This is a genomic window from Streptomyces sp. NPDC005648 (assembly GCF_040605395.1).
In the GTDB taxonomy this organism is placed as follows: Bacteria; Actinomycetota; Actinomycetes; order Streptomycetales; family Streptomycetaceae; genus Streptomyces.
On the sequence record NZ_JBEXCS010000003.1, the window covers coordinates 155,444 to 209,199 of the forward strand.

The window sequence follows — 53,756 nt, forward strand, 5'->3', positions numbered from 1 at the left end:
CTGGGGCGGACGGGTCCTGGTGTGGGCGGGGTCTGGGGCGGACGGGTCCTGGTGTGGGCGGGGTCTGGGGCGGACGGGTCCTGGTGTGGGCGGGGCCTGGTGTGGGTGGGTCTGGGGCGGCCGGGTCCTGATGTGGGCGCGGCCTTGGGTGGATGGGCCCTGAAGCGGACCGGGGCGGGCGAGCCCTGGTGGGGCGGGGTCAGTCGCCGGGGGTGTGGTCCGTGGCGTGGACGGTCTCGCCCTGGGCGACCTCGATGCCGTTGTGCAGGTCGGTGGCCGCTTCCAGGGATGCCGTCGCCGACAGGGCCACACAGGCGAGGAGCAGTCCGGCCAGGGCGCGGGGGAGCAGACGGCCGGTGGGGACGGGCTTGTTCAGGAGCGCGGTGACGCGGCGGGGTACTGGACCGGCGGTGGCCGTGAGGGACAGCCCGGGCCGGGGCGCGGGACCGGCGGCGTGGGCGGCGAGCGCCGCGCGGCCGACGGCGCGGGCGGTCAGGGCGCGGTCACCGGTCGCCCGCGCGGCGGACTCGTCGGCCCAGCGCTCCAGCGCGTACGAGAGCGGGGCGCGCAGACCACGCAGGGCCGGGTGCAGGGCGGCGGCGAACTCGCCGGCGGCGAGGAAGAGATGGTGGCGGCACCTGAGATGGGCGCGCTCATGGGCGAGCAGCACCTCGCGCTCGCGCGCGTCGAGGGCGCGCAGCATGCCGGTGGTCACCACGATGCGGCCCGGCCGCCCCGGCAGGGCATAGGCGTCCGGACGCCCGTCGTGCCGCACGGACAGACCGCCGGCCGTCGCCTCGTCGCCGAACTGTCCGTGAGCGGTGCGCAGTTCACGCAGGTGACGACGGGTCCGGTGCAGCAGCAGGGCGCCGCCGCCGGCCAGCGCGAGAGCGGCCAGGACCGCGCCCGGCAAGGTGGCGGGCGAGCCGTCGCCGAGCAGATGGGGCGAGAGATGGCCGAGCGCGGCGACGAACGGCAGCCGCAGCGCACCGGCGAGCGCGAGCAGCGCCAACGCGGCCGTACTGGAGAGGGCGAGGACCAGCGCGAGACCGCTCAGCGCCCAGGCGGCGGCCCGCGGCGGCAGCAACTCGGCACCACGCCGGGCCGAGGGCACGGCCAGCAACGGCACGAGCAGCGGAAGCCACACGGCGTAGATCACGAATTCCTCCAGGGCCGCCGGTCCGTTGTGGATCAGCCTACGCGGGGTGACCGACGACGGCGGCCGCGCGACCGCCTTCCGTTTCCGTACGGCCCTTTTCTGTTACGGTGTCCCGCCCTGCGCCCCCGACCCGTCCAGCAGGCTCCGCAGCAGCTGTTCGTCCTCGGGGCTCAGGTCGGAGACGAAGCGGGCGAGGACGGTGCCGCGATCCTCGTCCTTGTCCAGTTCCGCGTGCATACGGCGGGCGGTCAGACCGTGCGAGTCCTGGGCGGGGGCGTAGGCGTAGCCCCGACCGGAGCGCGCCCGGGTCACCACACCCTTGGCGTGCAGACGGGTGAGGATGGTGGTGACGGTGGTGCGGGCGAGGCCGTTGCCGAGCTCCAGCTGGACGGCGCCGGGTGTGAGCGGCCCGTCGGCGGCCCACAGCGCGGCCAGCACCCCGGCCTCCAGCTCGCCCGCCGGCCGCCGGTCCGTGCGGCCGTCGGCCGGGTCGTAGGCCGGCTCGTCGATCTGCCCCTCGGGCATGGGAACGCTCCTCGGCTCTCATTCGTCTACAGTGGAGTAGACGGTCTACATAACTGTAGTCGCTCGGTGCGGAGCGTGCCCGCTCCGCCCACGTCCCAGTATGAGAGGGGTCGCCTGCATGGCAGCTGCCCAGTCCGCCATGGCCCAGGCGGTGAACGTCCTGGATCCCGGTTCCCTGCTGTCCACCTTCGGCGCGCTCGGCGTGGCCGTCGTCCTGTTCGCCGAGACCGGTCTGCTGGTCGGTTTCTTCCTGCCCGGTGACTCCCTGCTGTTCACGGCGGGATTGCTGTGCGTGGGCGGCGGCCGCGGCGGTGTCCACCTGTCGCTCCCGCAGGTGCTGCCCGCCGCCGTGGCCGGGGCGCTGCTCGGGGCGCAGACGGGGTACTGGATAGGGCGTCGCGGCGGCCGTGCGCTACTGGCCCGCAGCCGGGCGAGGAAGCTGCACGAGGGCGCCGAGCGCGCCGAGGAACTGCTCGCGCGCTACGGCCATGCCAAGGCGGTCGTACTGGCCCGCTTCGTGCCGGTGGTGCGGACGGTGCTGAACCCGCTGGCGGGCGCGCTCGACGTGCCGGTGCGGGTGTTCACGGTGTGGCAGGTGGTCGGCGGCCTGGTCTGGACGGTCGGCCTGGTCCTGGGCGGCTACGCACTCGGCTCCTCCATCCCGAACGTCGACCACTACCTCCTCCCGCTGGTCGCCCTCATCGTCATCGCCTCCCTGACCCCGCTCGTCCTGGAGGCCCGCCGCGCGCGGGCTCGCCGAGCCTCGTCCTCGGAGGCCTCCTCATGACCGGCCTCGCCTTCGGCGGCGCCTCGGTCGACGGCGGCCTGTACACCTGGATCACCGGCCTGGCCGGCGACACACCGCACTCCGTGGACACCGTGATCGCGGCCTTCTCCGACTACGGCCTGGCCCTGTTCGGCGTACTGATGCTCGCCGCGTGGTGGCGGGCCCGGGGCGCCGGGGAGCAGCACATGGTGCGCGCGCTCGCGGCCCCCGTGATCGTGGTGCTGGTCTACGCGGCCGACGTGCTGCTGAAGTCCGCGGTGGCCGAGCAACGACCCTGCCGGACCCTGCACACCGTGACCGTCGAGGCGTGCCCGGGGGCGGGCGACTGGTCGTTCCCCAGCAACCACGCGGTGATCGCCGGCGCCGCCGCGACGGCCCTGGCCCTCGTCGACCACCAACTGGGCCGGGTCGCCGCGGTGGCCGCCGTCCTGATGGCCGTCTCGCGCGTCTGGATCGGCGTCCACTATCCGCATGACGTGGCGGTGGGGCTGGCGCTGGGGGCGGTGCTGGCGTGGGCGCTGATGCGGGCCGCGGACCGGGCGGCGCCGCTGGTGGGGCGTGTGGCGGACAGCCGGTTCCGGGGGTTGGTGACGAGGGCGTGAGGCCGGCGGGGCGTGGAGACCGGGGGCGGCTGTCGCTCGCCCTCGTGCTGCCCCTCATGCTTCCCCTCGTCTGCGCGGTGCTCTTCGTCGCCCTCGCGACCGCGGTGGCCGTCCGTCATGGAGCCCCCCTTCCGGGTGATACGGCGATCCACACCTGGGGGCTCGGACACCGGCCGCCGGTCGCGCTGGCGCTCGCGCGGGGGTTCACCGCGACCGGGACCGGCGTATGGCCGTATGTGATCGTCGTGGCGGCCGGGGTCATCGCCGGGCGGGGCACCGGTGGGCGGCTCAGAGCCGTGGGCGCCGCCCTGGCGGTGCTCTTCGCGGGGCAACTCGTGCGTACGGGACTGATGGAGCTGTTCGCCCGGCCTCGCCCGAACCGCGCGGACTGGGCGTCCCACGCCTCCGGCTACGCCTTCCCCTCCGGTCACACCACCACCTCCGCCGTGACCGCGGGACTGCTGTGCTGGGCCCTCACCCGCCGCACCCGCCCCGACCTCGCGCGTACGACGTGCGTGGTCGCCGTCTGCTGGGCGGTGGCGGTCGGAGCGACCCGGGCCTACCTCGGTGTGCACTGGGCCAGCGATGTCCTCGGCGGCTGGTTGCTGGCGTCGGCCTGGCTGGGGCTGTGCTGGTGGGCTCTCGCCAGGTGGCTGCCGCCGGAGGCGATCGGCGGCGGTGTGTCCGGGAGGACCGGCATGCCCACGGCGCGCGGCAGGCGTACGGCACCGGAGCGCGAGAACACGAACGGCACATCCACGCCGGACCTCCCACACCACGGCGCCGACCCGCACCGGACACGCCCGGCCGACTGAAACAGCCCTGGATGCCATCGCCCGCCACCCGCCCCACCCCGGCCCGCCCCAGTCCCTCCCATCCAGCCCCTCTCTCCCCACAGCCACAGCCACAGCCACAGCCACACCCACCCTCGACGGAGACCCATGACCCACAAGATCCTGGTCGTCGAGGACGATCACGCCCTGCGTGACGTCCTGCTGCGCGGCCTCCGGGACGAGGGGTTCGCCACCGTGCCCGCGGCCGACGGGGCGACCGCGCTGCGGCTGGCCGGGGACGGCGTCTCCGCGGCCGTGCTCGACGTGGGGCTGCCGGACGCGGACGGGCGGGACGTGTGTCAGGCGCTGCGGGCCAACGGCTTCTCGTCCCCCGTCATCTTCCTCACCGCGCGCCAGGGCCTCACCGACCGGCTGTCCGCCTTCTCCGCGGGCGGCGACGACTATCTCCCCAAGCCCTTTCACCTGGCCGAACTCGCCGCCCGACTGCGTGCCGCCCTCAAGCGCGCGGCACCCGCGCCCCGTGCCGCGGCCGGAGACCTGGTCCTGGACGCCGTACGGCACCGCCTCACGGCCGGCGGCACCGAGATCGACCTGACGCCGACGGAGTTCCGGCTTCTGGCCACCCTCATGGCGGCGCCGGGGGAGATCGTGAGCCGCCGTGACCTGGTCCGGTCCGCCTGGCCGGAGGGCGCCCAGGTCAGCGACAACACCCTCGACCAGTACCTGACCCGGCTGCGCCGCAAGCTCCGCGGAGCAGGCAGCGATCTGACGATCGGCACGACCCGCGGAATCGGACACCGCCTGTCATGACCACACCCTCCCACCCCGCCCCCTCGAACCCGCCCTCGGATGCGCCGCAGCGTCCTTCGGACTCGCCCGCGGTCTCCCGTCCCGGTCCCTTGGGCCCGCCCACGGACGCCCCGCTCCGTCCTTCGCGCCGCGCCAGGGACGTTCGCCTCCATACCCCGCTTTCGCCCACGGACGCCCGTCCCCATGACCAGAATTCGGTCACGGACGCCCGCCCCCACGCCCCCCTCTCGCCCCCGGCCCCTCGCCCTCGCCCTCGCCCCTCGCGCTTCCACATCCCGCGCCCTCATCGCCCGTACCCCCGTCTCCCCCCTCTCCTCCGGCGCCCTTCCCTCCCGCCCCGTACTCTCCGCGGCCGTCTTTCTCTCGTCGCGCTCACCACCGCCGCGCTGTTGATGGTGATCCTCACCGTCGTCTTCAACACCGTGGTCCGCCATCATCTGCGCCGTCAGGAGGACGACGAACTGCGCACCCGGGCCGCGGCGGTCGCCACCACCGTCGACACCAGCGGTCCCCGTGTACGGGTCCTGGAGACCGCCAACGACCGTCTCCTGGACGCCAATGCGTGGATCTACGCCGGCTCCCGCCCGCTGGAGCGCCCGCCCTCCGCGGGCCCCCTGACCCGGGTCGCCGACGACCTGGCCCGTCACGCCGGCCGCAGCTGCGTCACCGTCGACGACCACGGTTCCGGACCGGTCCGGCTCTGTGCCGAGCCCGTCCCCGGCGCCCGGCAGTCGGCGACCGTCGTCACGGCCCTGGACCTGTCCCCGTACCGGAGTTCGGCCGACACGCTGCTGCTGGGCTCCCTGATCCTGGACGCCGTGATGCTGGCCTGCACCTACGCCCTGACCCGGCTGGCGGTGGGCCGTGCGCTGCGTCCGGTGGGCACGATGACCGACCAGGCCACACAGTGGAGCGCGGTCGCCTCCGAGGAGCGGTTCGGCAGCGCGGACCGCCCGGCCGAACTGGCCCGGCTGGGAGCCTCGTTGGACGCCCTACTGGACCGTATCCGGGCGGTGCTGCGACACGAGCGGCAGCTGACCGGCGAGCTCTCGCACGAGCTGCGCACCCCCCTGAGCCGTATCGTCGCCGAGCTGGACTGGTACGGCTCGCGCCCCCGCACCGCCGCCGAGACCCGCGCCGCGCACCGCACGATCGCCGAGGCCGCCGAGTCGATGCGCACGATCTGCGACACCCTCCTGACCAGTGCCCGCGAGGACACGGCCACCGCCCCCGGTACCGCCCCGGTCCTGCCATCGCTCCGCCGCCTCGCCGACCAGCACGTCACCCCCGCCCATGTGACCGTCACCGTCGACGCCGCCGACCCCCGGCTGGAGGCCGGCGTCCAACCGGCGCTTCTGGAACGGATCGTGAGCCCCCTGCTCGCCAACGCCCTGCGCTACGCCGCCTCGACCGTCACCCTGCACGCGGACCGCGACGACACCGGCCTGCGCATCTCCGTCACCGACGACGGCCCCGGCGTCCCACCCGCCTTCGCCCCGCACCTCTTCCAGCCCGGACGCCGCGCCGACCCGTCCGACGGACACACCGGAGCGGGCCTGGGACTGCCGCTCGCACGACGCCTGGCCCGCTCCGCCGGAGGCGAGGTCTCCTACGACCCCTACGACCACGTCCGTGGCCACGACCGACACCACCGACCCGCCCCCGGTGCGCACTTCGTGGTCAGACTGCCGTCCGGCTGACCGCGCCCGCCCGACGCCGCTCCCGGACACCGGCGTAACCGAGCCCGGAGCTGTCGGAGAGGAAGTCGCCCATGGAGGTGCGCTGACGAGGGTGCCGACCACGCTGGACCAGCACCGCCGCCGGCAGCACGCTCATCAGCGGCGACACACCGGTCAGGCCGAGCCCGGCCTTCTCGTTCAGCAAAGGACCTTGTTCCAGCGCGGCCGTGTTCGGCGGCGGGGAGGCGCGGACGCGCCCGTTGTCGTGTCCGATGTCATACGGCGACGCCGTCACCGCACACCTGAACTCATCCTGACCGTCCGGTGCCCGGGTGTCACAGCACCCTCGTCCGTACCAGCCCGCCCAGGACCAGCAGGCCCGGCACCAGCGGCACCCAGACCGTCAGCAGCCGGTACCCGATCACCACCGACACACTCTCCTGCGCCGAGGCCCCGGCCGCGGTCAGTGCCCAGGCGAGCGCCGCGTCCAGCGACCCGAGCCCGCCGGGAGTGGGCAGCAGTACGGCGGCGCTGCTCGCGGCGAGATACGCGAGCCCGACCTGGCCGACCGGCAGCGACAGATCGAGGGCCCGTACGACGGCGACCACGACTCCCGTGTGCAGCAGGGCGAACACCAGCGAACCGCCCCACAGAGCCGCCGCGCGGGCGGGGTTGGCGTGCACGGCGCGTACGTCGGCGACCGCACGGGCGGCCGCCCGCCGCAGCCGGGCCGGCTGTCCCGCGCGCCTCCCGATCAGGACGGCCACGGCCGCCGCGGCCAGCGCCGCCCCGGCGACCCCCGCCCCCACCAGCAGCCTCGTCCCGCCCACCGAGGGCACGCGCAGCACCCCCGGACAGGCCACGGCGAGCCCCGCGACCAGCCCCACCCGTACCACCGCTCCCGCCGCGCCCCTCACCGCCAGCGCCGTCGCCGCCCGTCCGGGGGCGAGGCCGCACCGCGTCAGGAACCGCAGATTGACGGCGCCCGCGCCCAACCCGGCGGGCAGCACATGGTTCGCCGCGGACGCCGCGAACTGGGCCGCCACCAGACGCCCGGCCGGCAGCGCCTCCCGCACCGCGCCCTGCAGGGCGAGCGCGGCGCCCGCCCATGTGAGTACGGCGAGCAGGGCGGCGAGGGACAGCCACCCCCGGTCCGCGACGACCAACTGATCGGCCCCGGCGTCGAGTACGGGCCAGTGCCGTACGGCGAGCCCGGCACCGGCCAGCACCACCACGGCCGCCACCAGGGTCTGCCACGGAGCACGTGCGCCCACGCCCACGGGCACGTCGACCGGTGCGCTCATCGGGACACCCTTTCCCTCACAACCGTCGGACAACAAGGGTGAGTTGCTGGACGCACTCCTGCCGGGTGCGCTTCTCGCGCCATGCGCTTCGCGTGCGGTGCCCGAGGGGGTGCTCACGCCCGTTTCCCCACGGCGACCGGCCCGAGATAGGCATACCCGTCCGGCAGCCGGTGCAGCCGCCACCCCCGCGCGTACGCCGGCGGATGGCCGGGGTCGGTCGTCAGCAGGGCCACGGGCACGCGCTGCGCCGTGCGGGTCAGCGCCGCGGCGGTGGTGTCGGCGTCGTGGCCGCCGGTGTGGGCCGAGCCGCAGCCGGCGTAGAAGGCGATCGGGACCGAGTCGCCGCCGGTGAGCAGGCACGGCGGGCGCATGCCGAGCCGGCGCAGGTCGTCGGCGGAGCGGGCCCAGACACGGTGTTCGGCCGTCGTGCGGGACACCGCGGTCTCCAGCACCGCCAGCTGCACCGCCAGATGCCCCGCCACCCCCACGGCCACCAGCGTCACCACGACCGGCCGCCAACGCCCCGCCGCCACGGCGACCAGCCGGAACAGGGCGTCCGCGACGGGGATCGCGAGGAGCGCGTAGGCGGGCAGCAGGAAGCGGGGCGCCGCGTAGCCGATGAGGAAGAGGTACGGCACCGCCGCCGACGCTGCGCAGGACAGCGGGAGCAGTGTCCGCAGGGTGCGCCGGGCCCGCACCGCGAGCACCAGCGCGGTGAGCGCGAGCAGCGGCAGCACGAACCACCAGGCGATGACCGGCGCGCTCGGTACCGCCCCCGTGCAGGGACGGCACAGCGCGCGCCCGCCGAGGCTGCGCAGCTGGTCGATCACCGCGTTGTGCAGGCCGAGACCGCCCTGGATGCGGGAGCCGGCCGAGAGCCGGGCGCTGAGGCCGCCGTAGCGGACGTACGCCTCGACGACCCACTCGGCCGCTCCCGCCGCGAGCCCGCCGAGGAGGGCGAGCAGCGGGCGCGGCCGCCGGTCCCGCAGGAGAAGCGCCAGCAGCGGGAGTACCACCCAGACGGCGTCCGTCGGCCGCATCCAGGCCATCAGCGCGGCGCCCGCGGCCATGCCCCACACGGGGCCGCGGCGGGCGCGGTCGGCGCGGGCGGTGAGCGCGAAGCCCACGGTGGCCAGCGCGCCCACGGCCACCCAGTAGTTGGGCATCACCTGAGGACCGTAGAAGAGGGTGATCCACAGGGACGCGAAGAGCGCGCCGCCGGCCGCGATCACCCGCACCGGGAACCGGCCGCGCCAGGCGCGCAGGGCCCAGAGCAGGCCGAGTCCGGCGAGGACCGCCAGACAGACCCGCAGCAGCGGGGTCGACGACGACCATGAGGTGATCGGGGCGACCAGCAGAGTGATGCCACGCGCGCGGGGTGCGCTGAAGAAGGCCGCCGGGGCGTGTCCGCTGACCTGGCTGACGTACACCGTCTCGTCCCAGCCGAGGCCCATCCCGGGCCGGACCAGGGCGAGTTGGAGGAGGGTGAACGCGCCCGCCACGGCCGCGAGCCACAGTGCGTCCGGGCGGCGGCGCCAGGGGGGACGGACGCGGGGCGGGTGCCCGTCGGGCAGCACGCGGGCGCGCCCGGTGGCGGGTGCTTGGTCTGGAGCCCTGGCCATCGTCCGGTCCGTCCGTCGTTCGGCCCTACAGGTTGTAGGGTTGGGGCCTGGGGTCACCCTACAACCTGTAGGTCGGGGCCGAGTGCGAGGCGGGTAAGGGCGGGGTGCGAGCCGGTGACCGGGGGCCCCTACGCGCCGTAAGGTGGTGGCCATGGCAGGCACGACCCCTCGCGGCAGGGCCGAGCGACGCAGCCCGGGCGAGCTGGAGAGCGAGGTCCTCGCCACTCTGTGGGCGACGGACCGTGCCCTCACCCCGGCCGAGATCCAGGCCGAACTCGGCGACGGACTCGCCTACAACACCGTCCACACCATCCTGCGGCGGCTCCACGACAAGAGCCTCGTCCTGCGCGACGCCGACGGCCGCCGCGGCGCCTACCGCCCCGCGAAGAACGCGGCCCAGATGACCGCCGAGGCCATGCACCAGGCCCTGGACCGGGGCCCGGACCCGATAGCGGCCCTGCAGCAGTTCGTCACCGGCCTGAGTCCGGAGGAGGAGAGCGCGCTGCGGGAGCTGCTGGGGGAGGCGGAGCCGGAGGCGTGAGGGGGCCGGGCGGTCCGGGCGTACGACGGTCGCCCACCCGGTCGAACGCTGGGCCGACGAACAGGCGGCAGCCCAGGTGGGCCCTGGCAGGCGAGCCTCAGACGGGTGTCTCCGGCCGGTCCGGCTTCTCGCGCACTCCTCGCCGCGCCACCACTCCCGCCCCGCCCACCAGGAGCACCGCCAGCGCCGCGTACCCGTACGTCAGGGTCGCCACCGTGGCGACCGCGGCCACCAGCAACGGGCCGCCCGCGTCGCCGAGTTCGCGTCCGAGTTCGGCCGCGCCCATGGTCTGGCCGAGCCGCTCCTTCGGAGTGGAGGAGGCGAGGGCCGCGAAGCCCAGCGGGGTGATCAGTCCCGTGCCGACGCCGATGAGAGCCGCGGCGAGCAGGACGCCCGCCGGCCCGGGCAGCGTCGCGCAGGCCGTCCCCGCCGCGGAGAGCAGCAGCCCGGCGGTGAGCCCGGTGCGCGTGCCGAGCCGCCCCGCGTCCAGCGCACGCCCGGCATGCGGCTGTACGACCGCCGCGCACGCGGCCAGCACCGACACCGCGGCCCCCGTCGCCACCGTCCCGAACCCCGCCGCCCGGCCGGACACCGGCAGGAACCCCACCCCCACCGACAGCGCCGCCGTCGCGCCGGCGAGCGCGGCCGTCGGCACGAGAAACGCCGGGTCCGCCAGCCGCCGCGCCAGGTCCAGCACGGTCTGCCGGGCACGGGGGAGCGGCGGTACGACGGGTACGGCGGCCCACGCCCACACTGCGACCCCCGCACCCAGCACCGCCAGCACCGTGAACAGCAGCCGCAGCCCGCCCGCCCACACCAGCACCCCGCCCAGCAGCGGGCCCAGCGTGTACCCGATCGACTTGTAGAAGCCGTAACTACCGAACGCCCGCCCCTGCTTCGCCGCCGGATTGAGCCGGGACACCAGCGCGGAGGCGGCCGGTGAGAACGCTGAGGCCGCCGCCCCCTGCCCCAGCCGGGCCGCCCACAGCCACCCCGGGCTGCCCGCGAGGACGTACACCGAGGACGCGAGCGCGAACGCCACCAGCCCGCCGAGCAGCACCGGCCGCGCGCCGACGCGGTCGGCCAGCGTGCCGAAGACGGGTTTGAGCAGTACTTCCGCACCGTCGTAGAGCGCGAGCAGTCCACCCAGGACGAGCAGCGAGGTCACGGTGTCGTGCCCGGCGGCACCGAGGTTCGCGGCGATGCCGTGGGCTCCGAACGCGGTGGTGAACCCGGCGGCGTACAGAGGCCACATCCGAGCTCGCGCGGGGTCACTCCCCGGCGTCACTGATCCCCAGCCGCAGATGCTCGACGTGGTAGACGGCCTGGTCGAGGAGTTCGGCGACATGGTGGTCGTGCAGCGCGTACACCACCGACCGCCCGCGCCGCTCGCCGACGACCAGCCCCAGGTTCCGCAGCAGCCGCAACTGGTGCGAGCACGCGGACTGCTCCATGCCCACCTCGGCCGCCAACTCGGTCGCGGGCAGCGGGCCTTCGCGCAGCCGCGCGAGGATCAGCAGCCGGGAGGGAGTCGACAGGGCCTGGAGCGTGGTGGCCACCTTGGCGACGTTGGCCGCGTCCAGACGCACGCGCTCGGCGGTGTCCTGCGCGGTGGTGGCGGCTCCATGACCCATACGGGCATCCTACCCACCGGCCATGAACAGGTGAACGACCGTTCATACGCCCTGGTGGTTCCCCGAGGTGATCCGTGCCGTGATCCGCGCCGTCGCAGGACAGCCCACCGTGATGTCGGATTCTCGCCAGCCGCGACTTCCTCCCGTCGCCGATGCTGGACTCATGCAGAACGGGATGCACACCGACCGAGAGCGCTGCGTACGGGCCGTGAAGTCCAAGGACGCCCGCTTCGACGGATGGTTCTTCACGGCCGTCCTGACCACCCGGATCTACTGCCGGCCCAGCTGCCCGGTCGTACCGCCCAAGCCCGGGAACATGACCTTCTACCCGAGCGCGGCCGCCTGCCAGCAGGCCGGCTTCCGGGCCTGCAAGCGCTGCCGGCCCGACACCAGCCCCGGCTCCCCGGAGTGGAACCAGCGCGCCGATCTGGTGGCCCGCGCGATGCGGCTGATCGCCGACGGCATCGTGGACCGCGAGGGCGTCCCCGGCCTCGCCGCCCGCCTCGGCTACAGCACCCGGCAGATCGAACGCCAGCTCCTGGCCGAACTCGGCGCGGGCCCGCTGGCCCTGGCCCGCGCCCAACGCGCCCAGACCGCACGCCTGTTGATCGAGACGACCCCGCTGCCGATGGCGGAGATCGCCTTCGCCGCCGGCTTCTCCTCCATCCGCACCTTCAACGACACCGTCCGCGAGGTCTTCGCCCTCGCCCCGAGCGAACTACGGGCCCGACTGCCGAAGGGGAGCCGTCCGGCGTCCGGCCCACGGATGCCGACCGACCACACCATGCCGACCGCACCCGGTGGGGGAACCGGCGGCGCCTCCGGGGACTTGGGTGCGGGGAACCCCGGTACCCCGGGGACCCTCTCGCTCCGGCTCCCCTTCCGTGCGCCGCTCAACCCCGACAACCTCTTCGGCCACCTCGCCGCGACCGCCGTACCCGGCGTCGAGGAGTGGCGCGACGGTGCCTACCGCCGGACCCTCCGCCTCCCCTACGGCCATGGCATCGCGGCCCTCACCCCCGCGGCCGATCACATCGCCTGCCGCCTCACCCTCAGCGACCTGCGCGATCTGCCGGTCGCCATCAGCCGCTGCCGCCGCATGCTCGACCTGGACGCCGACCCCGTCGCGATCGACGACCAGCTGCACGCCGACCCGGTGCTGGCCCCGCTGGTCGACAAGGCACCCGGCCGACGTGTCCCGCGCACGGTCGACGAGGCGGAGTTCGCCGTACGGGCCGTCCTCGGCCAGCAGGTCTCCACGGCGGCGGCCCGCACCCACGCGGCCCGACTGGTCACGGCGTACGGCGACCCGGTGGACGATCAGGAGGGCGGCCTCACCCACCTCTTCCCCACCCCCGAGGCCCTGGCCGCCGTAAACCCCGAGTCCCTGGCGATGCCCCGCACCCGCCGCGCCACCTTCACCACGCTGGTCACTCAACTGGCCTCCGGCTCGCTCCACTTGGGCCCGGAGAGTGACTGGCAGGAGACCCGCGCCCGCCTCCTCGCCCTCCCCGGCTTCGGCCCCTGGACGGTCGACGTCATCGCCATGCGGGCCCTCGGCGACCCGGACGCCTTCCTCCCCACCGATCTCGGAATCCGTTACTCGGCCGAGGAGTTGGGACTCCCCGCCACCCCGGCGGCCCTCACCGCCCGCGCCGCGGCCTGGCGCCCCTGGCGGGCGTACGCCGTCCAGTACCTGTGGGCGACCGGCAGCCACCCGATCAACTTCCTTCCCGTATAAGGACGTTCATGAAGCAGCACACCGTGACCGACAGCCCGTACGGACTCCTCACCCTCGTGGCCGAGGACGGAGTCCTGTGCGGCCTCTACATGACCGACCAGCGCCACCGTCCGGCGGAGGAGACATTCGGAGCCAGGGACGACACCCTCTTCGCCGAGGCCGAGGAACAGCTGCGGGCCTACTTCTCGGGCGAGTTGAAGGAGTTCACCCTCGAACTGCGCCTGAACGGCACCGCGTTCCAGCGCACGGTCTGGGACCAACTCCGCAGGATCCCCTACGGCGAGACCCGTACCTACGGCGAACTCGCCGGGGCCCTCGGCAACCCGTCCGCCTCCCGCGCGGTCGGCCTCGCCAACGGCAGGAACCCGATCGGCATCATCGTGCCCTGCCACCGGGTGGTCGGCGCCGACGGCGGCCTCACGGGCTACGGCGGCGGCCTGGCCCGCAAACAGCGCCTGCTCGACTTCGAGAGCGGAACCGCGCTGTTCTGACCGGGATGCTAGAGCGGGAGGCGGACGGGCCCGCCGGAGTCTAGGAGCGGCTCTCCTCAGCCAGCCGATGCGTGAGCCGGGGCAGTGCCGTGCCGATCGGTTCGCGGATGAGTTCATCGGCGCGGTCGTCGTACGGGGTCGGCTCGGCGTTGACGATCACGAGCCGCGCGCCATGATCGGCGGCGACCCCGGCGAGCCCCGCCGCCGGCTGGACCTGCAGACTGCTCCCCACGGCGATGAACACCTGACAGGCCTTGCTGATGGCGACCGCCTCGCCGAGCACGACGGGGTCGAGTCGCTCGCCGAACATCACGGTCGCCGACTTCAGGATCCCGCCGCACTCCAGACACGGCGGATCGTCCTCGCCGGCCTCCACCCGGGCGAGGGCGTCCTCCATCGGCACGCGCGCATGGCACTCGGTGCAGACGACACTCCGTGCGCTGCCGTGCAGTTCGAGCACCTTGCGCGTCGGCATCCCGGCGAGCTGGTGCAGTCCGTCGACGTTCTGCGTGATCACCCGGACCGGCACCCCGGACCGTTCGAGGTCGGCCACGGCGAGGTGCGCCGCGTTCGGTTCGGCGTGCAGCGTCCGGTTCTTGCGCCGCATCTGCCAGGACCGCCGACGGATCTCCGGATCCCCCATGTAGTACTCGTACGTGACGAGCTTCTCGGCCTCGGGATCCTTCCGCCACAGCCCGTTGGGCCCGCGATAGTCGGGGATCCCCGAATCGGTGGAGATACCGGCACCGCTCAGGATGGCGACGAGGGGCTTGGTCATGGTGCCGAGGGTAGGGCGGGGGATACGGGGCGGCCAGCGGATATCCGCGCGGGCGACCGCCAGGGCGTCGTGCCCGTGTCAGCCGACCCGCTTGCCGTTCTCCAGCTCCGCCGTCCCCGAGCCCTCCGCGAGAACGTCCAGGGCCGCCAGGACCCGGGGGCCGAGGGTGCCCAGGAGGTAGTCGGCGAGGTCCTCGCGGGGGACCAGACGCCAGGAGAGGAGCTCCTCCTCCTGGAGGCGGATCGCCTTGAGGTCGTCCTCGGTGAGGACGCCGCCGTCGTAGAGGTACGCCACCAGCGGCGGCCAGCCCGGCCGGTACACCCAGTCCACCGCGAGGAGGCGGCCGAGTTCGCGGTCGAGGCCGATCTCCTCGAGCGTCTCGCGGTGGGCGCCCCGGCGTGGGGTCTCACCGTCGTCCGACTCGATCGTGCCGCCCGGAAGGGCCCAGCCCTCACGGTAGTTGGGCTCGACGAGCAGCACCCGCCCCTCGGCGTCCCGGAAGAGGGCGGCGGCACCGGAGAGGACACGGGGCAGCCCCGCGATGTACGTGGCGAAGTCCTGGCTGGAGGTCATCCAGGAAGAGTAACCAGATTCCCCGGACCTTCAGCTCCGGCCTTTCAGCTCGGAGCCTCATGCACGACCCCCACCCGGCCGTCCCGCTCCCACCCTCTCACCCGTCCACCCCCACCAACCGCACAGTCCGTTCCGCCAGTTCGGTTATCCGGGAGTTGTCGAAGCCGAAGACCGCGCTGCGGACGGTGTTCTCCAGGGGGGCCGTCCACTGGGGTGGGATCGCGGTGGCGCCGGTGAGGACGCCGGCCACCGAGCCGGCCGTGGCGCCGTTGGAGTCGGTGTCCAGGCCGCCGCGGACGGTGAGGGTGATGGTGCGGGTGAAGTCGCCGTCGCCGTAGAGCAGCCCGGCCGTCAGCACCGCCGCGTTCGGGATCGTGTGGATCCAGCCGAGGCCCGTGGTCTCCTCGGTCACCGTCGTCAAGGTGTCCTCCCAGGTCATCCGGGTGTCGTGGAGGGACACGACCCGGCGGACCGTGCGCGCGAGGCGGCTGCTCGCCGGGATGACGGCCAGGGCCTCGTCCACCGCGTGCCGCACCGTCGGCGCCGTGAACGCCGCGGCGATCAGCGCCGCCGCCCACATCGCGCCGTACACGCCGTTGCCGGTGTGCGACAGCACCGCGTCCCGGCGGGCCAGGGAGGCGGCGCGGCGCGGGACGCCGGGGCAGGTCCAGCCGTAGATGTCGGCGCGGATCAGGGCGCCGATCCACTCCTGGTACGGGTTGTCGTAGGTGGCGGTGAGCGGTGGCTTCAGGCCGTTGGCGAGATTGCGGTACGCCGCCCGTTCCGCCGTGAACGTCTGCAGATACGGCAGTCTCACCAGCCACAGGTCGCCGACCTGCTCGGTGCTGAAGCCGAAGCCGTGGGTCTCCAGGAGATCGAGGCCGAGGATGGCGTAGTCGACGTCGTCGTCGCGGCAGCTGCCGTGGATGCGGCCGCGCACGCACCGGCGCCACTCGGGGCGCAGCTCGAAGCCGTCGCTCTCCTCGGCGGGCTCGGGCAGATAGTCGGTCAGGGGCAGGGCGGCGGCCTGCCGCAGATAGCGGTCGATCCGGTCCCGCGTCCACAGGTCGCCCTGCTCGACCGGCTTGCCGAGCATGTTGCCCGCGATCCGGCCCAGCCAGCCTCCGAGGACGCGGTCGGCGAGCTCTGGCTCAGTACCCACAGGGGTCATAGGAACGGTTTAGCCGATTACGGCGGTGGCTGCGAGGGGGCCGGCTGTCCGCACAGGCGCTTCCCAGGGCGCTCGTACCTTGCTCCCACGCCGTTCTCAGCCTCCGGGCAGCGCATGGCGGCGGGGACGTCCGCCGGTTAAGGTCGCAACGGCGCGACTGGCCTTGACGTGCGAGAGGCCCGGAGAGCAAGGGGAACATCAGGTGACACAGCGCGTGCTCATCGCCGCGGACAAGTTCAAGGGGTCGCTGACGGCCGTGCAGGTCGCCGAGCGGGTGACGGCGGGACTGCGCCGGGTCGTACCGGAGGTGGAGGTCGAGGCGCTGCCGGTGGCCGACGGCGGCGACGGCACCGTCGACGCGGCGGTCGCGGCCGGTTTCGAGCGGCGGGAGGTGCGCGTCGCCGGGCCCCTCGGGCACGAGGTGACGGCCGCCTTCGCGCTGCGCGGCGAGACGGCCGTGGTGGAGATGGCCGAGGCGAGCGGGCTGCAGCGCCTGCCGGCGGGTGTCTTCGCGCCGCTCACCGCCTCTACGTACGGTTCCGGAGAGCTGCTGCGGGCGGCCTTGGACGCGGGTGCCCGCACCATCGTCTTCGGCGTCGGCGGCAGCGCCACGACCGACGGCGGTGCCGGGATGCTGTCCGCGCTGGGCGCGCGGTTCCTGGACGCGGACGGCGAGCCGGTTGCCCCGGGCGGCGGTGGCCTCGCCGAGCTGGCGCGTGCCGACCTCACCGGACTCGACCCGCGGCTCGCCTCCGTCGAACTGATCCTGGCCAGCGACGTCGACAACCCACTGACCGGCCCGAAGGGCGCCCCGGTCGTGTACGGCCCGCAGAAGGGCGCCTCCCCGGACGACGTGGAGATCCTGGACGCGGCCCTCGCCCACTTCGCGAAGGCGCTGGAGGAGCCGCTCGGCCCCGAGGCGGCCAAGTACGCGGCCTCCCCGGGCGCGGGCGCCGCGGGCGGCATCGGCTACGGCGCCCTGCTGCTCGGCGCCCGGTTCCGCCCCGGTATCGAGGTCATGCTGGAGGTGCTGGGCTTCGCGCCGGCGCTGCGGTGGGCCTCGCTGGTGATCACGGGCGAGGGCTCCCTGGACGAGCAGACCCTGCACGGCAAGGCCCCCGCGGGTGTCGCCGCGGCGGCCCGGGCGGCCGACAAGGAGGTCATCGCGGTGTGCGGACGCCTCGCACTGCCGCCGGAGGCGCTGGGCCGGGCGGGCATCCGGCGGGCGTATCCGCTCACCCAGGTGGAGCCGGACGTGGTGAAGTGCATCGCGGACGCGGGGCCGATCCTGGAGCGGGTGGCGGAGCAGATCGCGCGGGACTTCCTCACCTGAGGGTGCGCCCCCCGGCAACGCGAAGGGCCCCGAACCGATCCGGTTCGGGGCCCTTCACCGTCGTAGGACATCCGCTACGGCAGCTGTGCCGCCCTTGCCTCGCGGCGGTTGTCGCGGAAGTTGTTCACCCGGCGGGCCGTGGCGAACAGCGGGATCACCGCGCCGGTGACCAGCTGGAGCGCGCAGCCCGTCTGGAGGAGGAGCTGGCCGCTGGGGGCGTCGAAGGCCCAGGCGGCCAGGAGGCCCATGGACACGACGATCCAGGACAGCATGGCCACCGCGAGGCGGCCCCGCGGCTTCGGGTACTCCACGCGGCTGACCATCAGCCAGGCGGTGCCCACGATGGCGAGGAGCGTCGCCACGAAGGGAAGCTCCAGCAGGACGATCGAGACGACCGTCAGGGCGCCGAAGGGCGAGGGCATCCCCTGGAACATGCCGTTCGGGACCGTCACGCAGGAGAAGCGCGCGAGACGGAGCACGACCGCCAGGAGCACCACGATCGCCCCCACCGCGGCCACTCTCTGGTGCGCGTCGTCCGCGACCATGCCGTAGACGAGGACGAAGTACGCCGGCGCCAGACCGAAGCTGATCAGGTCCGAGAGGTTGTCCAGCTCCGCGCCCATGGGGGAGGAGCGCAGCTTGCGCGCGACCAGGCCGTCGAAGAGGTCGAAGACCGCCGCGCACAGCATCAGGATGACCGCGGTCGCCGCGCTGTGGCGGGCCATGCCGGTCTCCTGGTCACCCGTGAGGTGCGGGATCAGGATGCCCGTGGTGGTGAAGTACACCGCCATGAAGCCGCACGTCGCGTTGCCCAGGGTGAGGGTGTCCGCTATCGAGAGGCGGAGAGAAAGAGGCATCTCCTCCTCTTCGTCGACCTCGTCGGCCTCGGGCACCCAGCCCGCCTGGGTATCAGGATCAATCACGGTCAATGCGAGTCACCCCAGCCACGGTCTTCTGACCGACCTCGACCGCGACCTCCACGCCCTCGGGCAGGTAGATGTCGACGCGCGAGCCGAAGCGGATCAGACCGATGCGGTCGCCCTGCTCGACCTTCGTGCCCCGCGGGATGTAGGGGACGATGCGACGGGCCACCGCGCCGGCGATCTGGATCATCTCGATGTCGCCGAGTTCGGTGTCGAAGTGCCAGACTACGCGCTCGTTGTTCTCGCTCTCCTTGTTGAACGCCGGAACGAAGCCACCGGGGATGTGCTCGACCGACGTCACCTCACCCGAGAGGGGCGCGCGGTTGACGTGGACGTTGAGCGGGCTCATGAAGATCGCGACGCGGGTGCGGCCGTCCTTCCACGGCATGATGCTCTGCACCACACCGTCGGCGGGCGAGATGACCCTGCCCTGGGCGATCTCGCGCTCGGGGTCGCGGAAGAACCACAGCATGCCCGCCGCGAGCGCGGTGGCGGGCACGGCCACGGCCCTGGCGGCGCCGGAGCGGCGCGCACGGGCCAGGCTGAGGGCTGCGGTGGCGACGGTCGGGAGGAGCCACGGCGATGCTCCGCGCGCGAGGCGTACGCCGGCCCGGCTGTCGCGAGGTGCAGAGGTTTGGCTGTGGGGCATGGATGACCTTCGTAGCGGATGATGCCGCGCTGTAACGGGGGACGGCGGCTTTCCGGGGATCGTACCGGTCGACGGCCACAACTGGGCAAGCCAGGAAGCCGAGTCGGCGTCCGAAGAGTGTCTACGGGGTGTGACCTTCTTCTCCAAGAAAACACCCCGTATCCGGACATCTAGCCCTGGAATCGATACTCTTCGAGCAGCCTGCGACCGATGATCATTTTTTGGATCTCGGCGGTACCTTCACCGATGAGGAGCATCGGTGCCTCACGGTAGAGACGCTCGATCTCGTACTCCTTGGAGAAGCCGTAACCACCGTGGATCCGGAAGGCGTCCTCCACGACCTCCTTGCAGTACTCGGAGGCGAGGTACTTCGCCATGCCGGCCTCAAGGTCGTTTCGTTCCCCGGAGTCCTTTTTGCGTGCGGCGTTGACCATCATCGCATGAGCGGCCTCGACCTTGGTAGCCATCTCCGCCAGCTTGAACTGGATGGCCTGGTGCTGGGCGATCGCCTTGCCGAAAGTATGACGCTGCTGGGCGTACTGGACGCCGAGTTCGAAGGCGCGCTGGGCGACACCGCAGCCGCGGGCCGCCACATTGACGCGTCCCACCTCGACGCCGTCCATCATTTGGTAAAAACCTCGGCCCGTTTCGCCGCCGAGTACCCGGTTGGCCGGAATCCGCAGGCCGTCCATGATCAGCTCGGTGGTGTCGACGCCCTTGTAGCCCATCTTGTCGATCTTCCCGGGGATGGTGAGGCCGGGGCGGACCTCTCCGAAACCGGGCTCCTTCTCCACCAGGAAGGTCGTCATCGACTTGTGGGGCGCGGTGCCCTCGGGGTGTCCTTCATCACTTCGGACGAGTACGGCGACCAGACTTGACGTGCCACCGTTCGTCAGCCACATCTTCTGGCCGTTCAGGACGTATTCGTCACCGTCCCTGACCGCCTTGGAGGTGATCGCGGACACGTCGGAGCCCAGGCCCGGCTCCGACATCGAGAAGGCACCCCGGATGTCGCCGGCCGCCATGCGCGGCAGGAAGTGGTCCTTCTGCTCCTGCGTGCCGTGCTGCTTGAGCATGTACGCCACGATGAAGTGGGTGTTGATGATGCCGGAGACCGACATCCAGCCACGGGCGATCTCCTCCACGCACAGGGCGTAGGTGAGCAGCGACTCGCCCAGGCCCCCGTACTCCTCGGGGATCATCAGGCCGAACAGGCCCAACTCCTTGAGGCCGTCGACGATCGCCTGCGGGTACTCGTCGCGGTGCTCCAGCTCGGTCGCGACCGGGATGATCTCCTTGTCCACGAAGTCGCGGACCGTGGAGAGGATTTCCTGCTGGATGTCGGTCAGACCGGCGGTCTGGGCGAGGCGCGCCATGGTGCTCAGCCCTCCTGAAGTTCCGGGCGCCCGGGCTGCTCGCCGCCGCGCTCCTTGATGTACGTCTCGGTCGGCACCATCACCTTGCGGCGGAAGACACAGACCAGCGTGCCGTCCTGCTTGTAGCCCTTGGTCTCGACGTAGACGATCCCGCGGTCGTTCTTCGACTTGGAGGGCCACTTGTCGAGCACGGTCGTCTGGCCGTAGATCGTGTCGCCGTGGAAGGTCGGCGCCACGTGCTTGAGCGACTCGATCTCCAGGTTGGCGATCGCCTTGCCGGAGATGTCCGGCACGCTCATGCCGAGCAGCAGGGAGTAGATGTAGTTGCCGACGACGACGTTCTTGCCGAAGTCCGTCGTCTTCTCGGCGTAGTTGGTGTCCATGTGGAGCGGGTGGTGGTTCATGGTGAGGAGACAGAACAGATGGTCGTCGTACTCCGTGACCGTCTTGCCCGGCCAGTGCTTGTACGTCGCCCCGACCTCGAACTCCTCGTAGGTGCGTCCGAACTGCATCGCGCTCAGCCCTCCGGGATCTCGAACTTCGACGTGCGCTGCATACCGGCCGCCCGTCCCTTGCCGGAGATGACCAGCGCCATCTTGCGGCTGGCCTCGTCGATCATCTCGTCGCCGAGCATCGCCGAGCCCTTCTTGCCGCCCGCCTCGGAGGTGTAGTAGTCGTACGCGTCCAGGATCAGCTCGGCGTGGTCGTAGTCCTCCTGGGAGGGCGAGAAGATCTCGTTGGACGCCTCGACCTGGCCCGGGTGCAGCACCCACTTGCCGTCGAAGCCGAGCGCGGCGGCGCGCCGCGCGACCTCGCGGTAGCCGTCGATGTTGCGGATCTGGAGGTAGGGGCCGTCGATCGCCTGGAGGTTGTTGGCGCGGGCGGCCATCAGGATCTTCATCAGGATGTAGTGGTAGGCGTCCGCCGGGTAGCCGGGCGGCTGCTCGCCCACGACCAGCGACTTCATGTTGATCGACGCCATGAAGTCGGCCGGGCCGAAGATGATCGTCTCGACGCGCTGGGAGGCCGTCGCGATCTCGTTGACGTTGTTCAGGCCCTGCGCGTTCTCGATCTGCGCCTCGATGCCGATCTTTCCGACCTCGAAGCCCATCGTCTTCTCGATCTGCGTCAGCAGCAGGTCCAGGGCGACGACCTGCTGGGCCGTCTGGACCTTCGGCAGCATGATGCAGTCGAGGTTGTGGCCGGCGCCCTCGACCACGGTCACGACATCGCGGTACGTCCACTCGGTCGTCCAGTCGTTGACGCGCACGACCCTCGTCTTGCCGGTCCAGTCGCCCTCGTTGAGGAACTTGACGATGGTGTGCCGCGCCTCGGGCTTGGCGAGCGGCGCGCACGCGTCCTCCAGGTCGAGGAAGACCTGGTCGGCCGGGAGGCCCTGCGCCTTCTCCAGGAAGCGGGGGTTGCTTCCGGGGACCGCGAGGCAGGAGCGCCGCGGACGCAGACGGTTGACGGGCGTGGTCATACGGGGACCTCCAGGGGGTCGAGCTTGTTCGCTTTCCGGATCTCGTCGACGATGCGGCCGATGATCCCGGTGATGTCGAAGTCCTTCGGGGTGAAGACCGCGGCCACGCCCGCAGCCCTGAGCTGTTCGGCGTCACCATGGGGGATGATCCCACCGGCGATGACGGGTATATCTGTGGCACCGGCCACACGGAGCCGTTCCAGGACGTCCGGCACCAGCTGGGCGTGCGAGCCGGAGAGGATCGACAGGCCGACCGCGTGCACGTCCTCGGCGAGGGCCGCGTCCACGATCTGCTCCGGCGTCAGACGGATGCCCTGGTAGACCACCTCGAAGCCGGCGTCGCGGGCCCGCACGGCGATCTGCTCGGCGCCGTTGGAGTGCCCGTCCAGGCCCGGCTTGCCGACCAGGAAGCGGAGCTTGCCGACGCCGAGGTCACGGGCGGTGGCGTCCACGGTGCGACGCACCTCACTCAGCGCCGAGCCCTCCGCGGCGGCGATGGCCACCGGTGCGGACGACACTCCCGTGGGCGCCCGGAACTCCCCGAACACCTCACGCAGGGCCCCGGCCCACTCGCCGGTCGTGACCCCGGCCCGGGCGCACTCCAGGGTGGCCTCCATGAGGTTGTCGGTGCCCTTGGCGGCCTCCTTCAGCCGCTCCAGCGCCTTGCACGGGCGGGGGTGGTTGAAGGGCGGTTGGTACCGGGTGTCGCGCCAGTGTTGCAGGGACGCGACGACGCGGGCCTCGACGGCCGGATCGACCGTCTGGATCGCCGTGTCGAGGTCGGCGGTGAGCGGGTTGGGCTCGGTCGTCTCGAAGATGTTGACGCCGACGATCTTCTCCTGGCCGGACTCGATACGCGCCCGCCGCTCGGCGTGGGAGGAGACGAGCTGCGACTTGAGGTAGCCGGACTCCACGGCGGCCATCGCGCCGCCCATCTCCTGGATCCGCTCGATCTCGGCGAGCGACTCCTCGACGAGCCCGCTGACCTTCGCCTCGATGACGTGCGAGCCCTCGAAGATGTCCGCGTACTCCAGCAGGTCGCTCTCGTAGGCGAGCACCTGCTGCATCCGCAGCGACCACTGCTGGTCCCAGGGGCGGGGCAGGCCGAGGGCCTCGTTCCAGGCGGGAAGCTGCACGGCACGCGCGCGTGCGTCCTTCGACAGCGTCACGGCCAGCATCTCCAGCACGATCCGCTGGACGTTGTTCTCCGGCTGCGCCTCGGTCAGGCCCAGGGAGTTGACCTGGACGCCGTACCGGAAGCGGCGCTGCTTGGGGTTCTCGATGCCGTAGCGCTCGCGCGTGACCTTGTCCCAGATCCGCCCGAACGCCCGCATCTTGCACATCTCCTCGATGAAGCGGACACCCGCGTTCACGAAGAAGGAGATACGGGCCACGACGTCCCCGAACTTCTCGGTGGGGACCTGCCCCGAGTCGCGTACGGCATCGAGAACCGCGATCGCGGTGGACATCGCGTACGCGATCTCCTGGACCGGTGTGGCGCCCGCCTCCTGCAGGTGGTAGCTGCAGATGTTGATCGGGTTCCACTTCGGTATGTGGGAGACCGTGTACGCGATCATGTCCGTCGTCAGCCGGAGTGAGGGCCCCGGCGGGAAGACATGGGTTCCCCGCGACAGGTATTCCTTGACGATGTCGTTCTGGGTCGTGCCCTGGAGCCGGGTGATGTCCGCACCCTGCTCCTCGGCGACGACCTGGTAGAGCGCCAGCAGCCACATGGCGGTGGCGTTGATCGTCATCGAGGTGTTCATCTGCTCCAGGGGGATGTCCTGGAACAGCCGGCGCATGTCACCGAGGTGCGCCACCGGCACACCGACCCGCCCGACCTCGCCGCGGGCGAGGATGTGGTCGGAGTCGTAGCCGGTCTGGGTCGGCAGGTCGAACGCGACCGACAGACCGGTCTGGCCCTTGGCGAGGTTGCGCCGGTACAGCTCGTTGGACGCCTCGGCCGTGGAGTGGCCGGCGTACGTGCGCATGAGCCACGGCCGGTCCTTCTCCCGCACGCCTTCGGCGGGCTGACGCTCAGTCATCATTGACCCCGGGTGTCTCAGATGTTGCGGAAGCGGTTGATGGCGTCGATGTGCTGGGCGCGCATCTCCTCGTCGCGCACGCCGAGGCCCTCCTCGGGGGCGAGGCACAGCACGCCGACCTTGCCCTGGTGGAGGTTGCGGTGCACGTCGTACGCGGCCTGGCCGGTCTCCTCCAGGGAGTACGTCCTGGACAGGGTCGGGTGGATCTTGCCCTTCGCGATGAGCCGGTTGGCCTCCCAGGCCTCGCGGTAGTTGGCGAAGTGCGAGCCGATGATCCGCTTCAGGGACATCCACAGGTAGCGGTTGTCGTACTCGTGCATATAGCCCGAGGTGGAGGCGCAGGTGGTGATGGTGCCGCCCTTGCGGGTGACGAAGACACTCGCGCCGAAGGTCTCGCGGCCGGGGTGCTCGAAGACGATGTCGATGTCCTCGCCGCCGGTCAGCTCGCGGATGCGCTTGCCGAAGCGCTTCCACTCCTTGGGGTCCTGGGTCTGCTCGTCCTTCCAGAACCTGTAGCCCTCGGCGTTGCGGTCGATGATCGCGTCGGCGCCCATCGAGCGGCAGATGTCCGCCTTCTGCTCGCTGGAGACGACACAGATCGGGTTGGCGCCGCCGGCGAGCGCGAACTGGGTGGCGTAGGAGCCGAGTCCGCCGCTCGCGCCCCAGATCAGGACGTTGTCGCCCTGCTTCATGGCGGCGCCGTTGCGGGAGACCAGCTGCCGGTAGGCGGTCGAGTTCACGAGCCCGGGAGCGGCGGCCTCCTCCCAGCTCAGATGGCCCGGCTTCGGCATCAGCTGGTTGGACTTGACGAGCGCGATCTCGGCGAGGCCGCCGAAGTTGGTCTCGAAGCCCCAGATCCGCTGCTCGGGGTCGAGCATGGTGTCGTTGTGGCCGTCGCTGGACTCCAGCTCGACCGACAGACAGTGCGCGACGACCTCGTCACCGGGCTTCCAGGCGTTGACGCCCGGGCCGGTGCGCAGGACGACGCCCGCGAGGTCGGAGCCGATGATGTGGTACGGCAGGTCGTGCCGCTTGGCCAGCTCGTTGGTGCGCCCGTAGCGCTCCAGGAAGCCGAAGGTGGACAGCGGCTCGAAGATCGAGGTCCACACCGAGTTGTAGTTGACACTCGATGCCATGACGGCGACCAGGGCCTCGCCCGGGCCGAGTTCCGGCAGCGGGACGTCGTCCAGGTGGATCGACTTGCGCGGGTCCTTGTCGCGGGTCTCCAGCCCCGCGAACATCTCCGTCTCGTCCTTGTGCACGGTGATCGCGCGATATGACTCGGGGAGCGGCAGAGCGGCGAAGTCGGCCGGTGTCGAGTCGGTCGACTGGATCGCGTCCAGGATGTCCTTCACGGTCACGGTGTTGCCTCCGGCGATGCGCACCCTGAGGGAGGGGTGCTGAGGGTTACGTCGGTGTGCTGCTGGGAGTTCGGGAAGTGCCGTCGGTTCGGCGGGTGATGCTGTCGGCAGCGCTTTGTGGCGCGGGAGGTTGCCTGTGACGCAGGCGTTCGGGCGCGCAGGCGGTGGGCCTGCCGGGACAGCCCGGACACCATCAACGTATGACACCGCGTGTCAGGTGACAAGGCACTGAGTGCCAGAGATTGCTCTCAGGTGAAATCTTTACGTAACAAATGAGCGATGATCGATCGAACGTCCAGGGAAATCTGCTCAAAAACCGACGACGACATGCCAAAACGGCCACCCCGGGGGGTGGCCGTCATCACAGGGGCGGTCAGCCGCTCAGCGCTCCTTGAGCGCCTGCTCGATGGTCCGCATGACCTCGTCCAGAGGGGCGTCGGTACGGGCGACCGTGACCAGCACCTCACCATGGGCGGAGACCGTCGCGGGCGTGCCCGACGGCGTGGGCGGGGTCGGACGTCCCGCCCCGATGCCCGTCCCGAACGTCTTCTGCACGATCGCGAACGCGTGGTCGAGCTGCGCCTCCACGTCGCCCTGGCCGCCCGCCCGCAGCCAGCGTCTGAGGACGTGGTTGTGGGCGGTGACGACCGCGGACGCGGCGACCTCCGCCAGCAACGGGTCGTCGTTGGCGTCGTCGTCGTGCGCGTGCTCGTCGAAGTGGCCGAGGAGATAGCGGGTGAAGAGGCGCTCGTAGCGGGCCACCGACGCGATCTCCGCCTCGCGCAGGGTGGGCACCTCGCGTGTGAGCTTGTAGCGGGCGACCGAGATCTCCGGCCGGGCCGCGTACATCCGCATCACTTCCTTGATGCCCCGGCACACCGTGTCGAGCGGATGCTCGTGCGGGGGAGCCGCGTTGAGCACGGCCTCCGCGCGGATCAGCGTGTCGTCGTGATCGGGGAAGATCGCCTCTTCCTTGGAGCGGAAATGACGGAAGAAGGTGCGGCGCGCGACCCCGGCCGCGGCGGCGATCTCGTCGACGGTGGTCGCCTCGTACCCCTTGGTCGCGAACAGCTCCATCGCCGCGGCCGCCAGTTCTCGGCGCATCTTGAGCCGCTGGGCGGCGGCGCGACTGCCCGCGGCACTTTCCGGTGCGTCGGTCGTGGCTGGTGTACGTGAGGACCTGGCGGGCTGGGACATGACCCGAACGTACTGCATGTGCGCAGCTCGATGCGCGGGTACCGGGGTTCCCCCGCCCGAGGGGGGCGGGGGTGTGCCGGGCCCGGCGGACCCGGGGTGGCCGCCCGGGTCGAGCAGCCCACCCCAGTCCGTCCCGCCCGCGAACCAGTCGCCGGCGCCGTCAGCGGCGGGCATATTCGCGGAAGCCACGGCCCGTCTTCCGGCCGAGGCAGCCCGCGGCCACCAGGTGCTCCAGGAGCGGGGCGGGGGCCAGGCCCGGGTCGCGGAACTCGCGGTGCAGGACCTTCTCGATCGCGAGGGAGACATCGAGCCCGACCACGTCCAGCAGTTCGAACGGGCCCATCGGGTAGCCGCCGCCCAGCTTCATCGCCGCGTCGATGTCGTCGAGGGACGCGTAGTGCTCCTGCACCATCTTGATCGCGTTGTTGAGGTACGGGAAGAGCAGCGCGTTCACGATGAAGCCCGCCCGGTCTCCGCAGTCGACCGCGTGCTTCCTGATGCGGCCGCAGACCTCGCGGACCGTCGAGTGGACGTCCTCGGCGGTCAGCACCGTACGGACGACCTCGACCAGCCTCATCGCCGGCGCCGGGTTGAAGAAGTGCATGCCGATCACGTCCTGCGGACGCGAGGTGGCACGCGCGCAGGCGACGACCGGCAGCGAGGAGGTCGTGGTGGCCAGCACAGCGCCCGGCTTGCAGACCTTGTCCAGCGCCTGGAACAGCTGCCGCTTGACCTCCAGGTCCTCGGCGACCGCCTCGACCGCCAGATCGACGTCCGCGAAGGACTCGTAGGAGCCCGCCGCGGTGATCCGGTCCAGCGTCTGCGCGGCGGCCTCGGCGGTCATCCGCCCCTTGTCGACGGAGCGGGAGAGCGACTTGCCGATACGGGCCTTGGCGGTCTGCGCCTTCTCCTCGCTGCGGGCGGCCAGGACGACCTCGTAGCCGGCCTTGGCGAAGACCTCGGCGATGCCGGAGGCCATGGTGCCGGAGCCGGCGACACCGACGGAGCGGACCTCGCGGCCCGGGGTGAGGGCCGCGCCCTCCAGCGGTGTCAGCGCGTCCCGCACGACGGTCGCGCTGCCGGGGGCCCCGTAGGTGTAGAAGCCGCGGCCCGCCTTACGGCCCGTCAGGCCCGCCTCGCTGAGCTGCTTGAGGATCGGGGCGGGGGCGTGCAACCGGTCGTGGGACTCGGCGTACATGGCCTCCAGGACCGTACGGGCGGTGTCGACGCCGATCAGGTCGAGCAGCGCGAGCGGACCCATCGGCAGACCGCAGCCGAGCCGCATCGCCGCGTCGATGTCCTCGCGGGAGGCGTACTTGGCCTCGTACATCGCCGCGGCCTGGTTGAGGTAGCCGAACAGCAGTCCGTCGGCGACGAAGCCGGGCCGGTCGCCGACCGCGACGGGCTCCTTGCCGAGGTCGAGCGCCAGGTTGGTGACGGCCGTGACCGCGGTGGGCGCGGTCAGGACGGAGGAGACGACCTCGACCAGCCTCATGGCCGGCGCCGGGTTGAAGAAGTGCAGGCCGAGCACGCGCTCCGGACGGGCCGAGTCGGCGGCGAGACGGGTCACGGACAGGGCGTTGGTGCCGGTCGCCAGGATCGTCTCCGGGCGGACGATGCCGTCCAGTTCGCGGAAGATCTGGTGCTTGATCTCGTACGACTCCGGAGCCACCTCGATGACCAGGTCGGCGTCGGCCGCGGTGCCCAGGTCGGTGGAGACGCGGACGCGGCCGAGGACCTCGGCGCGCTCCTGCTCGGTGAGCCGGCCCTTCTCCACGGCGCGGGCGGTGGCGGCCTCCAGGGCGGCGAGGGACTTGGCGGCCGCCGCCTCGCTGATGTCGATGCCGACGACCTCGCGGCCGGCCTTGGCGAGGACCTCGGTGATACCGGTGCCCATGGTGCCGAGGCCGACGACGGCAATGGTCTTGAGCTGGGACAGAGGGGTGTCGGACAGGGGAGCGGCCATCGCGGGACTCCAGGAATGAGGGTGACGACTGGAAGTGCGCCCGAGTGCGCCGAAGGCGGCTCGCCCTGAGGCGGAGCCATGGCGCACCGGGTGCGTGAAGAAGTGCGGGTGTTGCCGGGCTGCGAGCGCACACGCCCGGTGCCGTCGCCGTGGGCGTGCACACGCCTGGAGCGAACGGTGGGAATCCGACCGGCCCTGTCCCGAGGCCGGGTCGTGCTGCGGTACCAGATGTACCGAACCGACTGCTTCTTCTCACGACGGCTGCGTCACCAGGCCGCCGTAAGCAGGGATGCGAGTGGGTGACTCGCTCTTGTGAGCTTAACCGGCGGGTAACGAGCGCGCCAGCCCCCGTGTTTGTGATGTACGTCCCGGCGGATCGCCGGCCCCTCTAGTCTCGGAGCCATGGACGAAGAGTTGCGATCACTCACGGAGCGTTTACGAGAGGAGTCGGGCTCGTCTCCCCTGTGCGAGCGGCTGGCGGCGACCGAGGACCTCGACGAACTGGCCGCGGTGCTCACCGAGCCGGGGCAGCCGCTGTGGGCCCGGGAACTGGTGGCGTTCCGGCTGGGGCTCGCGGGTGACCGGCGTGCCTTCGAGGCTCTGGTCCTCTTCCTCAACCATCGCGACCCGCAGCGCTGCGCCTGCGCCGCGTACGCCCTCGCCCGGCTCGGCGACCCCCGTACGGCCCGTGCGGCGGCCGCCCTCGCCACCAACGAACTCCGTGTCGCCTACGCCCTGCACCCGGTCCGGCTGCTGACCGAACTGCGCGCCCCCGAGTCCGTGCCGGCCCTGATCACCACCCTGGAGCGACGGCTGCGCCCGCACGACCCGTACCGCCGCGTGGCCCTCGCCTGTGTGGAGGGCCTCGGCAGCCTGGAGGACGCCCGCGCGAGGTCCGTACTGAACGAGGCCCTCGCGCATCCGGCGCTCGCGGAGGCGGCGGTGCGGGCGCTGGGGCGGATCCCCAGGCAGCGGTGACGGGGGGTCAGCCGGCGAGCTCCCTGACGTAGCGCACCTCCGGGACCTGCACGCCGTCCACCTCGAAGGGTTCCTCGGTGCCGTCGGGGCCGAAGCCGCCCGCCTCGTAGAAGCGGCGGGCGCGGGCGTTCTCCTTGAGGACCCAGAGGTACATACGGGGGTGACCGGCGGACGAGCAGCGCCGGACCGCCTCCTGGAGCAGGGTCCGTCCCACGCCCGTGCCGAAGTGGGCCGGGTCGAGGTAGAGCGCGTACAACTCGGCGTCCGCCGCCGGGGATCCGCCGCCCCGGTACGGCCCGTGGCAGACCCAGCCGACGACTCGCCCGCCCCGCTCCGCGACGAGGTTCACCACCCCGGGGTCACCCTGCCGGAAGCGCGTGCGGCGGCGCTCGGCGTCCTCCGCCACGCTCATCGCGTCCAGGTAGGACCGCGGGATGATCCCGCGGTACGCGGTCCGCCAGCCGCCGACACGGATCTCGGCCACGCGCTCGCAGTCGGCGAGGGTCATCTCGCGCACAAGGATGCGGTCGTCCATGCCCGCACCCTAGGCAGCGGCGGCTGGGACCCGCCGCCGATTTTCCGGCGACCGTCGGGGGCGGGAATCCGCGTCGGCTCACTCATGGGTCCATGGTGGACCACGGGTCCGACAACGCCCGCCCCCGACGGTCGACCGACCGGTCAGCCGCGGAAGCCCAGCATCCCGTGCAGGGTCGCGCCGCGGGAGGAGCCCGAGGACGTGGTCGCCGCCTTCGCGCCCAGCGGCTTGGGGTCGGGCAGCTTCGGGCAGACCGCGTCGATCTCGCCGTTGCCGCGCGGCACCGTGCCGTCGGACAGATAGTTCGCGAGGTACTTGTCCAGGCAGGTGTTCCCGCTCAGCGTGATGCCGTGGTTCCCGCCGCCCTCCTCGACGACGAAGCTCGAACCGGCCAGCAGACGGTGGACCGTGAGACCGCCGGTGTACGGGGTGGCCGCGTCGTTGGTCGCCTGGAACAGCAGCACCGGCGGCAGGTGGCCGTTGGCCACGTTCACCGGTCGCAGCGAGTCCGTCGGCCAGAACGCGCACGGCGCGTTGTACCAGGCGTTGTTCCAGGCCATGAACGGAGCCCTGTCGTACACCGCCCAGTTGTCCTTGCGCCACTGGTCCCAGTCCCGCGGCCAGGCGGCGTCACGGCACTGCACCGAGGTGTAGATGCTGTAGCCGTTGTCCCCGGACGCGTCGACCGCGGCGAAGTTCTCGTACGCCTCGACCAGCGGATCGGCGTTCCTGTGGTTGACGTAGGCCGCGAACGCCTCGGCGAGGTAGGGCCAGTAGCCGTTGTAGTAGCCGCCCGGGATGAAGGTGTCCTCCAGTTCGGAGGCGCCCACCTTGCCGCCCGCCGGCTTCTTGGCCAGGGCCTTGCGCATGGCGTACCACTTGGCCTCGATCTTCTCCGGATCGGTGCCCAGCCGGTACGTCGAGTCGTACTTGGCGATCCAGGACATCAGCGCCCGGTGCCGGTCGTTGAACGCGTAGTCCTGCCCGAGGTTGTCGTCGTACCAGACCCCGGTCGGGTCGACGATCGAGTCCAGGACGAGGCGCTTGACCCGGTGCGGGAACAGCTTGGCGTAGACCGCGCCCAGATAGGTGCCGTACGAGTAGCCGAAGTAACTGGTTTTCCGCCGGCCCGTGGCCGCGCGGATCGAGTCCATGTCCTGCACGGCCTGGATGGTGTTGATGTACGGCAGCACGCCCGCGTACTTCTTGCCGCAGGCGTCGGCGAAGGACTTGGCGCGGGCCAGGTTGGCCTTCTCGAGGGCCGGAGTGCCGGGCACGGAGTCCGGGCGCACCGGGTTGAAGTAGCCCGGCTTGCAGTCGAGGGCGGGCTTGCTCCTGCCGACCCCGCGCGGGTCGAAGCCGATGACGTCGTACTGCGCGGCGACCGCCTTGGGCAGCGAGGACGCGACGAACCCGGCGAGGGTGAGACCGCTGCCGCCGGGGCCGCCGGGGTTGACCAGCAGCGGGCCCTGGCTCTTCGGCGCGGTGTGCGGCACGCGTGAGAGGGCGAGCGTGATCTGCTTCCCGTACGGACGCCGGTGGTCGAGCGGCACCTTGAGGGAGGCGCACTGGAGCGTCGGATAGTCGGTCGTGCCGCACTTCTTCCAGGTGAGCTTCGCCGCGTGAGCGGTTTCCGCGCCGTTCGGGGCGCTCGCGTCGGCGGGGACGGCCGTGACGGTCCCGGCCATGACGACGGCGGCGCCGCACAGCACCGCTGCGCGTTTTCTCATGGAGTCCTCCCAGGACGGAGGGGATGCGGACCGCGAGTCTCACGGTCCGAACCGCATCGTCCCGGAAAGCAGGCCCGGAAGAACTCGTTCTGGTGATACTTGACCCGATCGGATCGAGCAATGCGCTCGAACGATCTCAAATCAACGTGAGTTGGGTCGGTTCGGACACGGCCGGCTCGACCGGCTCGGGCGGCGCGATCCGCCGGGGCATCCCCGCGCGCGCGGGGCCGATCCCGTACTCCCGGGCCAGCTCGTGGACCTGACGGGTGATCCGGCGCTGGTACCACTTCGGGGCGTAGGCGCCGTCCGCGTACAGGCGCTCGTAGCGCCGCACCAGGTGCGGGTGACGCCGGGTCAGCCAGGCCGTGTACCACTCGCGGGCGCCCGGGCGCAGATGCAGCACCAGGGGAGTGACGGAGGTGGCGCCGGCGGCCGCGATGGCGCGCACCGTGGCCCGCAGCTGGTTCGGGTGGTCGCTCAGGAACGGCAGCACCGGGGCCATCAGGACCCCGCAGCCGATGCCGTGCCCGTCGAGCGCCCGCACGACGTCCAGGCGGCGCTCCGGCGCGGGAGTGCCGGGCTCCACGGTGTGCCACAGCTCGGGGTCGGTGAAGCCCACCGAGACCGAGATGCCGACGTCCGTCACCTCGGACGCCTGCACCAGCAGATCCAGGTCGCGCAGGATCAGCGTGCCCTTCGTCAGGATCGAGAAGGGGTTGGCGTGGTCGCGCAGGGCGGACAGGATGCCCGGCATCAGCCGGTAGCGGCCCTCGGCCCGCTGGTAGCAGTCGACGTTGGTGCCCATCGCTATGTGCTCGCCCTGCCAGCGCCGTGAGCCGAGCTGGCGGCGCAGCAGCTCCGGGGCGTTCACCTTGACCACGATCTGCGAGTCGAAGTCGAGCCCCGCGTCGAGGTCCAGATAGGTGTGCGTCTTGCGGGCGAAGCAATACACGCACGCGTGCGAGCACCCGCGGTACGGGTTGACCGTCCACTCGAAGGGCATCCGCGAGGCGCCCGGCACCCGGTTGGTGATCGACCGGGCCCGCACCTCGTGGAAGGTGATCCCCCTGAACTCGGGTGTGTCGAACTGCCTGCTGACCACGGCGTCCGCGCCGAACAGCGCGGCGTCGGCCGCCCGGCTGTGACCGCCGGACTCCACTGTGAGGTTCTCCCAGCGCATGACGCCTCCTCGGTACCGCTGTCCCCAGAGTGAAACACGTGTTCGAATTTCTGTGCAAGGGCGGTTTCTGATCGCTTCGGACCCCTCGGGGCGCCCTCGGGGCACCCCGATTTGGGCGGCCGTGGGCGGGGGTGGTTGGCTTGCCCCAACCCCGAGAGAGCAAGTCCTGGAGGAAACCGATGGCGCAGGTCGAGGCCACTACGGAGCGGGTCGTCGCGGCGGACGCGGAGGACGTGTTCGACGCCCTCGCCGACTACAGCGGCACGCGCGCGAAGTTGCTGCCCGAGCACTTCAGCGAGTACGAGGTGCGCGAGGGCGGCGACGGCGAGGGCACCCTCGTCCACTGGAAGCTCCAGGCCACCAGCAAGCGCGTGCGCGACTGCCTCCTGGAGGTCAGCGAGCCCACCGAGGGACAGCTCGTCGAGAAGGACCGCAACTCCTCCATGGTGACCACCTGGACGGTCACCCCGGCCGGCGAGGGCAAATCCCGCGTCGTGGTCAGCACCGTCTGGAACGGCGCGGGCGGCATCGGCGGCTTCTTCGAGAAGACCTTCGCGCCCAAGGGTCTCGGCCGGATCTACGACGTGGTGCTGGTCAAGCTGGCCGCCGAGGTCGAGAAGTAAGTTCCGGACGCCAGGGGGGGCGTTGCCTCCCGACGGGCCTTCTCACCGGTTCGAGTGGATCTCCGTCCGACACGCCGGAACGCCGTAACTCGTCGCGCTTGCCCGTAGTTGTCGATTTGGGCCGTTTTCCAGCCGGAATTCGGCGCGGCAGCGCGACGAGGGGAGCGGTACGTGGGCGGGACCACTTTGGCGCACGAGGAAGCGGCGCCCCCGAGGTCCGCCGCCCCCGCACCGGCCGCGGCGGTCGAACTGGGCCCGCGCCGGGTGCGGTTGGTCTTCCTCGGTCTGATGCTGGCGCTGCTGCTCGCCGCGCTGGAGCAGATGATCGTCGCCACCGCGCTCCCGAAGATCGTCGGCGAACTGCACGGCCTGGACAGGATGTCCTGGGCGATCACCGCCTACCTCCTCACGGCCACCGTGGGGCTGCCGGTCTACGGCAAGCTCGGTGATCTCCTCGGCCGCAAGGGCGTCTTCCAGTTCGCCATCGTCGTCTTCGTGATCGGCGCCGGGCTCGCCGGCCGGGCCGGGTCAATGGACCAGCTGATCGCCTTCCGCGCCGTCCAGGGCGTCGGCGCGGGCGGGCTCATGATCGGCGTCCAGGCGATCATCGCGGACATCGTGCCGCCCCGGCGGCGCGGTCGCTTCATGGGGCTGATCGGCGCCGCCTTCGGTCTCGCCTCCGTCGCGGGCCCCCTGCTCGGCGGCTACTTCACGGACCACCTCTCCTGGAGGTGGTGCTTCTACTTCAACGTCCCCTTCGGCCTCGTCACCCTGGCCGTCGTCAGCGTCGTACTGAAGCTGCCGAAGCCGCGCGCCAAGCCCCGGCTCGACATTCCGGGGGCCCTGCTGCTGGCCGCCGCTTCCACCTGCCTCGTGCTGCTGACCAGTTGGGGCGGGACCGAGTACGCCTGGGACTCGCGGGTGATCCTCGGCCTGGGAGCGGGAGCGGCGGTCGCGACCGCGCTGTTCGTGGTCGCGGAGCGCTTCGCCGCCGAACCCCTCATCCCGCTGCGGCTGTTCAGGGACTCCGTCTTCGACGTCACCGCACTGGTCGGCCTGGTGATCGGTGTGGCGCTGTTCGGCGCGGCCAGCTATCTGCCGACCTTCCTGCAGATGGTCGACGGGGCGAGCGCCACCGAGTCCGGGCTGCTGATGCTGCCCATGATGGGCGGGATCGTCGGCGCCTCGATCGTCTGCGGACAGCTCATCAGCCACACCGGCCGCTACAAGATCTACCCGGTGCTCGGCTGTGCCGTCTCCGTGCTCGGCATGTGGCTGCTGTCCCGGCTCCAGGTGGACACGCCCCGCCCGCAGTACAGCCTCTGGATGGCGGTCCTCGGCGCCGGTATCGGCATGGTCATGCCCGTCCTCGTCCTCGCCGTGCAGAACTCCGTGCGCCCGGCCGACCTCGGGACCGCCACCAGCGCCAACAACTACTTCCGCCAGATCGGCGGCAGCGTCGGCGCCGCGATCTTCGGGACGCTGTTCGCCCACCGGCTCGCCGACGCCCTCGGAAAACGCCTCCCCACGCGCGCGGGTGAGCGGCTGCCCGACCCGCGGTCCCTCACCCCGCAACTCGTCCGCACGCTGCCCCCGGCCCTCAGGGACCACTACATCCGGGCCTACGCCGACGCCATGCCCCGGATCTTCCTGTACCTCGTGCCGGTGCTCGCCCTGGGCCTGCTCATCGCCTTCTTCCTCAAGGAGAAACCGCTGGTGTCCCACCCCGCCGCCGACACGGAGCCCGCACCCGCCGACGTACCGATTCCCCAGGCCCGCGCCCAGTCCCCGTCCGTGACGACCGCCGTCCCGGTCCGCTCGCCGCACACCCCCGACGTCCCCGTCCGCGGCACGGTGCAGCACCCCGACGGGACCGCCGTGGCCCATGCGGCGCTCACCCTCATCGACGGGGCGGGACAGCAGGTCGGACGGGGCGCGAGCGGCGAGGACGGACGGTACGCCCTGTCCACGCCCGGCTCGGGGGCGTATGTGCTCATCGGCGCCGCGGGCGGACACCAGCCGCAGGCCGTCACCGTCACCGTCGGCGACCGGCCCGTGGAGCTCGACATCGTCCTCGGCGGCGCGGGGACGCTCACCGGGCAGGTGCGCACCGCGGACGGCACCCCGGTGCGGGACGCCGCCGTCACCCTCACCGACGCGCACGGCGAGGTCGTCGCCACCACCCGCAGCGGGCACGAGGGTGGCTACACCATCACCGAACTGGTCGCCGGCGAGTACACCCTCGCCGTCAGCGCTACCGCGTACCGCCCGGCGGCGCTGCCCGTCAGCGTCCGGGCCGCCCGTGAGACCCGCCAGGACGTCGAACTGGCGGGCGGCGCCGTGCTGCGCGGCACCGTGCGCGCGGGCGGCGGCAGGCCCGTCGAGGACGCGCGCGTGACGCTGCTCGACGCGGCGGGCAACGTCGTGGACACCCTCACCACCAAACTCGACGGAACGTTCCGGTTCGTCGATCTGTCCTCCGGCGAGTACACCGTCATCGCGGCGGGTTACCCGCCGGTCGCCACCGTGCTGCGACTGGCCGGCGGCGGGCGCACCGAGCGCGACCTGCGGCTGGGGCACGAGGACTGACCGGCCTCCGGCGCACGCCCCCGCGCGCGAGGGCCCGGCAACGGCAGCAATTCGCGCATTGCCGCACATCACCACCGGGCGGAGCCGTACGGTGGAGTAGCCGGCACAGATCTTGCCAAGCCGTGGGGAGAGAGGGCCTGGGCCATGGAAAGTGGCGCTGACCGTGGCACCGAGAGGGACACACCTCCCAGCCGCGCAGCAGGGAACGGCGCGGTGAGCGGGCAGACCGCGGCCGGCCGCGTCCCCCTGGCCGTGGTCGTCGTCGACCGAGGCGGCCTGGTGTCCCACTGGAGCACCGGCGCACGACGCCTGTTCGGAGTGGCCAAGGACGAGGCGATCGGCCGCGCGGCCGTCGACCTGCTGCCCGTCTCCGGCGCGCTCCCCGACGAGGACGACATCCCGCCCTACGGGACGTACCCGGACTACGACGGCCTCGGCCCCGACCTCGAATCGTCCCTCGGCGGGAGGCTCTCCTACCCGGCCGCGGGCCGCGCCCGCCTCACCGTCCCCGAGCGACGCGAGACCGAGGCCCCCTCCTCGTCCGAGGCTCCTTCGTCCGAGGCTCCCTCGTCCGAGGAGCGGGGGAGCGATCGCGTCGACGTGCTGTGGTGGGCGTACCCCCTGGTGGGCCCGGGCCACGAGCGGCTGCTCGTGCTCGCCGCCGACACCGCGGGACTGCGCCAGGACGAGGCCGACGGTGTCGAGGGCGATGTGGCGTTCGAGCGGATCGCGCCCGGCTTCGCGCTGCACACCGACTTCCCCGGCGCGGCGGAGCTGGCCCGCAGGCTGCCCGAGATCCTGCCCAGCATGAGCGTCGACGAGAGCGCCCGGATCGTCGCCCAGGTCCTCGAACTGGGCTACCCGGTGCTGGAGTTCAGCCAGAACGACCGGGTGCCCGTCACCCCCGACTGGGGCGTGCCCCGCCGGGCCGAGCGCCGGGCCCGCCGGGAGCGTGCCGCCCGGGCCGCCGCCGAAGGGCTGCCGGTGCCGCGGGAACTCACCGACGAGGGCGAGGACCTGGAGTACGCGGCCGTCCGCGAGCACCTGGAGTTCCTCAACGAGGTCAGCGGCCGCATCGGCACCTCCCTCGACCTGGCGACCACCATCATCGAGGTCAGCCGGGCGGTCGTGCCGCGCTTCACGGACGTCGCCGGCACCTATCTGCGTGAACAGGTCGTCGCCGGCGAGGGGTTCCCCGACGGCGTACCCGACACCACCACGATGTGGCACCGGGTCGCCGTCGAGCACACCGACGAGCCGGGCCGCTGGGACGACGTCGTGCCGGTCGGCGAGGCCATGCCGTTCCCGGCGCACACGCCGTTCTTCCAGTGCATGACCACCGGCGAGCCCGTGCTGGTGCCGCGCATCAGCGAGGAGCTGGGCCATGCCATCGCCTCCCAGTTCGAGAAGCGCGACATCCGGCCCCTGATCACCCATCGCTCCATGCTGGTCGTACCGCTCAAGGCGCGCAACGTCGTCCTGGGCTTCATGATCCTGCTGCGCCACCCCGAGCGGCCCGTCTTCAACGACATGGACCGCGTCACCGGCGCCGAACTCGCCGCCCGCGCGGGCCTCGTGCTGGACAACGCCCGCATGTACACCTATCAGGAGAGCGTCGCCGAGACCCTCCAGGACAGCATGCTGCCGCACATCCCGCCGCGCATGGCGGGCTGTGACATCGCCACCCGCTACCTGCCCGGCACCCTGCTGGGACGCGTGGGCGGCGACTGGTTCGACTCGGTCAAGCTGCCCGGCGCCCGCACCGCCCTGGTCGTCGGCGACGTCATGGGCCACGGCCTCAACTCGGCGGCCATGATGGGCCAGTTGCGTACGGCCGTGCAGACCATGGCCGCCCTGGACCTGCCGCCCGCCCAGCTCCTGCGCAAACTCGACGACCTCGCGCAGCGGCTCGGCGACTCCTACCTCGCGACCTGTCTGTACGCGGTCTACGACCCGATCGCCGGCGAACTGCACATCGCCAACGCCGGCCACATCCCGCCCGTCCTGGTCCGTGCCGGGAACGGTCGCAGCGAGCTGCTCGACCTGCCGACCGGCGCGCCGATCGGCGTCGGCGGAGTGGCGTTCGAGGCGGTACGCGTGCGTGTGGAGCCCGGCGACCGGATCGTCATGTGCACCGACGGACTGGTCGAGGTGCGCGGCGAGGACATCGGGGTGGGCCTGGCGACGCTCAGCGAGTCCGCGGCCCACCCGGCCGCCTCGATGGACGACGCCTGCGACGCCATCATCCGCGCCCTCAACACACGCGGCGGCCGCAAGGACGACGTCGCCCTGCTGATGGCCCGGCTCAACGGCATCGACGCGGACGACGTCGCCGAGTGGCGGCTGAGTCTCGATCCCGCCGAGGTCCCCCGTGCGCGTGCGGTGGTCAGCGAGCAGCTGCACGACTGGGGGCTCGCGAAACTCGCCGACCACGCCGAGCTGTTGGTGAGCGAGCTGGTCACCAATGCCGTACGGCACTCCCACAGCCGCCCGGTCGAGCTGCGTCTCATCCGCGGCGACACCCTGCTGTGCGAGGTGGACGACGACGACCACGAGCTGCCGACGCTGCTCAGCGCCCGCCCCACCGACGAGTCCGGGCGCGGACTGCGGGTGGTGAGCACCCTCGCGCGTGAGTGGGGCACGAGCCGTACGAAGGCCGGAAAGACCGTCTGGTTCGAGCTGACGCTGCCCCGGCGCTGACGCCCCATCAGCCGCTGCCGCCCCACAGGGCGCGTGCGGCGCGCGAGGGGCGTAGGCATATCGAAAGCGGGGTGAAGGAATGCGCCACGCGCTTGTAGCCGCGACTCGGGCACGATAAACCGTACTGGCCCGTCAACTTGGGCGGGTTCGCGGCACACCCTGGGGAGTTGGCCATGAGCGTGACGAGTCGGTACCGGGAGGCCTGGGAGGGCTTCTGGCGCGAGGCTCCGGAGGAGAAGGGGGCCGTGTTCTGGGACGCGGAACCGGCCCTGACCGTCGGTCTCCACCTCGCCCTCTTCGAACCGCACCTCACCGACTCCGGTCTGGCGATGGTGGACCTCGGCTGCGGCAACGGCACCCAGACGCGCTTCCTCGCCGAGCGCTTCCCGCATGTCGTCGGCGCGGATCTGTCCGCGGCCGCTGTGGAGCACGCCCGGCACGCGGATCCGGCGGGACAGGCCTCCTACCGGGTGGTCGACGCCGTGGAGAAGGGTGAGACGGAGACGCTGCACGCCGAACTCGGTGACGCCAACGTCTATATGCGCGGGGTCCTCCACCAGGCCGAACCCGACGACCGCCAGCCCATGGTGGACGGCGTCGCCGCGCTCCTCGGCGAGCGGGGCCGGGCCTTCCTGGTGGAGCTCTCCGAGGCCGCCAAGCCTCTTCTGCTGGGCCTGGCACAGAGTCCCTCCGGGCCGCCGCCCAAGCTGGCACCGATCTTCCGGCACGGCATAGCGCCCGGCGAGGTGGCCGACGACGCGGTGCCAGAGTATCTGCGAGCGGCCGGTCTGACCGTTCTCGCCGGTGGCGAACTCCCGCTCGTCACCACGGAGTTCGCACCCGACGGCACCCGGATAGAGCTGCCGTCGAGATGGCTGGTGGCGGGGCGCACGAACTGAGGGGCCGCCGGGGGTGTGGGGACGGTCCCGTCTGCGGATGTGGGCGCGGTCGCCGATGCGTGAGGTGAAGGCGGGGTGCGCCCGCTTCGACGTCCCCACCACCGCGGCCCGGTTCGGCAACCGCCTGTACCTGGTCAACGCCCGCTTCACCAGCCCGCAGACACCTCGGACGGCGTTCAGCGCGGTCGCCGTCTCACTCTGACAGGCCCGCGACCACCTTCTCGTAGCCGACGAGCCGCACACAGGTGGCGACGCCGGCGACGATCTGCTCAGATCCCGGTGGTGCTTTCCTCCGATATTCCGCTGTTCCGCCGTGCCCGAGGTCAGGCTGTGGAGGTCAGGTCGTGGTGAATGCGGCGAAGGCCCTGTCCAGCAGCGCCACCAGGTCCTCTTGGCCGTCCGAGGCCAGCCAGTGGTCGAGGGCGACGTTCAGACAGTCGAGGGCGGCGGCGGCTCGGACCGACTGGGCGAGCGTCGGCTCCGGGGCGCCGGAGCGCTCGGCCAGGGCCCGCGACAGGGCCGGGCGCCAGGTGTACTGCTTCTCCAGGTGCCGGGCGCACAGCGCGGGGGTGTCCCGGACCAGCCGGGTCGTCTCCAGGGAACCGGCCGGGTCCTCGTGGTACCGCTCGATGACCGCGTCCAGGGCGCGCCGCAGCGCCGGCCACTCGGCCTCGTCGGCCGGGCGGGCGCGCAGCGCGTCGGCGACGCGCCGGTCATGCCCGTCGAAGGCGCCCAGGACCGCGTCCTCCTTGGTGCCGAAGTAGCGCAGGAAGGTACTGCGCGAGACGCCCGCGGCGGCCGCGAGGTCGTCCACGGTGACCTTGTCGAAGCCCTTGCGGCGGAACAACTCGAAGGCCACCTGGGCGAGTTCGGCCCGAACGGCGGCCCGGGCGATGTCCCTCGTGTTCGTACGTGCTGCTCCAGTCACCCGCCGATCCTATCTCCCGCGTCGGCCGCTGTTGCAGTGTCGATACTCAGTGGCTACTGTGACACTCGGTTTCACATACGGCGCGGAGGTGCACCAGTGGTGAGGGCATACAGAACATCCAGGACACCCGGGACTCTCGGGATCATCGGCAGCGGCATGATCGGCAGTACGCTCGCCCGGCTGGCGGTGGCCGCCGGGCTGGACGTGGTCGTGGCCAACTCGCGCGGCCCCGAGACCCTCGCCGACCTGGTCGCGGAGCTCGGCGCCCGGGCCCGCGCCGCCACCGCGGCCGAGGCGGCGCGCGCCGGTGACATCGTCGTGGCCACCGTCCCGCTCCGGGCCTACGACCGGCTGCCCGTGGAGGCACTGGCCGGCAGGACCGTGATCGACACGATGAACTACTACTCGGACCGCGACGGCGCCATCGCCGAACTGGACGCCGGGGAGCTGACCTCCAGCGCGCTGGTGCAGCGGCACCTGGCCGGCGCGAAGGTGGTCAAGGCGTTCAACAACATCGACTTCCGCCGTCTGCTCACCAGCGCCCGGCCGGCCGGTGACGCCGACCGCAGCGCGCTGCCGGTCGCGGGCGACGACGCGGCGGCCAAGGCCGAGGTGACCGCGCTGCTGGACACCCTCGGCTATGACGCCGTGGACCTCGGCGCCCTCGCCGACAGCTGGCGCAGCCAGCCGGGCACGCCGGTCTACGTGGAGCCGTACATGGGGAAGCGGCCGGAGGGGCTGAGCCAGGAGGAGGCCTCACGCTGGTTCTTCGAGACACCGGGGGTGCCGGTCCCGGCGGCCCGGGTGAAGGAACTGGCCGCCGAGGCGACCCGCGTCACCAAGTGACCGACCGGCATACCCGCCACCCCCCCCGAGAACCGAGAGAGCTGCACATGACCGTCGTCCAGGGCAGTTCCGTCGACATCACCACCCCCGACGGAACCGCCGACGCGTACTTCGTCCATCCGTCCGGCAACGACCTGCACCCCGCCGTCCTGCTCCTCATGGACGCCTTCGGTCTGCGTCCGCATCTGCGGTCCATGGCCGACCGGCTCGCCGGGGCGGGGTACGCGGTCCTGGTGCCCAACGTCTTCCACCGCTACGGCCGCGCCCCCGTCGTGGAACTCCCCGAGTTCATCAACCCGGCCGAACGCCCGGAGATCATCCAGCAGTTGGGGCCCGCCGCGCGCACCCTCACCCCCGAGGGCGCCATGCGGGACGCCGCCGTGTACCTGGACTGGCTGGCCGCGTCACCCCGCACCACCGACGGGCCGGTCGGCCTCACCGGCTACTGCATGGGCGCCGGCCTGGCGCTGCGCACCGCGGGCACCTACCCGGACCGTGTCGCCGCTGCGGCCGGCTTCCATGGCGCGTACCTCGCGACCGACGCTCCGGACAGTCCTCACCTGCTCGCCGAGCACATCACCGCGGAGCTCTACTTCGGCCACGCCGACCAGGACCCCACCAACCCGGCCGAGCAGATCGACCGCCTGGACAAGGCCCTCAACGCGGCCGGCGTCCGCCACCGGGCAGAGGTCTACGAGGGCGCCCACCACGGCTTCACCCAGGCCGACACGGCGATGCACAGCGCCGAGGCGACCGAGCGGCACTGGACGGCGCTGCTGGACCTGTTCGGCCGCACGCTGTGAGCCCGGTCGCGCGCCGTCACCCGCACTCGCCCGGCACACTCTTCGGAGCGCTCAGCGCACCAGCGTGATCTGCGGCGGCCACAGCACATCGTCCGCCATCAGCAGGGACGGGCCCAGATGAACCGGACAGACGGGCAGCGCCGGCTGCCGGTGGCGGAGGACCTCGAAGCGGGCGGGGTCAGGACAGTCGGCGCCGTCCTCGGGGCGGCCGTACGGGCCCTGACAGAGGTGGGTGCCGCCCAGGACGCGGCGGTGTTCTTCGGGAAGGTCGTCGTTGTTCATCGGGCCCTCGTCCTCGGTGTCGACGGAATCCCATCCGACGCCGCCCCCGCCCACACCGCAACCCGAACCACCCCGCCCTACCCCCCCACGACGCCCCCGAGTGGTCGAGTCCTGGAAGCGGGGTCGGGTTGGCGCGTAACGTGGCCAGGCATGAAGATCCTGATCAGCGCAGACATGGAGGGCGCCACCGGCGTGACCTGGCCGGCCGACGTGCTGCCCGGGACGCCGCAGTGGGAGCGGTGCCGCTCGATGTTCACCTCGGACGTGAACGCCGCCGTGCTCGGGTTCTTCGACGGCGGCGCGGACGAGGTCGTCGTCAACGAGGCGCACTGGACCATGCGCAACCTGCTCCTCGAGCAGCTGGACGAGCGCACGGAGATGCTGACCGGGCGGCACAAGTCGCTCTCCATGGTGGAGGGCGTGCAGCACGGGGACGTGGACGGGATCGCCTTCGTCGGCTATCACGCGGGCGCCGGCATGGAGGGCGTCCTCGCCCACACCTACCTCGCCAACTCCATCACCGGCGTGTGGCTGAACGACGTACGGGCGAGCGAGGGTCTTCTCAACGCGCACGTCGTCGCCGAGTACGGCGTCCCCGTCGTCCTCGTCACCGGCGACGACGTGGCCTGCGAGGACGCCCTCGGGTACGCCCCCGAGGCGCTGAAGGTCGCCGTCAAGGACCATGTCTCGCGGTACGCGGCCGTGTGCCGCACGCCGGCCAGGACCGCCGCCGACATCCGGGCCGCCGCCAAGGAGGCCGCCGGGCTGGCGGTCCGTCAGGAACCGGTCACGGCGGGCCCGTTCACCGTCGCGCTCGAGTTCGACGCCGAGCACCTGGCGATGGCCGCCACCGTGGTGCCCGGGGTGGGCCGGATCGGCGAGCGGAAGGTCGCGTACACCAGCGGGACCATGTACGAGGGCATTCGTACCTTCAAGGCGGTCACCACGATCGTCTCGGCCGCAGTGGAGGAGCAGTATGGCTGACGAGCGGGCGCTGGACGAGGTCGTCCGGTTCACCTCCGACCTGATCCGCATCGACACCACCAACCGGGGCGGCGGGGACTGCCGGGAGCGGCCGGCCGCCGAGTACGCCGCCGAGCAGCTGGCCGGGGCCGGGCTGGAGCCCACACTCCTGGAGCGGACCCCGGGCCGGACCAACGTCGTCGCGCGGATCGAGGGCACCGACCCCACCGCGGACGCGCTGCTGCTGCACGGTCATCTGGACGTGGTGCCCGCACAGGCCGACGACTGGACCGTGCACCCCTTCTCCGGCGAGGTCCGGGACGGGGTGGTGTGGGGGCGCGGCGCCGTCGACATGAAGAACATGGACGCCATGATCCTCGCGATCGCGCGGAGTTGGGCCCGGGAGGGCGTGCGGCCCCGCCGGGACATCGTCATCGCCTTCACCGCCGACGAGGAGGACAGCGCACGCGACGGGTCCGGATTCCTCGCCGACGAGCACGCCGGGCTGTTCCACGGCTGCACGGAAGGGGTCGGCGAGTCCGGGGCGTTCACCTTCCACGACGGCGGCGGGCGGGAGCTCTATCCCATCGCCGCCGGTGAACGCGGCACCGGCTGGCTGAAGTTGACCGCGCGCGGACGGGCCGGGCACGGCTCCAAGGTGAACGGGGAGAACGCGGTCACCCGGATCGCCGCCGCCGTCGCCCGCATCGGCGAGCACGAGTGGCCGCTGCGGCCGACCCCGACCGTGTCGGCCGCCCTCGCCGAACTCGCCGCGCTCTACGGCATCGACAGTGACCCGGGCGACGTGGACGCCCTGCTGGAGAAGCTCGGCCCGGCCGCCAAACTGGTCGAGGCGACCGTCCGCAACAGCGCCAACCCGACCATGCTGGACGCCGGTTACAAGATCAATGTGATCCCGGGGGAGGCCGTCGCGTACGTCGACGGACGGTATCTGCCGGGCGGCGAGGACGAGTTCCGCGCCACCCTCGACCGGCTCACCGGGCCGGACGTGGACTGGGAGTTCCAGCACCGCGAGGTCGCCCTCCAGGCGCCCGTCGACTCGCCCACCTACGCGAGGATGCGGGCCGCCGTCGAGGAGTTCGCACCCGAGGGACATGTGGTGCCGTACTGCATGTCGGGGGGCACCGACGCCAAGCAGTTCTCACGACTTGGCATCATCGGCTACGGGTTCACGCCCTTGAGGCTCCCGGAGGGGTACGACTACCAGGCGATGTTCCACGGCGTCGACGAGCGGGTGCCCGTGGAGGCACTGCACTTCGGAGTGCGGGTACTCGACCGGTTCCTGCGCACGGCCTAGGCGAGTTGGGGGAGAACGTTGCAGACCCTGCCGTACGGTTCCTGGCCCTCGCCCATCGACGCGGCGCTCGCCGCCGCGCACGACGGGCATCCCGAGTACGTCGGCTTCGTCGGCGCCGAGGCCTGGTGGACCGAGCCCCGGCCCACCGAGGGCGGCCGGCGCACCCTGGTGCGCAGACGTGTCGGCGGACGGGAGGAGCCGGTGCTGCCCGCGCCGTGGAACGTGCGCAGCCGGGTCATCGAGTACGGCGGCCACCCCTGGGCCGGCGCGATCGTGGACGGCCGGCCGCTCGTGGTGTTCGTCAACTTCGCCGACCAGCGCCTCTACCGGTACGAACTCGACGCAGAACCCCAGCCGTTGACGCCCCTCTCCCTTGTCGGCGGCGGACTGCGTTGGGCCGAGCCGCAGTTGCTGCTCGACCGCGGCGAGGTGTGGTGCGTGCTGGAGGAGTTCACCGGCGACGGGCCCAGCGATGTGCGCCGCGTCCTGGCCGCCGTGCCCCTGGACGGTTCGGCCGCCCAGGACCGGGACGCCGTACGGGAACTCACCGACGACCGGCGCCGGTTCGTCACCGGGCCCCGCCTCTCGCCCGACGGCCGTACCGCCGCCTGGCTCACCTGGGAGCACCCGCGCATGCCCTGGGACGGCACCGAACTGGTCGTCGCGGGGGTCGGCGAGGACGGCGTCCTCCACGACGCGCGGATCGTCGCCGGCGGGACGGACGAGTCGATCGCCCAGGTCGACTGGGCGGCCGACGGCTCCCTGCTGTACGCGAGCGACCGCAGCGGCTGGTGGAACCTCTACCGCGACGGCGTACCCCTGTGCCCGCGCGAGGAGGAGTTCGCCGGGCCGCTGTGGAAGCTGGGCCAGCGCTGGTTCGCACCGCTGGAGAGCGGACCGATCGCCGTGGTGCACGGCCGGGGCGCCACCGCCCTCGGCCTGCTCGACCCGGAGACCGGCGAGATCGTCGACGCGGCGGGCCCCTGGACCGAGTTCGGGGCCACGCTCGCGGTGCACGGCGAGCGGATCGTCGCCGTCGGGGCCAGCCCGCGCAGCGCCTACGAGGTGGTGGAGCTGGACACCAGGACCGGCCGGGCCCGCGTCGTCGGCGCCGAGCACGAGGACGCCGTCGACCCCGCCCACTACCCCGAACCACAGATCCGCACCTTCACCGGCCCCGCCGGACGCGACATCCACGCCCATGTCTACCCGCCCCACAGCCCCGTCTGTGTGTCGCCGGGCGACGAGCTGCCGCCGTACGTCGTCTGGGCGCACGGAGGCCCCACCAGCAGGGCGCCGCTCGTCCTCGACCTCGCCATCGCCTACTTCACCTCCCGCGGCATCGGGGTCGCCGAGGTCAACTACGGCGGCTCGACGGGATACGGGCGGGAGTACCGCGGCCGGCTGCGCGAGCAGTGGGGCGTGGTCGACGTCGAGGACTGCGCGGCCGTCGCGCTCGCCCTCGCCGACGAGGGCACCGCCGACCGGGACCGGCTCGCGGTGCGGGGCGGCAGCGCGGGCGGCTGGACCGCGGCCGCCTCGCTCGCCGTGACCGATGTGTACGCCTGCGGCACGATCCTCTATCCGGTGCTCGACCTCGCCACCTGGGCCGAGGGGGAGACCCACGACTTCGAGTCGCAGTACCTCCACACTCTGGTCGGACCGCTCGACGAGGTGCCCGGACGGTACGCGGAGCGCTCGCCCGTCGAACACGCCGACCGGATCACCGCGCCCTTCCTGCTGCTCCAGGGCCTCGACGACGTGATCTGCCCGCCCGCCCAGAGCGAGCGGTTCCTGGAGCGGATGCGGGGCCGGCGGGTGCCGCACGCCCACATCGCGTTCGAGGGCGAGGGCCACGGATTCCGTCGCTCCGAGACCATGATCCGCGCCCTGGAGTCCGAACTCTCCCTGTACGCGCAGGTGTTCGGGATCGATCCGCGCGACATCCCCACCCTGGAGCTGCTCAAGTGAGAGAAGAAGAGTGAGAGAAGAAGCGTGAGAGAAGAAGTGCGAGAGCTCGTACGGCCGTCCCGGCTCGCCGCCGGCGCCCGGGTGGCCGTCGTCGCGACCAGCGGACCGGTGCCCGAGGAGCGGGTGCAGGCCGGTCTCGACGTGCTGCGGGCCTGGGATCTCGATCCGGTCGTGGCACCCCATGTGCTGGACCGGCACGAGGAGTTCGGCTATCTGGCGGGCTCGGACGCGGACCGTGCGGCCGATCTGCAGACCGCCTGGTGCGACCCGTCCGTGGACGCGGTGCTGTGCGCGCGAGGCGGCTACGGCGTCCAGCGGATGGTCGACCTGCTCGACTGGGACGCCATGCGGGAGGCGGGCCCGAAGGTGTTCGTCGGCTTCAGCGACCTCACCGTGCTGCACGAGGCGTTCGCCACCCGGCTCGGCCTTGCCACCCTGCACGGTCCGATGGCGGCCGGTGTCGACTTCATCAAGAACGCGCGGGCGCAGGACCATCTCAGGGCCACGCTGTTCGCGCCGGAGTCCGTCCGCACGATCACCTCCGGCGGCAGCCCCCTCGTCCCCGGGCGGGCCCGGGGTGTCACCCTCGGCGGCTGTCTCTGCCTTCTCGCCGCGGAGCTCGGCACCCCGAACGCCCGTCCGGGCGCCCGGGGCGGACTGCTCTGTCTGGAGGACGTGGGCGAGGAGACGTACCGTCTCGACCGCTACCTCACCCAACTCCTGCGCGCGGGCTGGCTGGACGGGGTGCGGGGTGTGCTGCTCGGCTCATGGCACGGGTGCGATCCGTACGACAAGGTGCGCCCGCTGCTCGTCGACCGGCTCGGGGGACTCGGGGTGCCCGTGGTGGAGGAGTTCGGATTCGGGCACTGCGAGGGCGCGTTGACGATCCCGTTCGGAGTGGCTGCCGAACTCGACGCCGATGCGGGCACCTTGACGCTCGACGAACCCGCCCTGCGCTGAGCGGCGTCCCGCGGGGGCGTCGCCGCCCGCCGCGCCCGCCACTGAATCTCTGTCAGCAAACACCCGTTTCGGTGATTGACCTCGCCTGACACGTGTCACACCATGACGTGTGCCAAGAACCCGAGCATCGATCGCTCTCGCCCTAGGCGCCGCCCTCCTCGCATCCCTCCCCGCGTCCCTCACCCTCACCGATCCCGCCTCGGCCACCGCCCGATACAGCGTCACCGCGCTCGAGTTCACGGTCCGGGCGGGCGGCCGCACCTGTCTCGTCGACGCCGATCTCTACCGCCCCGCCGGCGTGGACCGCGCCCGTCCCGCGCCCGCCGTCCTGGCCACCAACGGCTTCGGCGGCAGCAAGTCCGACGGTTCGACCGAGGCGATCGGCAGGGCCTTCGCCGAGCGCGGTTATGTCTCCCTCGTCTACTCCGGGCTCGGCTTCGGCAGGTCCGGCTGTCCGATCTCGCTGGACGACCCCGCCATCGACGGCACCGCGGCCTCCGGGCTCATCGACTTCCTCGGCGGCGGGCGGGCCGCGGACGACGGCACCAGGGCGGACTTCGTCACCCTCGACGGTGCCGGTGACCCCCGGGTCGGCATGATCGGCGGTTCCTACGGAGGGGCCGTCCAGCTGGCGACGGCCGCCGTCGACCACCGGGTCGACGCGCTGGTGCCCCTGATCACCTGGAACGACCTGGCCCACTCCCTGGACCCGAACAACGCCCACGGCACCGCCGTCCCGGGTGTCTTCACATGGCAGTGGACCAACGGTTTCTACCTCGTCGGCGAGAGCCGGCCGCTGACCTGGGCGAACCTCGACCCGTCCCGCATCAGCTCCCTCACCTGCCTCCACTTCGTCACCAAGGCCTGCGACACCATCAAGACCCTCAACTCCGGCCGCTATCCCGCCCGCGCCACCGCCGAGGCGCTCGCCTACGCCCGCGGTGTCTCGCCGGTGTCGTACCTGAACCGGGTCAAGGCGCCCACCCTTCTGGTCCAGGGCCAGGCCGACAGCCTCTTCAACCTGGACGAGGCGACGGCGACGTACCGGACGCTCGAGGCGCGGGGCACCACGACCAGGATGATCTGGCAGTCCTGGGGCCACAGCGGAGGTTCGACGAACCCGGCCGCCGGTGAACTCGACCTGGCCCGGGGTGACTTGGAGTCGAGCTATGTCGGCAGACGGATCGTCGCCTGGTTCGACCGCCATCTGCGCGGGCAGCGTGGCGCGGACCTGGGCCCGGCCTTCGCCTACTACCGCGACTGGATCACCGACCCCGCCCGCACCTACGCCACCGCCGACCGCCTCCCCGCCCTCACCCGGGCGTTCTACCTCTCCGGCGACGGCAAGCTCGTCGACAGCGCCAGGAAGGTGGTGCGAGGCAGTCGTACGTACACCAACTCGACCGTCCCCACGAGCCATTCGGAGAGCCCGCTCAGCGGGGCCCTCGGACTGCCGGACCCGGCACCCTACGACACCCCGGGCACGTGTCTCGGCTGGACCGGCGCCCCGCTCACCCGCGCCATGGACGTCGTGGGCGCGCCCCGGGCCACCCTGAAGGTCGTCTCCCCGGCGGCCGAGCGGACGCAGGACTCCGGCGACGCGGCCGACCGGCTCGTCCTCTTCGCCAAGCTGTACGACCTCGCGCCCGACGGCACGCAGACCCTGGTGCACCGGCTGGTCGCGCCGGTGCGGGTGCCGGACGTGACCAGGAGCTTCACCGTGTCCCTGCCGGGGATCGTGCACCGGTACGAGAAGGGGCACCGGCTGCGGTTCGTGATCGCGGCGAGCGACGACGCGTACTTCGGGAACCGGGGGATCAAGCCGGTGACGGTGGTCGGCGCGCCGGGGCACGCCGGGGTGCTGCGGCTGCCCGTGACGGGCGGCTGAGGTGTCACCCGGAGGCAGGCCTCACCGCGCGTGACCAGGGATCCGGGCTCAGGCTGGAGGTATGAACCCGAAGACTTCCGAGCACGGTACGAAGAGCGGGAGCCGGAGCGGGCAGGTGTTCACGCCCGGCCGTGTCACCGTCCTCCTGCTCGCCGTCCTCGCCCTGATCTTCATCTTCGAGAACACCCGCGCCACCAGGATCCGGCTGCTGATTCCCGAGGTGACGACACCACTGTGGATGGCACTGCTGGCGACGGGGGCCATCGGTGCCCTGTGCGGGGCATATTTCATGAGACGGCGCGGCTAGGGCCGGCGGATCGTAGGGTGGCGGGATGCCGCACACCGCATCCCGCTATCTCGCCGAGGGCCCCCGGGTGGGGATACGTCACTTCACCTACGAGGACGGCGCGGAGTTCACCGCCCGTGCCCGGGAGAGCAAGGACCTGCACCACCCGTGGCTGTTCCCGCCGGACAGCCCGAACGCGTACACCGCCTACGCCGGCCGGCTGATCGAGGACCGGACCAAGGCCGGATTCCTCGTGTGCGAGATCGACGGCGGGGGCATCGCCGGGTTCATCAACATCAACAACATCGTCGAGGGCGGCTTCCAGTGCGGTGCGCTCGGCTACGGCGCCTTCGCGCACGCCGCCGGGCGCGGGCTGATGCGGGAGGGCCTCGACCTGGTGGTCGGCCACGCCTTCGGCCCGATGCGGCTGCACCGGCTGGAGATCAACGCACAGCCGCAGAACACCGGCTCCATCGCCCTGGCCCGCAGCTGCGGCTTCCGCCTGGAGGGCTTCTCCCCGAACATGATCTTCATCGACGGCGCCTGGCGGGACCACGAGCGATGGGCGATCACCGCCGAGATGCGGGCTTCCGGTTGATCTTCATCGTGTCGAGGTCGGTGACGGTCGACCTCAGGTCACGGAAGCCGTGGCCGAGCGCCCGGAGCGCGGTCTCCGCCCGGTCCTCGGCGATCGCTGCGGCCATCTCCTCGCCGTCCGCCGCGTCCGACACCACCACGAACCGCATCGAGAAGTGCTTCAGCGGCGATGCCTCGTACGACAGCGAACCCTCCTCGGTGAACCGCATGCTCGCCATCCCGTGGTCGGCCGCCTCCGCGAGCAGCCGCCGCCGGGCCTCGTCGGCCGGCCCGTCCCATGTGCCCCGGACGATCACCCGGTAGGTGTGCTGCTCGCTCATCGGCTGTGCTCCGCTCCTGGGTCGATTCCCGTCCGGGGGCCGACTGTACGTCGGGGCCGGCACCCCGCACGCGGAATTTCGCGGCGCGCGACGCGGGCGCCGGAGCCCGCTGTCCGCCTTTGCGCAATCCTGACCGGTGCCTCCCCTGGCCAGCTCACCGGGGAGCGGCTTCCATGGTGATCGTGACGACCATCCGACGTGAGGTACTGACCCTGCCCGCCGCGGAGTTGGGGCCGGACAATCCGCTGCCCCCGTTGCGGCCGCCGCGGGAGGTCCATCGGATCGAGGACCGGGACCGGGACGAGCTGCCGCGTGAGATGGCCCGGCAGGCGGCCTACGAGCCGCTGCGCAGCCTGCTGCCGGTGCGGATCCGGGACGGGTACGGCAGAGAGCGCGAGCCCCGCGCCCTGGACAGCCTCGTCATCGAGAACGACCGGCTGCGCGCCACCGTACTGCCCGGCCTCGGCGGCCGGGTCGCCTCCCTCCTCCACAAGCCCACCGGCCGTGAACTCCTCTACCGCAACCCGGTGTTCCAGCCCGCGAACCTCGCCCTCAACGGTGCCTGGTACGCCGGCGGCATCGAGTGGAACATCGGCGCCACCGGCCACACCACGCTCTCCTGCTCACCGCTGCACGCGGCCCGGGTCCCCGCCCCCGACGGCGGCGAGATGCTCCGTCTGTGGGAGTGGGAGCGGCTGCGCGGCCTGCCCTTCCAGATCGACCTCTGGCTGCCCGAGCGCTCCGACTTCCTCCATGTCGGCGTCCGCGTCCGCAACCCGCACGAGAAGCCGGTGCCGGCGTACTGGTGGTCCAACACCGCCGTCCCCGAGCAGCGCCGGGTGATCGTGCCGGCCGACGAGGCCTGGTCCTTCGGGTACGAGCGCAGGCTGCGCCGGGTACCCGTCCCGTCGTACGACGAGACACGTCAACTCGCTTGCGCGGCCGACTGGTTCTACGATCTTCCCGACACCCGGCGCCGCTGGATCGCCGCCCTCGACGAGGACGGGTACGGGCTGGTGCAGACGTCCACCGACGTGCTGCGCGGGCGCAAGCTGTTCGTCTGGGGCCGGGGGCCCGGCGGGCGGCGCTGGCAGGAGTGGCTCACCGAACCCGGCACCGGCGGCTACAGCGAGATCCAGGCGGGCCTCGCCCGCACCCAGCTGGAGCACGTACGTCTGGACCCGGAGAGCGAGGTGTCGTGGCTGGAGGTGTACGGGCCGCTGGAGGCCGCCGACACCGTCGACGAGGTGGAGGCACGCCTCGAAGCCGCCCTGCCCCGCGCCGACGTCGACGCCGCGTACACCGCCTGGAAGCCCTGCGCCGACACCGAACCGGGCGAGATCCTCGCCACCGGCTCCGGCTGGGGCGCCCTCGAAGTGCTGCGCGCCGACTGGAAGTTGCCCGGTACCCCCTTCGAGGAAAGCACCCTCGGCGAGGCCCAGGAGCCCTGGGTGCGGCTGCTGCGCGCAGGTGTCTACCCCGAGCCGCGCCGGGTGCGGCCGCCCGGCGAGACGCTGGTCGCCCCGCACTGGCGGGACATGCTGGAGACCGCGCCGGCCACCCCGCTCACCGAGTACCACCTCGGCGTCGCCCAGTGGCACGCCGGCGACCGGGCCCAGGCCGTGCGGAGTTGGGAGCGGGCCCTGGAACTCGCCCCGTCGCTCTGGCCGTTGCTGCGCTGTCTCGCCGTCGCCGACCAGGAGAGCGGCAACCACGAGCGGGCCGCCGACCGGTACGCCGAAGCCTTCGACGACCTGTGCGCCGAACGCCGCGACCACGGCGCGTCATGGACGGCGGCCACCGCCGCGCTGGGCCGCGAGACGATCGAGGCGCTGCTCGCCGTACGCCGTACCGCCCAGGCGCGTGCCGTGTGGGACCGGCTGCTTCCCGCGATCCGGCGGCGCGGGCGGTTCCGGCTGGTCGAGGCCGGGCTGCTGCTCGCCGAGGGGCGGCGGGAGGAGGCGCTCGACGTGTTCCGCGCCGGGTTCGAGGTCGCCGATCTGCGGGAGGGAGCGGATGCGATCGGCCGTCTGTGGTCGAGGCTGACCGACGAACCGCTCCCGGCGCACTACGACTTCCGTATGCGCCCGCCGGAGGGGTGAGAGGCGGGCGGTTTCGCCGGTTCGCGAGGGGCGCGGGTCTAGCGGTCGCGGTCCACGTACTCGTAGACCATCCCGTCGGGATGCATCGCGATCAGGTTGCGGCCGCCCGGTGTCGCCACCGGGCCGGCCACGATGTGTGCGCCGAGCTCGGTGAGGACCCGGTGGGTCTCCTCGACGTCCTGCACGGCGATCGTCGCGGCGATCTTGCGGAGCACCTCCAGCTCGGCCTCGGGCCCGCTCATCAGCAGAAAACACCCGACCGCGGCCACCTGGACGCCACCGCGCTCGAAACGCAGGGCTCTGCCACCCGCCAGGCGTTCGTAGAAGGGGACCGCTTTCTCCAGGTCGTCTACGCAGATGCGCAGCGTGGCTCCCAGAATGTCCATGGGGACGAGCCTAGTTGGGGGCACGGGACGAGGTGATCACTTCCGGTCCTTTAGGTTGCGTGTCCCGCCCGTGACGCGGCGCGTTATGCGTACGCCTGTACGGGTACCCGGCGGCCATGAAAGGCTTGGATCACCTGGAACACCTGGACAAGCACCTGGTCGACGAGCTGGCGCAGGTGGCGCGCGAGACCGTGCGCGACGAACTGCGCGAACAGACTCGCAAGCAGCGCCGCACGGCCATGCTGTACGCGGCGTCCGGCGCCGTCGCCCTGTACGCGGGCGCGGCCCTGGCGCTGACCGTGGGGCTGGCCCTGGCGATCGGTCTGCC

The 53,756-nt window shown here is 72.0% G+C and carries 50 protein-coding genes and 2 pseudogenes; 26 read left to right on the forward strand and 26 right to left on the reverse strand.

The window, feature by feature from the left end:
* Positions 1–199: 199 nt before the first annotated feature.
* Together ABZT17_RS03030 and ABZT17_RS03035 are read right to left on the reverse strand one after the other, a co-directional pair.
* Positions 200–1,159 (reverse strand): M56 family metallopeptidase, encoded by a 960-nt coding sequence (locus ABZT17_RS03030; protein ID WP_356342936.1) that lies wholly within the window; start codon positions 1,157–1,159, stop codon positions 200–202.
* A gap of 102 nt (positions 1,160–1,261) precedes the next feature.
* Positions 1,262–1,684, reverse strand: a complete 423-nt coding sequence (locus ABZT17_RS03035) for a BlaI/MecI/CopY family transcriptional regulator (RefSeq protein WP_356342938.1) — start codon at positions 1,682–1,684, stop codon at positions 1,262–1,264.
* A gap of 118 nt (positions 1,685–1,802) precedes the next feature.
* Between ABZT17_RS03035 and ABZT17_RS03040 the strand changes: the two genes are divergently transcribed.
* From ABZT17_RS03040 to ABZT17_RS03060, 5 genes are all read left to right on the forward strand, one after another.
* Complete coding sequence (locus tag ABZT17_RS03040; RefSeq protein WP_356342940.1) at positions 1,803–2,471, forward strand: DedA family protein; 669 nt, start codon at positions 1,803–1,805, stop codon at positions 2,469–2,471.
* Positions 2,468–3,073, forward strand: a complete 606-nt coding sequence (locus tag ABZT17_RS03045) for a phosphatase PAP2 family protein (protein WP_356342942.1) — start codon at positions 2,468–2,470, stop codon at positions 3,071–3,073. Before ABZT17_RS03040 ends, ABZT17_RS03045 begins: the two co-directional genes overlap by 4 nt.
* Before the next feature lie 56 nt (positions 3,074–3,129).
* Complete coding sequence (locus tag ABZT17_RS03050; RefSeq protein ID WP_356342944.1) at positions 3,130–3,888, forward strand: phosphatase PAP2 family protein; 759 nt, start codon at positions 3,130–3,132, stop codon at positions 3,886–3,888.
* A 126-nt stretch (positions 3,889–4,014) separates the two neighbouring features.
* Complete coding sequence (locus tag ABZT17_RS03055) at positions 4,015–4,677, forward strand: response regulator transcription factor (RefSeq protein WP_356342946.1); 663 nt, start codon at positions 4,015–4,017, stop codon at positions 4,675–4,677.
* A 392-nt stretch (positions 4,678–5,069) separates the two neighbouring features.
* A complete protein-coding gene (locus ABZT17_RS03060; protein ID WP_356342948.1) occupies positions 5,070–6,377 on the forward strand; it encodes a HAMP domain-containing sensor histidine kinase in 1,308 nt (435 codons plus the stop codon).
* Here the strand turns inward: ABZT17_RS03060 and ABZT17_RS03065 are convergent.
* The 3 genes from ABZT17_RS03065 to ABZT17_RS03075 form a co-directional block, all read right to left on the reverse strand.
* Positions 6,358–6,651 carry a hypothetical protein gene (locus ABZT17_RS03065; protein WP_356342950.1) on the reverse strand — a complete coding sequence of 98 codons (294 nt, stop codon included), beginning with the start codon at positions 6,649–6,651 and terminating at the stop codon, positions 6,358–6,360. The genes ABZT17_RS03060 and ABZT17_RS03065 overlap by 20 nt on opposite strands.
* A gap of 40 nt (positions 6,652–6,691) precedes the next feature.
* Positions 6,692–7,660, reverse strand: coding sequence for a lysylphosphatidylglycerol synthase domain-containing protein (locus ABZT17_RS03070; protein ID WP_356342953.1), 969 nt, complete (start codon positions 7,658–7,660; stop codon positions 6,692–6,694).
* A gap of 113 nt (positions 7,661–7,773) precedes the next feature.
* Positions 7,774–9,114, reverse strand: a complete 1,341-nt coding sequence (locus ABZT17_RS03075; RefSeq protein WP_356343053.1) for a hypothetical protein — start codon at positions 9,112–9,114, stop codon at positions 7,774–7,776.
* A 319-nt stretch (positions 9,115–9,433) separates the two neighbouring features.
* Between ABZT17_RS03075 and ABZT17_RS03080 the strand changes: the two genes are divergently transcribed.
* Positions 9,434–9,823, forward strand: a complete 390-nt coding sequence (locus tag ABZT17_RS03080; protein WP_356342956.1) for a BlaI/MecI/CopY family transcriptional regulator — start codon at positions 9,434–9,436, stop codon at positions 9,821–9,823.
* Positions 9,824–9,920: 97 nt separating this feature from the next.
* Here ABZT17_RS03080 and ABZT17_RS03085 read toward each other — a convergent pair whose 3' ends face one another.
* Together ABZT17_RS03085 and ABZT17_RS03090 are read right to left on the reverse strand one after the other, a co-directional pair.
* Positions 9,921–11,078, reverse strand: coding sequence for an MFS transporter (locus ABZT17_RS03085; protein WP_356342959.1), 1,158 nt, complete (start codon positions 11,076–11,078; stop codon positions 9,921–9,923).
* Between the two features lie 16 nt (positions 11,079–11,094).
* Positions 11,095–11,457, reverse strand: coding sequence for a metalloregulator ArsR/SmtB family transcription factor (locus ABZT17_RS03090; protein ID WP_356342961.1), 363 nt, complete (start codon positions 11,455–11,457; stop codon positions 11,095–11,097).
* Positions 11,458–11,620: 163 nt separating this feature from the next.
* Here ABZT17_RS03090 and ABZT17_RS03095 point away from each other — a divergent pair, with 163 nt between their 5' ends.
* Both ABZT17_RS03095 and ABZT17_RS03100 read left to right on the forward strand, forming a co-directional pair.
* A complete protein-coding gene (locus ABZT17_RS03095; RefSeq protein ID WP_356342963.1) occupies positions 11,621–13,198 on the forward strand; it encodes an AlkA N-terminal domain-containing protein in 1,578 nt (525 codons plus the stop codon).
* Positions 13,199–13,206: 8 nt separating this feature from the next.
* Complete coding sequence (locus ABZT17_RS03100) at positions 13,207–13,689, forward strand: methylated-DNA--[protein]-cysteine S-methyltransferase (protein ID WP_356342965.1); 483 nt, start codon at positions 13,207–13,209, stop codon at positions 13,687–13,689.
* 40 nt (positions 13,690–13,729) lie between these two features.
* Here the strand turns inward: ABZT17_RS03100 and ABZT17_RS03105 are convergent, their stop codons facing one another.
* The 3 genes from ABZT17_RS03105 to ABZT17_RS03115 all read right to left on the reverse strand — a co-directional run bounded on the left by ABZT17_RS03105 (position 13,730) and on the right by ABZT17_RS03115 (position 16,211).
* Positions 13,730–14,467 carry a Sir2 family NAD-dependent protein deacetylase gene (locus ABZT17_RS03105; RefSeq protein WP_356342967.1) on the reverse strand — a complete coding sequence of 246 codons (738 nt, stop codon included), beginning with the start codon at positions 14,465–14,467 and terminating at the stop codon, positions 13,730–13,732.
* 78 nt (positions 14,468–14,545) lie between these two features.
* Positions 14,546–15,040, reverse strand: coding sequence for an NUDIX hydrolase (locus ABZT17_RS03110; protein WP_356342970.1), 495 nt, complete (start codon positions 15,038–15,040; stop codon positions 14,546–14,548).
* Between the two features lie 97 nt (positions 15,041–15,137).
* Positions 15,138–16,211, reverse strand: a complete 1,074-nt coding sequence (locus ABZT17_RS03115; protein ID WP_356342972.1) for an ADP-ribosylglycohydrolase family protein — start codon at positions 16,209–16,211, stop codon at positions 15,138–15,140.
* 214 nt (positions 16,212–16,425) lie between these two features.
* Here ABZT17_RS03115 and ABZT17_RS03120 point away from each other — a divergent pair, with 214 nt between their 5' ends.
* Positions 16,426–17,544 (forward strand): glycerate kinase, encoded by a 1,119-nt coding sequence (locus ABZT17_RS03120; RefSeq protein ID WP_356343056.1) that lies wholly within the window; start codon positions 16,426–16,428, stop codon positions 17,542–17,544.
* 74 nt (positions 17,545–17,618) lie between these two features.
* Here ABZT17_RS03120 and pssA read toward each other — a convergent pair whose 3' ends face one another.
* The 9 genes from pssA to ABZT17_RS03165 all read right to left on the reverse strand — a co-directional run bounded on the left by pssA (position 17,619) and on the right by ABZT17_RS03165 (position 28,544).
* Positions 17,619–18,437, reverse strand: coding sequence for a CDP-diacylglycerol--serine O-phosphatidyltransferase (gene pssA, locus ABZT17_RS03125; protein ID WP_356343058.1), 819 nt, complete (start codon positions 18,435–18,437; stop codon positions 17,619–17,621).
* A 22-nt stretch (positions 18,438–18,459) separates the two neighbouring features.
* Positions 18,460–19,116, reverse strand: a complete 657-nt coding sequence (locus ABZT17_RS03130; protein WP_356342974.1) for a phosphatidylserine decarboxylase — start codon at positions 19,114–19,116, stop codon at positions 18,460–18,462.
* Positions 19,117–19,286: 170 nt separating this feature from the next.
* On the reverse strand, positions 19,287–20,492 hold the full coding sequence (locus ABZT17_RS03135) for an acyl-CoA dehydrogenase family protein (protein ID WP_356342976.1): 1,206 nt from the start codon (positions 20,490–20,492) through the stop codon (positions 19,287–19,289).
* Between the two features lie 5 nt (positions 20,493–20,497).
* Entirely contained in the window at positions 20,498–21,004 is a 507-nt protein-coding gene (locus ABZT17_RS03140; protein WP_059195327.1) for a MaoC family dehydratase, read from the reverse strand.
* A 5-nt stretch (positions 21,005–21,009) separates the two neighbouring features.
* The gene (locus ABZT17_RS03145; protein ID WP_356342979.1) at positions 21,010–21,975 is read right to left on the reverse strand and encodes a CoA ester lyase; all 966 of its coding nucleotides are present in this window, start codon (positions 21,973–21,975) and stop codon (positions 21,010–21,012) included.
* Complete coding sequence (locus ABZT17_RS03150) at positions 21,972–24,020, reverse strand: protein meaA (protein WP_356342982.1); 2,049 nt, start codon at positions 24,018–24,020, stop codon at positions 21,972–21,974. Before ABZT17_RS03150 ends, ABZT17_RS03145 begins: the two co-directional genes overlap by 4 nt.
* 17 nt (positions 24,021–24,037) lie before the next feature.
* Positions 24,038–25,381 (reverse strand): crotonyl-CoA carboxylase/reductase, encoded by a 1,344-nt coding sequence (gene ccrA, locus ABZT17_RS03155; protein WP_356342984.1) that lies wholly within the window; start codon positions 25,379–25,381, stop codon positions 24,038–24,040.
* 381 nt (positions 25,382–25,762) lie between these two features.
* Positions 25,763–26,578: a TetR family transcriptional regulator gene (locus ABZT17_RS03160; RefSeq protein ID WP_356342986.1), complete on the reverse strand. Its 816-nt coding sequence runs from the start codon at positions 26,576–26,578 to the stop codon at positions 25,763–25,765.
* 160 nt (positions 26,579–26,738) lie between these two features.
* A complete protein-coding gene (locus tag ABZT17_RS03165) occupies positions 26,739–28,544 on the reverse strand; it encodes a 3-hydroxybutyryl-CoA dehydrogenase (protein ID WP_356342988.1) in 1,806 nt (601 codons plus the stop codon).
* Between the two features lie 402 nt (positions 28,545–28,946).
* Here ABZT17_RS03165 and ABZT17_RS03170 point away from each other — a divergent pair, with 402 nt between their 5' ends.
* Positions 28,947–29,522, forward strand: a complete 576-nt coding sequence (locus tag ABZT17_RS03170) for an adenylosuccinate lyase (protein ID WP_356342990.1) — start codon at positions 28,947–28,949, stop codon at positions 29,520–29,522.
* 7 nt (positions 29,523–29,529) lie between these two features.
* Here the strand turns inward: ABZT17_RS03170 and ABZT17_RS03175 are convergent, their stop codons facing one another.
* The 3 genes from ABZT17_RS03175 to ABZT17_RS03185 form a co-directional block, all read right to left on the reverse strand.
* Positions 29,530–30,057, reverse strand: a complete 528-nt coding sequence (locus ABZT17_RS03175) for a GNAT family N-acetyltransferase (RefSeq protein WP_356342993.1) — start codon at positions 30,055–30,057, stop codon at positions 29,530–29,532.
* Between the two features lie 143 nt (positions 30,058–30,200).
* Positions 30,201–31,787, reverse strand: a complete 1,587-nt coding sequence (locus ABZT17_RS03180; RefSeq protein WP_356342995.1) for an alpha/beta hydrolase — start codon at positions 31,785–31,787, stop codon at positions 30,201–30,203.
* A 136-nt stretch (positions 31,788–31,923) separates the two neighbouring features.
* Positions 31,924–32,967, reverse strand: coding sequence for an Rv2578c family radical SAM protein (locus tag ABZT17_RS03185; RefSeq protein ID WP_356342999.1), 1,044 nt, complete (start codon positions 32,965–32,967; stop codon positions 31,924–31,926).
* Positions 32,968–33,146: 179 nt separating this feature from the next.
* On the opposite strand from ABZT17_RS03185, the gene ABZT17_RS03190 reads away from it, so the two are divergent.
* The 5 genes and pseudogenes from ABZT17_RS03190 to ABZT17_RS03210 form a co-directional block, all read left to right on the forward strand.
* Positions 33,147–33,590: an SRPBCC family protein gene (locus ABZT17_RS03190; RefSeq protein ID WP_356343002.1), complete on the forward strand. Its 444-nt coding sequence runs from the start codon at positions 33,147–33,149 to the stop codon at positions 33,588–33,590.
* Positions 33,591–33,761: 171 nt separating this feature from the next.
* Positions 33,762–36,179 carry a DHA2 family efflux MFS transporter permease subunit gene (locus ABZT17_RS03195; RefSeq protein WP_356343005.1) on the forward strand — a complete coding sequence of 806 codons (2,418 nt, stop codon included), beginning with the start codon at positions 33,762–33,764 and terminating at the stop codon, positions 36,177–36,179.
* 144 nt (positions 36,180–36,323) lie between these two features.
* Positions 36,324–38,879 (forward strand): SpoIIE family protein phosphatase, encoded by a 2,556-nt coding sequence (locus ABZT17_RS03200; protein ID WP_356343008.1) that lies wholly within the window; start codon positions 36,324–36,326, stop codon positions 38,877–38,879.
* 173 nt (positions 38,880–39,052) lie between these two features.
* The gene (locus tag ABZT17_RS03205) at positions 39,053–39,778 is read left to right on the forward strand and encodes a class I SAM-dependent methyltransferase (protein WP_356343011.1); all 726 of its coding nucleotides are present in this window, start codon (positions 39,053–39,055) and stop codon (positions 39,776–39,778) included.
* Between the two features lie 82 nt (positions 39,779–39,860).
* Positions 39,861–39,980: pseudogene (locus ABZT17_RS03210) on the forward strand (superoxide dismutase); the annotation flags it as partial.
* A 135-nt stretch (positions 39,981–40,115) separates the two neighbouring features.
* Here ABZT17_RS03210 and ABZT17_RS03215 read toward each other — a convergent pair.
* Positions 40,116–40,706 carry a TetR family transcriptional regulator gene (locus ABZT17_RS03215; RefSeq protein ID WP_356343013.1) on the reverse strand — a complete coding sequence of 197 codons (591 nt, stop codon included), beginning with the start codon at positions 40,704–40,706 and terminating at the stop codon, positions 40,116–40,118.
* A 99-nt stretch (positions 40,707–40,805) separates the two neighbouring features.
* On the opposite strand from ABZT17_RS03215, the gene ABZT17_RS03220 reads away from it, so the two are divergent.
* The gene (locus ABZT17_RS03220) at positions 40,806–41,552 is read left to right on the forward strand and encodes an NAD(P)-binding domain-containing protein (protein WP_356343016.1); all 747 of its coding nucleotides are present in this window, start codon (positions 40,806–40,808) and stop codon (positions 41,550–41,552) included.
* A gap of 47 nt (positions 41,553–41,599) precedes the next feature.
* Complete coding sequence (locus tag ABZT17_RS03225; RefSeq protein ID WP_356343018.1) at positions 41,600–42,355, forward strand: dienelactone hydrolase family protein; 756 nt, start codon at positions 41,600–41,602, stop codon at positions 42,353–42,355.
* Positions 42,356–42,406: 51 nt separating this feature from the next.
* On the opposite strand, the gene ABZT17_RS03230 is transcribed toward ABZT17_RS03225, so the two are convergent.
* Entirely contained in the window at positions 42,407–42,637 is a 231-nt protein-coding gene (locus ABZT17_RS03230) for a hypothetical protein (protein WP_356343021.1), read from the reverse strand.
* A gap of 150 nt (positions 42,638–42,787) precedes the next feature.
* Between ABZT17_RS03230 and ABZT17_RS03235 the strand changes: the two genes are divergently transcribed.
* The 7 genes from ABZT17_RS03235 (at position 42,788) to ABZT17_RS03265 (ending at position 50,621) form a co-directional block, all read left to right on the forward strand.
* Positions 42,788–43,621 carry a M55 family metallopeptidase gene (locus tag ABZT17_RS03235; RefSeq protein WP_356343023.1) on the forward strand — a complete coding sequence of 278 codons (834 nt, stop codon included), beginning with the start codon at positions 42,788–42,790 and terminating at the stop codon, positions 43,619–43,621.
* Positions 43,614–44,918, forward strand: coding sequence for a M20/M25/M40 family metallo-hydrolase (locus ABZT17_RS03240; protein ID WP_356343025.1), 1,305 nt, complete (start codon positions 43,614–43,616; stop codon positions 44,916–44,918). Before ABZT17_RS03235 ends, ABZT17_RS03240 begins: the two co-directional genes overlap by 8 nt.
* A gap of 18 nt (positions 44,919–44,936) precedes the next feature.
* On the forward strand, positions 44,937–46,889 hold the full coding sequence (locus tag ABZT17_RS03245) for a prolyl oligopeptidase family serine peptidase (protein ID WP_356343027.1): 1,953 nt from the start codon (positions 44,937–44,939) through the stop codon (positions 46,887–46,889).
* Between the two features lie 36 nt (positions 46,890–46,925).
* Positions 46,926–47,849 carry an LD-carboxypeptidase gene (locus ABZT17_RS03250; protein ID WP_356343060.1) on the forward strand — a complete coding sequence of 308 codons (924 nt, stop codon included), beginning with the start codon at positions 46,926–46,928 and terminating at the stop codon, positions 47,847–47,849.
* Positions 47,850–47,958: 109 nt separating this feature from the next.
* A complete protein-coding gene (locus ABZT17_RS03255; protein WP_356343030.1) occupies positions 47,959–49,737 on the forward strand; it encodes a CocE/NonD family hydrolase in 1,779 nt (592 codons plus the stop codon).
* A 61-nt stretch (positions 49,738–49,798) separates the two neighbouring features.
* On the forward strand, positions 49,799–50,044 hold the full coding sequence (locus ABZT17_RS03260; protein WP_356343032.1) for a DUF1049 domain-containing protein: 246 nt from the start codon (positions 49,799–49,801) through the stop codon (positions 50,042–50,044).
* Positions 50,045–50,069: 25 nt separating this feature from the next.
* Positions 50,070–50,621: a GNAT family protein gene (locus ABZT17_RS03265; protein ID WP_356343035.1), complete on the forward strand. Its 552-nt coding sequence runs from the start codon at positions 50,070–50,072 to the stop codon at positions 50,619–50,621.
* On the opposite strand, the gene ABZT17_RS03270 is transcribed toward ABZT17_RS03265, so the two are convergent.
* Positions 50,593–50,940 (reverse strand): DUF6204 family protein, encoded by a 348-nt coding sequence (locus ABZT17_RS03270; protein ID WP_356343037.1) that lies wholly within the window; start codon positions 50,938–50,940, stop codon positions 50,593–50,595. The two genes, ABZT17_RS03265 and ABZT17_RS03270, sit on opposite strands and share 29 nt — an antisense overlap.
* 173 nt (positions 50,941–51,113) lie before the next feature.
* On the opposite strand from ABZT17_RS03270, the gene ABZT17_RS03275 reads away from it, so the two are divergent.
* On the forward strand, positions 51,114–53,042 hold the full coding sequence (locus ABZT17_RS03275) for a DUF5107 domain-containing protein (RefSeq protein ID WP_356343039.1): 1,929 nt from the start codon (positions 51,114–51,116) through the stop codon (positions 53,040–53,042).
* Between the two features lie 38 nt (positions 53,043–53,080).
* On the opposite strand, the gene ABZT17_RS03280 is transcribed toward ABZT17_RS03275, so the two are convergent.
* A complete protein-coding gene (locus ABZT17_RS03280; protein ID WP_356343041.1) occupies positions 53,081–53,428 on the reverse strand; it encodes a VOC family protein in 348 nt (115 codons plus the stop codon).
* Between the two features lie 116 nt (positions 53,429–53,544).
* Here ABZT17_RS03280 and ABZT17_RS03285 point away from each other — a divergent pair.
* Positions 53,545–53,756 (forward strand): annotated as a pseudogene (locus tag ABZT17_RS03285) (hypothetical protein); the annotation flags it as partial.

Coding starts and splice junctions, on each gene's coding strand:
- ABZT17_RS03270 (WP_356343037.1), bottom strand. CDS start 50,940: ATGAGCGAGCAGCACACCTACCGGGTGATCGTCCGGGGCACATGGGAC.
- ABZT17_RS03230 (WP_356343021.1), bottom strand. CDS start 42,637: ATGAACAACGACGACCTTCCCGAAGAACACCGCCGCGTCCTGGGCGGC.
- ABZT17_RS03070 (WP_356342953.1), bottom strand. CDS start 7,660: ATGAGCGCACCGGTCGACGTGCCCGTGGGCGTGGGCGCACGTGCTCCG.
- ABZT17_RS03095 (WP_356342963.1), top strand. CDS start 11,621: ATGCAGAACGGGATGCACACCGACCGAGAGCGCTGCGTACGGGCCGTG.
- ABZT17_RS03110 (WP_356342970.1), bottom strand. CDS start 15,040: ATGACCTCCAGCCAGGACTTCGCCACGTACATCGCGGGGCTGCCCCGT.
- ABZT17_RS03165 (WP_356342988.1), bottom strand. CDS start 28,544: ATGGCCGCTCCCCTGTCCGACACCCCTCTGTCCCAGCTCAAGACCATT.
- ABZT17_RS03140 (WP_059195327.1), bottom strand. CDS start 21,004: ATGCAGTTCGGACGCACCTACGAGGAGTTCGAGGTCGGGGCGACGTAC.
- ABZT17_RS03280 (WP_356343041.1), bottom strand. CDS start 53,428: ATGGACATTCTGGGAGCCACGCTGCGCATCTGCGTAGACGACCTGGAG.
- ABZT17_RS03055 (WP_356342946.1), top strand. CDS start 4,015: ATGACCCACAAGATCCTGGTCGTCGAGGACGATCACGCCCTGCGTGAC.
- ABZT17_RS03090 (WP_356342961.1), bottom strand. CDS start 11,457: ATGGGTCATGGAGCCGCCACCACCGCGCAGGACACCGCCGAGCGCGTG.
- ABZT17_RS03160 (WP_356342986.1), bottom strand. CDS start 26,578: ATGTCCCAGCCCGCCAGGTCCTCACGTACACCAGCCACGACCGACGCA.
- ABZT17_RS03105 (WP_356342967.1), bottom strand. CDS start 14,467: ATGACCAAGCCCCTCGTCGCCATCCTGAGCGGTGCCGGTATCTCCACC.
- ABZT17_RS03175 (WP_356342993.1), bottom strand. CDS start 30,057: ATGGACGACCGCATCCTTGTGCGCGAGATGACCCTCGCCGACTGCGAG.
- ABZT17_RS03145 (WP_356342979.1), bottom strand. CDS start 21,975: ATGACCACGCCCGTCAACCGTCTGCGTCCGCGGCGCTCCTGCCTCGCG.
- ABZT17_RS03085 (WP_356342959.1), bottom strand. CDS start 11,078: ATGTGGCCTCTGTACGCCGCCGGGTTCACCACCGCGTTCGGAGCCCAC.
- ABZT17_RS03190 (WP_356343002.1), top strand. CDS start 33,147: ATGGCGCAGGTCGAGGCCACTACGGAGCGGGTCGTCGCGGCGGACGCG.
- ABZT17_RS03180 (WP_356342995.1), bottom strand. CDS start 31,787: ATGAGAAAACGCGCAGCGGTGCTGTGCGGCGCCGCCGTCGTCATGGCC.
- ABZT17_RS03235 (WP_356343023.1), top strand. CDS start 42,788: ATGAAGATCCTGATCAGCGCAGACATGGAGGGCGCCACCGGCGTGACC.
- ABZT17_RS03275 (WP_356343039.1), top strand. CDS start 51,114: ATGGTGATCGTGACGACCATCCGACGTGAGGTACTGACCCTGCCCGCC.
- ABZT17_RS03080 (WP_356342956.1), top strand. CDS start 9,434: ATGGCAGGCACGACCCCTCGCGGCAGGGCCGAGCGACGCAGCCCGGGC.
- ABZT17_RS03205 (WP_356343011.1), top strand. CDS start 39,053: ATGAGCGTGACGAGTCGGTACCGGGAGGCCTGGGAGGGCTTCTGGCGC.
- ABZT17_RS03265 (WP_356343035.1), top strand. CDS start 50,070: ATGCCGCACACCGCATCCCGCTATCTCGCCGAGGGCCCCCGGGTGGGG.
- ABZT17_RS03100 (WP_356342965.1), top strand. CDS start 13,207: ATGAAGCAGCACACCGTGACCGACAGCCCGTACGGACTCCTCACCCTC.
- ABZT17_RS03240 (WP_356343025.1), top strand. CDS start 43,614: ATGGCTGACGAGCGGGCGCTGGACGAGGTCGTCCGGTTCACCTCCGAC.
- ABZT17_RS03185 (WP_356342999.1), bottom strand. CDS start 32,967: ATGCGCTGGGAGAACCTCACAGTGGAGTCCGGCGGTCACAGCCGGGCG.
- ABZT17_RS03200 (WP_356343008.1), top strand. CDS start 36,324: ATGGAAAGTGGCGCTGACCGTGGCACCGAGAGGGACACACCTCCCAGC.
- ABZT17_RS03170 (WP_356342990.1), top strand. CDS start 28,947: ATGGACGAAGAGTTGCGATCACTCACGGAGCGTTTACGAGAGGAGTCG.
- ABZT17_RS03040 (WP_356342940.1), top strand. CDS start 1,803: ATGGCAGCTGCCCAGTCCGCCATGGCCCAGGCGGTGAACGTCCTGGAT.
- ABZT17_RS03150 (WP_356342982.1), bottom strand. CDS start 24,020: ATGACTGAGCGTCAGCCCGCCGAAGGCGTGCGGGAGAAGGACCGGCCG.
- ABZT17_RS03260 (WP_356343032.1), top strand. CDS start 49,799: ATGAACCCGAAGACTTCCGAGCACGGTACGAAGAGCGGGAGCCGGAGC.
- ABZT17_RS03075 (WP_356343053.1), bottom strand. CDS start 9,114: ATGGGCCTCGGCTGGGACGAGACGGTGTACGTCAGCCAGGTCAGCGGA.
- ABZT17_RS03115 (WP_356342972.1), bottom strand. CDS start 16,211: ATGACCCCTGTGGGTACTGAGCCAGAGCTCGCCGACCGCGTCCTCGGA.
- ABZT17_RS03135 (WP_356342976.1), bottom strand. CDS start 20,492: ATGGCGCGCCTCGCCCAGACCGCCGGTCTGACCGACATCCAGCAGGAA.
- ABZT17_RS03225 (WP_356343018.1), top strand. CDS start 41,600: ATGACCGTCGTCCAGGGCAGTTCCGTCGACATCACCACCCCCGACGGA.
- ABZT17_RS03050 (WP_356342944.1), top strand. CDS start 3,130: ATGCTTCCCCTCGTCTGCGCGGTGCTCTTCGTCGCCCTCGCGACCGCG.
- ABZT17_RS03060 (WP_356342948.1), top strand. CDS start 5,070: ATGGTGATCCTCACCGTCGTCTTCAACACCGTGGTCCGCCATCATCTG.
- ABZT17_RS03130 (WP_356342974.1), bottom strand. CDS start 19,116: ATGCCCCACAGCCAAACCTCTGCACCTCGCGACAGCCGGGCCGGCGTA.
- ABZT17_RS03045 (WP_356342942.1), top strand. CDS start 2,468: ATGACCGGCCTCGCCTTCGGCGGCGCCTCGGTCGACGGCGGCCTGTAC.
- ABZT17_RS03035 (WP_356342938.1), bottom strand. CDS start 1,684: ATGCCCGAGGGGCAGATCGACGAGCCGGCCTACGACCCGGCCGACGGC.